Raw genomic sequence first — 57,671 nt, 5'->3', positions numbered from 1 at the left:
ATCGGTAATCTTTACCATGAACGAGATTTACCTCAAACTCGCTAAGTGCTTTGTCTTCAGAAGTATCTGAAATGCGCTTCATTATTGATAGACAATTAGCTAACGAATAAAGTGTTTTTTCGCCGGTTGCACTATCTTTTATAACTTGGCTCCAGAAGGGAGAATTAACTAACACCAGTCGCTCAAAATCAACCTCGAATCTACCACCGGATTCATTGAGGTATTCAACAAAATAGTTTAACCCTGTGCCGGCACCTTTGTAGGTAGACATAAACGCTAACTTCAAATTGTTTGAATCAACTTGAACAAACTTTCTAACATCAACCTCTTTATTAAGTTCAGCATTAAAAAGCACGGTTTGGATTACAGGTTTACCTTGGAAAGGAGTAAATTGGAATATTCTTCCCTTTTTGTCTAACTCTCTAAACCCTTTAGGTTGAGCTGCTCTTCCTGCCCTTATTGCCATCACATATTTTTTTAGTGCCCCTAAAAAATTTCCCGATAACGCCAAAGATAACGTATGCTTACCATCATAGGCACAAAGTAACCAGGCTGATAATTGTCTTTTAAATTCAATCATTTTGTATTTGTCTTGCTTAAAACTGTAATCTTTCAGTCTGTTATACCAGAAATCAAAAGTAGCCTTAAAATCATCTGTTAGTACACGTTCATCTATGACCTCACGGTTTTCATCAAATACGTGAAACTGAACTTTCCTCAATTCAGCTCTTGTTTCTCTTAAATTAACGAGTGTATCTTTTGAATTTGAATCTCTAACAACGATTTCTACGCCTAGGTTATTGTTACCTTCACAACAGTACTTTCTCAAAAACGGTTGATTATATTGACCAACAATATTTTTATTTATACCACTTGTAGCACTTAGTGCTATTACTGAATTTTGCGTATTATGCAGCATCCGTAGAATTGAAACTTCGGGTTGCTCTTTAATTAAACTCAAAGAAAAATTTACATAAGTGAGCTTTTCTAATGACGGTTCTCTAAATTCAAGTAACTTTTGCGGGATTAAAGAAAACACCGTTTTTGGATGAAAGTATGTATAAAAATGGTCAATCTGAATTTCCTCACTCTCATCTGGGCGATCAAACATGCTTTCAACTTCAGATGCTACCGTTCTGGCTTTCTTCATGAATTTGTATAACGGGTAGTTTTGGCTACTATCTCCGCCCTGTTTCAGTGACTTAACAAATTCAGATGATGATTTGAACTCTTTAGCTGCTGCTGCCAAAACAGCCATAGTTACTTGATAAACATCATGCAGCGATAAAGTGTTATCAGATTCATCGGTAGTATAATAAAGCTGGCATGTACCCGTACCATGAGCTAATCGAACTTTAATTCTTTTTAGACCATCTTCATTAAAGTAACGCTTAGGGGTAAAACAAAAAGCATTTCTTGTAAGGTTAATTATTTGTTCTGCATCACCATGCCTTATCTGAACAAAATCAATATTTCCTGCAAATGTAGTTAAAACTGATTTCAAATTGAGACCCGTCGATAAATCACAATATTTAGAAAGGTTATCTTTAATCTTTTCTATAAAAGCTAACTTATCAGCGTAAAATGGCGTGTATTCAATATCACTTTCAACGGTTTCCGTTGCTTGCATATATATTCGATAAACACCGGCAAATACATGGGCTAGCTGAATGTCTGGGGTAATTAAAGTAGTCGTTGCAGAATCAGAGAAAAGCTTGTGTGCATCATGTAATTCATCGATGACAACTGTAAAGCTTATTCCTTTATCGCGGAAGTAATTAGAATCATCAGCCTCGAAAAAGTCCTCTTTTAAAAACTCGACTCTTTTCTCATGTTTATCAGATAGGTGAATACCGGTTCTAATATTAGAATCCGTCAGATGCTTTTTTCCACCAACAATGCAATCAAATGGCATTGATTTAAAGGAAAACAGTCCTTGAGGATTTTTTTGAGGCAACCGAATATTAAGATCAAACTTGTTAGTTGTAGCAAGCATGATACAAGGTTTAACCATTGCTACAGAAAACGGAATACAGTGTTTAATAATTGCAGCTCGAAGCATGTCTAATTCAGTATTAGACTCAAACAAAGCCTCTAAATCCACGGGGGAAGAATTATAATTTAAGCAGGCCAAAGACAAATCAAACAACGTTTTTTCCATATTTCTGCGTTGTTCTTCAAGTTGCTTCTTCAAGTCACTTATAAGCTCTGCATTATCCGCTTCATAGATTTTTACCTCCGTATTAATACGGTTTTGAAGTGATTCAACTGTTCTTACTGACTGTGCAAGCCTAGTTAACCCTTTTTCTAACGATTTATACTTGGTTTTCTTCTTAATCCACGTTGTGTAAAGAACACTATTTTTTATTTTTTCGCCATTTGGTGAGCTAACCCAACTCTCAAATTCGAGGTCTGTAAGATCTAACATAGAAAGAAACGCGACAAACTCAATACCGGCGTTGTGTGCTTTACTAACTAAGCTTGAATCAAAATCAAATTGTGATTTTTGTGGACTAACAAAAACAAGATTTGTAAATTGACCGCTAAGATTTGGCTTAGTGGAATAATCTATGTACTCGGAAATAACACCATAGGATTTGCCAAAACCAGTACCATCATTTGATTGAATCAAACTAGGCCTGTTGTGGTTAGTTACATTATACAATTGGGATGCATGAGCCCTATATTTATTAACTGCATCTTTCAGTTTATTTTCAGGTTGTAACTTACCAACGGAAACAGCTATTGGTTCGTCTTCTTGAAGGTATGTTCTGTCTGAAAATTGATACCCTTTAGCACCGTCATGAACTAGAAGACCAGCCCTAACTAATTCATACTTTATATTCAGTTCACTTATCTCGAATTGCTCACTTAATAGAGATAGGCAATCTTCCAGTGGACTACTAATTTTGATCAATTCGGTTAGTGCCAACTCAAGTTGAGTTGCTCTTTCTGTAGATAACCTTTCAAATTGTGGATGAATACTAAACTGCTCAATAGAAACGTTAGCATCTCTTTTATAAAAAACACCATCTCTATAACTAGTACGGTTATTAGCCTTAAAAAATCCCATTTTAGCTAACATGAATAAAACAGCACGAGGTTCCTCATCAACTTGTTCAGCAATACAATGTATTACCTCACTTGACTCATTTACTTCCTTCAAAGCTACTAACTTTTTATCATGCACCTTAGCAATAACAAATAGCTGCTCTTTTTTTCCATTAGTCCATTTCATGAATAACCTCTAATACTATTAACCTTCAAATTACATTACATAATAAGAAATACCGTAGTTTTGCCTACCAGCAGTAGTTACATTTAAAACCACCAAAACACTTAGCCTTTCGGTGGATATGGATCATTACCGTAACTATTTTTCTCTCTGATTTGACCGTTCTTACCATGTATTAGCATTTCTGAACCTTGATTCTGTGCGATAGAGCGAGCCTGTGCTGCCGCTTCTGCCTGCGTGCTGTGAACTGATGTAGCTTTAGAGTTACCAGCGCCTTTAACTGCCCAACCAGAGTCATGTGGTACTACATGTTGATTTTTTCCTGACATTTTTTACCCCTTAATAAACAATTTAATAAACCTATATAACAAACATATACGGGTGTTCACTTAACACCCCTTGCAGTTCAATTAATAAACTACCGTATACCAATGATACATTCAAGATCTATTTTGGGTTTGATAGAAAAACCATTAAGATTCTTACAAGGCATTGTATTTGTACCTTGATAGAATCTATGCTATACAAGCTTTATTATAAATAAACGATGCTTAAAGATGATTGATCTCAAACATTTACCTTCACAACAAGTAAGCAGATTAAGATACATAGAGTTTTGCCTAAGATTTTTAGGTAGCTTTACCAGAGCTGATCTTATTAAAAAGTTTGGGATAGGAACTGCGGCTGCAAGTAGAGATATTGCTGAATATAAAACTCTGATGCCAAACAACATCTCTGATTCATCAAATTCAAAAAACTATTTCTTAAGTGAGGATTGGAAAGAGTTATTCAAATTCAAATCTTCAGAGGTTTTAGCACAACTTACAGGAAATGAGATTCAAGCTAATACAAAGTCTTATATATCGAGTGAAGTGATCGATATTATTGATGAACCTGATATTGAGGTTGTAACAGCTATAACAAAAGGAATTCTTCAACGAGCTCCTATCACATGTGAGTATTTCTCCAACTCTAGTGGTGCAAGTGAAAAAATACTAATTCCACACTCTTACATGTTTAATGGTTCAAGATGGCACTTAAGGGCTTATGATAGAACAAAAGGTAGATTTGCCGATTTTGTAATTTCTAGATTTAAAAGTGCTCATACTATTGAAGAACCTGTATTACCTAAAGAGCTTCAAAACGAAGATGTTCAATGGAATCGTCAAGTCGATTTAGAAATTATTCCTCACCCTAGCTTAAAAGATCCAAGCGGCGTTTTAAATGAGTTCAACATGACAGACGGCATACTTCGCAAACGAGTACGAGCATCATCAGTTGGTTACTTACTTCAAAAGTTATACGTTGATTGCTCAAAAGACCCTATTGTAGAAGAACATTACTTTAGATTAAAACTTAAGAATCGCTTGGCATTATACGGAGTAGAAGGTCTCCATCTAACTCCTAATTTTGATGGATTTAATGATTAACTTTTTAGTTAGTTGTATTAGCTAACTGTTGTTACAACTAACTATTCATTTATCAACATCATATCAATTTAAACGCTTTAGTGAAGTTTTTAGGGTGTTGATGAAACCTAACGTGGCCTTTGGCATTCAATCGTTTTCGTATTTGTCTGAAAGGTGGCGTGATATAACCCCAGTTACCAACTCTTGAAAAATAAATGACGTAATCAATTTTTGCGTCACCCCATTTATTTTCTACTAGAATTTCTTCATCATTGGTTTCAATTGATTTAACTTGGATGCGATAAAAATCATCGCCATCAGAGATAACAAAATCGGTTTTTAAACCATGATCTATCATGGGAAGAAAAACATCCCAACCATCATTGAGCAGCCAGCTTGCTGCTAGAGTTTCATATGAAAGACTTTTGTAATGTTTTAAAGATTGGTTTGCTGGAGTTGAGTTTTTTACAGGCATAGTTATATCCGATATAAATTAATGCCGCAGGCCAGTAGGGACCTCTATATGCTGCGAACCCGGTATCGTACTTGATTACCGCCAATTTAATATCACCACACAACCTAAAGGGTTTGTATCTAATAGAAAGGCTGCCAGCCTTGCAATTTCCCGTCACGGGTATCATGCATAAATACTATTATCAGACGTAACCGCCTGTGATAAAGCTTGAATATAAATTAGCAAAAGATGAGATTATCTTCAACCCTTACACTTAAAGTAAGTACAATCCGCACTAATTTACTTGTCTCTTGCCGTTCACCGTGAAGAACAAATAAAAGATAAGGATGATTCAAAATTTGTTATGCCAATGACCTTGCCAATATGGGAAAGATATAGACTGTTCTCGAAATCAAATTTTTTAAGTCATCGAGATCTACTTTCTTTAACGGTAATTTTTTTCAAATAACAAAATTAAGTTTCTGAGCCAAAACCTTCAATATTTCTTAATAGCTTTAATCTATCAATAATGGATTGATACTTTTGTATATTCTTTGGGCTATCACCGTTTCTAAAGCTTTTGAGATAGTTCAAGTGACCGTAAAGCTTTGGTAAAAGTTCAACGCTCCTTTCGATCTCAGCCCTATGAAAAAGCGCTCGCACCTCTTTTCTATGTTTTCTTGTTGGCCTTAATTCACCATTATTTATTGCAACACCAGTAACAATTTGGCAACCATTAAAACTAATAATTCGGGTTTTACCCTTATTTATTATTAATCCAAATGAACCTAACTCTTCCGTTATTAATTTCTCCATCTTTTTAAGTGCATCATAATCGTCAGAACCTATAGTTAAATCATCTGCATACCTGCTATAACTAAGGTTATTTTCAGCACAATATTTAGAAATGTAATCATCAAATTCATACAAATGAGAGTTTGAAATAATTGGGCTAGTAGGTGCGCCTTGAGGTAACGAACCATTTAACGTTACAAGTTTTGCAAATAAAATTGCAAGGTGAGGAGAAATTGAGTTTTCTGTGAAACATTGCACTACTTGTTTTATAGAAATATTATCGAAAAATGACTCAATATCCATACACAAAATAAATTTTTTATTGATATGCGCATTCGCATTATCTTTGATCGATTTGTTTTTGCGATATGAATAACAACTTTCATGTTGCTTAAGTCGTAAGAGGAAGTAGTCTAAGATCCAATACTGAACTGTTTTCAAGAATGCTCTTGGCGCACATATAACTCTCACGCCTTTTCCTGATTTTTTAGGTATTTCAAAATATCGATAATACTTTTGTGTATTATTACAAAAATCTTTTAACAAATAAGAGCTAACACCAATTAATTCAGAGGTTGTAAGAATGGCATGGCCAAGATTGTCAAACTTACTAGGTATGCTATTCGCACTGTAGAAATTTAGATTTATTGAGTTTAAGGGTGCTTCTGGTTTTGAACCAATATTTAATTGCAAATATACCCTAGGCCATAAATTTCTCTGGATTTGGGGTTGGGGCCCCGAGGACAGAGAAATTTCTGGCCTAGGGGATACTTTTGTGCTTGAGCTTGCTTGTTTAAGTGGTGATGCACCACCCGAATTTCTTTCAGAAGCACCCTTACCACTAAAATTAACATCCCTTGTTGATTTCAGCAAGTAAAGTCGCTCCTTATCTTTTAGCGCTCTAAGTTTGTTACCTAGAAACTCATCACCTTCATGAGTGATACTGTATAGCTTGTTTTTTTTCGATACACATCTTATATAGTCTTCATCTAAAAGCTTTTGGGCTGTTATCTGCATATCAAACTCTTTATTTGATTGCTTCAAAAGCACCTGAAGAATAAAGTTCTGGACCTCTTCTGGGGTTGCTGGTTGGATCACTCCAAGACCCCAAATGAAAGCTTTAAGGTTTAATTCACTACTCATGCTATTCTCCCCAAGCATGTGTGAAGACTGGAAATTCCAGATATAACTTCTTTAATCATCGAATCATTAAAATTACTAAATTCGTAAACACGGGCTTTGATCTTATCTTCCGCGAATTTAAAAGGGCCTTCCTTAATAAAGTTTTGAGTAGTTATAACGCTATCTTCATAGAAGATATAAACTTCCTTATTTTTTCTACTATTAAAAATGGAGCTAGAGAGTAAAGATAACTGAGAAAAAGTTGAGTGATCATCTGCGATAATAACTAGGGAGCTGCACTCATCGGACTCTATAAAATCTTGTTCTTCAAGATGAGGATATGTGCCAGTTGGTACTAAACGCCCCTTGCCACCACCAACTGAATATCTAATTTTTTCTTGTGTAAACTCTTGTATTAATTGAGAGTATATAGTTTTAGCTGTATCACTTGAGCTAATATCACTAGGTGCGCAAACCAATACTTTATATCTTTTATCAGATACTTGATTTAACAGCTCTTTTGCAAGCTCAATTCGTGCAGCTTCTGAATTTAAGGGTGAATTATGATGCAAATTACGATGAAATTTCTTAACACTGCTATTTATGGCAGCATCTTCCCAAATAGTCCCAATCGCTCTAACACTAACAAGGTCGATCTCAGAATTCACACTAATGTTAGGTATTTCCTTAACAATACCCTGTAAAAATAGTTCTCCGTTATACTCATAGAACAAACCAGAGCCTGATACTCCTTTATATTGGCTAGCACCTGCTGCACCTAGATTTATATTATGAAATTTACTTTTATTCACCTCAACACTATATTGGAAGTCAGTTTCATTTCCTGCAAACTTTATATCACCTATTGCTTGTGCTCGATCATCAAGTTCGGGGTAAACACAAACCTTTGAATTGGCTAAATAATTATTATCTTTTACTTCCAATAGACTTAGTTCAAAAAATGAAAGGTTAGTCTCATCATCAACTTTTCTAATTTGTACAATTGATAAGTCTGTATCTTTTGCGTTTTCTACAGTACCAAGGATATTAACTAACTTATAAATATGAGAATTAACTTCCACTTTTAATTCTATTAGTTCATGTCGAAGTCCACTCCAATCATCGTTATAAAGAACATGACCACATGTAATGATATAAAGATCATTTCCTTTTTTACATGGAACACAACTTCCTAATATAGACTTAGTATCAACCGTCTTGATATGCCCGACTAAAGCTTTTTTGTATTCTTCTAATATTGACACTACAGTTCTACATCCTGTTGAAATATAAAAGTTAAGCTATCTAGCTCAGCATTATATTTTTGCATGTAACGTTGCCTAATAATACCTTCAATTGGATAGTTAAGATAAATATTAAATTCACAGCCCTTTTCCCTTGCCCGGTTGGAAAGTAATTTTATAGTTTCAGGATCTGGATGTTCGTACTTATTACTATTTGTTGAAATGATATAATTATTACAATCAATAAGTTCTAATAAACCTGCATTAGTATTATGTTTGCTGCCATGGTGGGAAAGTTTAACTAAATCAAACTTATACTCTTCAAACTCTTTTAAGGACTCTTTTACATCATCAGCATGTGAATCTCCTAACATGAGTACCTTTTTTTGAGCATATTCAATTATTAAACATACGGAAGCTTTGTTTATGATATCCCCGTTGTTTTTCTGAGATTTTAGATAATCATAATCCCCCTTTACTTCATCCCAAGTCCTGCTTAAGTCCCAATTATCGCACAGCTTTTGGCAAAGACTTTGGGTTGGGAGTATTGGAGTGATTTTCAAACCTTCAATTTCAATCGGAGCGCTATCTTTTGTTACAGGAAGAAAGTCGGTACCTCTTTGCTGTAGCATTTTTTGAAGCGTATCACCATGTTCGTACCTTACTTCACTGCCATTGTAGTTACTTGCTAAGTCAGGGTTATTCATGAAAAAGGTACAGTTTGAAATATCAATTTCTGGTTGTTTGATTAAATTAATGACTCCGCCAATATGATCATAATCTACATGAGTTACAAATACCGCTCTTAAATTATTTCCTTGTACCTTTCTTTGTATCTCACCATATGTATTAGGCATTCCGCCATCAATCAGTAGATTGTTTTCTTTCCACTTGATAACAAAAGAGTCACCTGTCATTGCTTTCAAAGACGATACGATCATAAAAAAATTGAGGTTAAGTTATATATGAATTAATAATCTCACAGATTTAAGATATTGTTAATCCATTAAAAGTTATTAATTTTTTATACAGGCCATTCCGCAGTTTTACTTATTTAAACATTTGCCGTACATAAGAAAGAATATTCATCTACGAAAAATCTCCTGTTTTCATACGATCTAACATCCCTAAAACCTCATTAATTCCTTCACCTGAATCTAATAATGATAAAGGCGAAACACCACCTAGCGGCACTTTAGGCCTAATTAACCAATCCTCAACCATACCTTCATTACCTTTAAATAAATTCATCAGTTCATCAATTACCTGTTGTGGTATTTCGACACCTTGAATTGTTTTCTTCATGATTTATTCCTTTTATGCCATGGTTGCTTCGGTGGTAAATGACGGTATAGCCACTTTATGTCGTACCTAAATAGCCAGTTGTAATGTACAGACGCAGCCTTTTGGATTGCATGCCTTGTATTAAGTGATTCATTTCTCATTGCAATGAGTAGCTTAGCTCTGCGGATATAACGCTTCATCCAATATCGGCGCTTAAAACGAGCTTCTACAACATCAGGGTTTTGGGAGAGAATTTGCTCTACAGCCCCTACTGAGAAACCCATATCTATCGCTATAGACTTAGTTTTTTCATGACGCTTTAACTTTTCTAGAATCAGTACTCTTTCGTCCTCAAAAATACACTGCTCTCGCCTATCGATTTTAATATTATTTACAACCGCAATTTGCTTTACTTTCCCGACACTAAGACTACTGCTTCTACTTGCTTCGCGTAAGCTATGTCCTTTTCTTAAAGTATTAAGCGCAACATTTTCATTATCATCAAATTCGTGCTCTGTAAGTGTTTTTGGCTTAGTTCTATAATCAAAAACACTTTGTTCAAACATCAGAAGTTCTTTCATACCTTCAAATAGCATGGCAATAATTAAAATGTGCTTTAATGGGTGGTGCTGTGATACTGAATGATAGAATATACTTGCAGGAAATGTACGTGATTTTCCTAGTTCAAATATATCTGCAATGGCTTCATCATCCATCACTGGAGCCCAGAAGTCTTCAAGTAAAGTTCTAAGCTCAGTTTGATTAACAGAAAGAGATTCAGAAGCTAAACCAATATTTAAAAGCTTGTAACGATAAATATCGGCAAGCCTTTCCCCGTCTAGTTGATGAAAGCTATTAGCCAACAAGTATTCAGTCACTTTAGCCAACTTTAAGGACTCAGGGCTTGCAATAGTCAATACAGAGCTACTTAGGTCTTGAGGAGGTAATTGAAGGCTTCTACGTTGCTTTACGTGAGGTATTAGTTTTAGCCCATGCTTAACGCATGCAGATACTCCAGGTAATTGATGCGTAACATGCCAGTATGCAACACCTTTATTTTCAATGTCACTCTTTGAACATTTAGGGCAATAAAGTAATTCACTTGTATCATTAACTCTATTGGCTGTAATAGAGAGATATTTATGGATTCGTTTTGTATCGCCTGAGTAAATTAAGGATAAGATTTTGTGGTAATTACTCTCACAGACGAAGTTTCGAAAAAACGGAATAACAGTATGTTCATTTAATAGTTTATGAGCATTGATGCCCGACAGTTTCTCAAGTTCTGGGATAAAGCTTGGGAATGTAGAGTCAACCTGCTTACCTCTACTCCCCAAAAGTTCAGTTAGAATTCGTCCAAGATAGGGTTTTGGTGTATCAATAACCCAGCGAGAAACCCAGCTATATAAAGTCTCATCTTCAAATAATGCCGGGCAATATTGAGCTAAATCCTTATTCATCGGGCTCATCTCCCATAACCAATTTCAAAAACTCATGCTCTAAGCCAAGAGACTTGAGCATTAATAACAAACTAATAGGTGGAACCTTGTTACCTCGATAAACCGTAGTGACAATATTTAATAACTTTTGATTTGGTTTTAATATCGATAACTTATCTCGATTAAAATATGCCTCTATTACGCCATCATTAAGCCATTGGTTGAAGTCCTGCTGCATATTGGTAACATCTTTGCGTAACGATAAAGGGAGGTTTCTAGGTAAAGAATTAAAACCCAATTGACACCTCATCAAGCCAATAAGTGACTCAATGGGAACAGCGGAGGTACTTTGTTGAAGATATAAACTTATAGATTCAATCCAATTAATCAATACTGAAGTGGGTAACTCTTTTGCTACCCACACACTATTACATGCAGGACACAACCCGTCATGAGGCGGTAACCAGAACCTTTGAAATGTTTGAAAACTAAAGCCGCAGTCAGCGCAAGTTGTTTGTAGGGCGCAGCCGTGTTTATAGCATTTAAGCAGTGTTGGAACTTGGTGGTTGGTATGCCAATAGGTCGTACCATATTCTTGATAATCATCATGAGCACATTGCTTACACCACCGCCAATAATGAGCATGTTTAAGGTTTTGCTGTAACTTAGGCAGCAACTTGAAACTCTCCCCGCTCTTTAATAGTTCATCATTAAACAACCCAAGTTCTGTTGATGTTAAGAATGAGCGATAATAAGGAAGTAGCGTATGTTCTTTAAGTATAACCTCAAGCGGCATAGTCTCTTTATAATGACTAGCTAAATCACGAAAAACAGGACGCCAAACTGCTGAAGGCGTTAATTTTGTCAGGTTTGACGATACTTTTTTGCAAGTCATCAAAAAATCATTTCGCCCTGTTAAATCAAACCACCGAGCCAAGACACTTAGCAAATGCTCGTTAGGGAATAAATACGGCAACTCAACATTATTGTTCATCGTTACCTATCCCCTGTAAAAATTCATCAGAAGACAAGTCACTAGATACGCTAGCAACTGTGCCTTTTGAATTATCATCTGTTTTCAAAACTTTTGTAGGGTTGCTTTGTTGTAACTTAGCTACATTTTCAGCTTCAAGCTTTTCGCTATTAGAATAGGTAGGGTTTTTAGTCGATTTATCACGTATTAAAGATTCAAATTTTTCAGGGTTGTGCTTCCTCAAAGCAATTAACGCAGGATCAATCAAACTAAATTGCTGATCATAAACAACTCTTAATAATTCAGGGCTGAGTGATGTAAAACCTTTTGATTGGTCGGTGACTTTATTAAAATCATGCTGCACTGCTTCATGATGCAAAAGTGCTAATCGAGTCATAATGGCAGGAAGCCCGCATGATAATCGGTGAAATTCAGATCGAAACTCTTCTAAGCGAGTAGTATTAGTATCTAATATGAATGCACGGGGAAATAAAGCATTAAACAGGGTATTAAAATGTTTAGAATCAAACTTATTTAAACCAAGGACAAATTGTCTATCGCTAAGCATACGTCTAACAATAGTAATATCATGACCTATGCGATGGTCATCCTCTTTGAGTGTTTGAAACAAATCAACACCTTGCCGGGTACAGCTTAAAATAACGGGAATGCCGATTTTATTAAATAAGCTTTCCAGTAATTGCAATGAAGGGCTATGTTCAGCTTTTTTATAGCCTAAAATAAATTGTAATTCATCAATGTGAATTAAGCCTAAGAAATGCTTCATCGCTACATGTTGAACAGCGCCAAACATAACATCAGCACCAAACTTATTTTTATCTACCCATTCTTTTTTATGTTCAGTACCAAGTACATCATCTACCGCTTTAAAAAAGTTAGCGCACAAAGCTTTAGGGGAGCCTGTAGCCGGCATATCAATCGATAACCAATTCAATTGCTTTTTATTAAAAGGGGTTCCCTTATAGCTGCTATGCTGTACAGCTTGTGGAGTCTTGCTTAGTACACTTCTGATCAACGTAGTTTTACCGGTTCCTGATTCACCTGAGACAAGAACAGATGGTGCTGTTGTAGGAGCTAACCCAGGGTAGTTTTCAGGTTTATACAGTTTTTTTTCACGTAATGAGTGTGAAATATTGGTATGTATTTTTACTGTGTCCGCTGAGAATGGGTTCCTATGAACATAACCAAAAAGGTTCAGGCTCATGATTTTATTATATAAAGCCTGGGTATAAGGATGAGGTGAATTAACAACTGATAATTGTCTGAGTTGCGACATTTGATAAACTTCAGGTAGCTGCCAAAAATTCTCCTGAGCATTGGGTAAAATTGTTAATGAATCGATCAGCTTCTCGTTCGATAGCTCAATCTGAATCGATTCCGACAAAGGATTATTATTTAAATTTAAATCAAGGTGCTTATTATAACTTGCAGGTAATATCATGATGTCTCCTATAACAACGCATCGTTGTCAGAATCTAATTGAGGTTGAATTTGGGTAGATGCTTGCGATAAAAGATCGCCCTGCAAAGCCAATTGATGGTCAATTGCTTTGATTACATGCTGAACGGCAACGAATACCTTTTGGCGCTGCTTAATATCTCTTTGCACGCCTTTAGAAGTGTTTGTATCAGCACCTTCGATGGCATCCTCATTTAACCGCTTAAGCTCGGCTAATAAGTTGTTTCTTTGGATAGTCAGCTTTTTAGTATTTAGCTTATTTTGATGCCGTTTATCTTTAAACTGCTCTAATAAATGCTGTACTGGCTCCCAATGCTGGCCAATAAAAGGGCTACCGTTGTTAACATTTTTCAAGTCGAAACGAATATATTGACCGTCTGCCGTTTTATGCCACAAACTTGAAGTCCAAGATTTAGGTCTCTTAACAATAATCTTGAAAGAACCATTTAGGTTGGCAACTTTGAACCAGTCAGCTTCTTTTGCATAATCGGATAAGTACACTAAACCTTTAAAGTAGATCCCGTCCCCTCTGACAGTTGCTTCTTCCTCAGGAAGAAAAGCCCAATGGATGCGGCCAGGATCTATTGCACGACCATCTCTTCCACCATTCATTTCTTGCTTTAGTCCATGTAGATAAAGTGCTTCAGGTGTGATATCAATACCTGATTGAATCGCATTAATATCAAATCGGTGAAGTCTATCTGCTGATTTATTATTCTTAATGATTAGGTCAATTAACTGTATATTAATTGAGTCGTAATCAAGAAGTGACTGCTGAGACGCATGTTGATCTCCACGCTGGGCATGTTGATTTAAAGCTCCAGGAACAAAGTGAACCCCTTTATTTTCTAAGCACCTGAAAGCGCCTTCTACTGTACCTTTTGCATCCCCTCTGTAAACAGCTGCAAAGCTATAACCTCGAATACCAAGCTCAGCCTGTAAGACGGTACTAATCACTTTATCGGGTTGCTCAGTTCCATTATCTACTGCTGCTTGTACTGGAACGTGATGAGCTGGCCAATCACCTTCAGTTATTGAGTAATTAAACCGTGCAGCAAATTCAACTTTACATGAGCAAGCATTAACTAAAGCTTGTGCTGCCCCTTCCCAATTAGGTCCATCAAACCCTAAATAGAACCCAACAATCATTGTTGAGTAAACATCGATAACTAAATAAAGGACAGGACGCCCCATACTGTATTGGCCTGTAGTATCGAATGGATATCTCACATAAACATCAAGTACAGTAGCATCAATTTCATAGCGATATGTTGATCCGATAACCCCCTCTAATGCAGAGCCTTGTCTATCAGCGAAATCTTTTTCGTAACTAATATTTCCGTGTTTAATTTGAAGGTATAACTGTTTATCAATAATGCGTTTTAAATGATAATAAACCTGCTCTTCAGATAAGCAGTCTTCTTCTCTTTCGAAGGGAATTCTAATTTGGTGAATTTCACCTTCAATTTCCCGTTCTAGAATGGTCGTTTCAAAGTTGAACTGATAAAGCTCAATCGCTTTCTTAAACGTAAAGTTAGGGTATTCTTTTTTACCTTTTTCAGACTTTAAAAATTTAACTAGCTTCGCAATATTGCTTTTATGCTCAGAAGTAATACCAATATTAGGGGCTGAAATCCTTGCCTGTCTAACGGGTTTACGGCCTCTTTTAATATTTCTATCTTCAATTTTTAGAGGGACTTTATAATTACTGCCAGAATTTTTAAGCTTACAGGGCAACAATGCATTAGGATGACAGCCAAAGACAATATAACGATTCAAGGTATTGTAATAAGCTCCTTTTGTTGTCCATACCTCTTTCCTCTTATCAGAATTAACCTTAAGTAATTTAGCTTTTAGCAAATCAGCGTTAGCTAAATTACTTTTAATCAGCTCCTCCAGCTCATCAGCTACACCTTCACCATAAATATATTGATTAATTAGCTCAGGAGTCGTTAAAGGTGCAGTTAACCAATGCTTCCAATCCCGATTAATGAGCCATGTCTCACGACTCTGTTTAATAAGCTCTTTATCACTAAAGGACATCTCTCCTGGATAATCAAACTGCTCAGATTCAACGCCTTTTTTGCGTATAAGAGCTACTAAGTCTGTTACTTTCCAAGCTTTAGGTTTAGAAAAGTTATCCTTACTACTAACATGTTTAACATCTGCAACGGCAGCGAAGCGATAATCAAGGCTCACATGACAAACCAAAAGTTCTTGCTGAGGGTTATTAACTTTAATCAATTGACCTACATAAATCATAATTCGAGCTCCACTGGGCGGAACAACCGAATATGTTTATCACAATTGATAGGTAGTAAATTATGCAACCCCATATACTGAAAAAGGCTCTGGATATGCTGAAAAGACTTACCAGTTTTGACTTCTAACGTCTTAAAGTGATCTTGCAACCACTTGTGTGGAGCTAACAACCAAGCTTCAACAAATCCAATAGCAAATTCAGTGAGTTCACTTTTTGAAGCCTTAAAATCATACGCTAACTCGAAGTAATCAAAATTCCATGCTTCAGCCTTTGTGGCATCTCGCTCGGTAAGCACACGATAATCAACACCTCTTGCTTTCCAATATTGCCGCTCTATATCAAACTTCTGCCATGTGCGAGTTTTAATCTTTCTTACCTTACCATCTACTTCTTCATAAATTTGCTCCCAGTACTTAAAAGTGTATGCGACACGGTATGTTGAGCCACTTTTATTCATATATGTAACAACAAAGTCGGTCGTCATTACATAACCTAAATTCGTTTCCCAATCACGCGGGTGAATTGCATTTAAAGCAACAGCAATATCAAGCGTCTCATCAATATCAAGAGCATACTGCTCTTCAATTTTTACAACACTTTTAGATGAAAGGATCTTCTTATAGGTTCGGTATTCACCGTCTGATAGCAGGTGTACATGCCGCTTTTGAATAGGACAAAATAACCAATGACGGCGACCAATTTGATTAACATCTCGCACGGTGAGATAAGGTCGGTATTTTTCAAGAAGATCCTTCTTCCATTTATTCAATTTTGTAACAGTTTCTTTGTTTACTGTTACCTCAGTTCTTCTTTTTAACTTGCTCATTTTTACACCTATTTTAAAAAGGCGAAATGTAGCAAAAACAATCTACTCACGGAAGACTGCACAACAACCTAAGACTATGATATAATTAGACTTTATTATACAGTATCGGCTAAAATGTCATTAAACATTAAATGTTAAAAAAATAAAGTTTAAGCAAAAGTAGGTAAGTAATTGATGAGTATAAAAAATGAAAAATCAGGCTGATTTAGCATATTAATAAGTATCTATAATGGCATTTAATAAAAAACCTTCCAGATATTTATATTAGTTATATCAACAGTGTAACTATTCCAAAATATTCTATCCCAAAATCAATTTATTTTTTAGGTCGATATAAAAACGGTATATATCAGCTAATTCTTTGAGGGAAAACACCCTATTACTAAATAGGACTATCTTTTTAATGTGTTAATGCTCTAAAATTTTCATCTATAAATTAAGCTCAGAATAAAACCGCTGAATGTTCCTTGCATGATAAAGTTTAAGTTAAATCATTGCTCATAGGCATTCCCCTTAATCACGGAAGAAATATATGATTGAATCAATTTCTATACAAGGAGTGGCAAGTTTTCAAAACCCTACCCCTGTATCACTCAATACAAATAAGAAAATAGTGCTGTTTTATGGTCATAACGGCACGGGGAAATCCACAGTAGCAAGATACCTTCAGGATACAACACGTATTAACTATAGTAATTGCAGCTATGTGTTACCTAATTCACAAGATTATGAGACCTTAGTTTACAATACTGATTTCGTTGAAAAAAACTTCTCGCAAGATAGCTTCGAGGGTGTATTTACTTTAGGGGAGACTAATGTTGCGGCTGAGCAAGCTATAAGCACAGCAGAATTAGAGATAAAAGCATTAGAAGAACAAAGAGTTCAAAAGCAAACAATTAGCACTCAACATGAAGAGAAAAAAAACACCCAAGTAAAAGCAATTAAAAACAAATGCTTTGAAATTAAAAAAGAGCATGACAAAAAAGATTTAGATCACTGCTTAGTTGGCTTTAAGGGCTCGGCTGCTTCGTTTTATGATGAGCTTCTAAAAACAACCCTAATTGAAAAACCTGAATATACGTTTCAAAGTTTATCTACAGAATCTAAAGAACTAAATAATAAGAGCGCTGTACCAAAAACTATGATTCCGACCGTAGCTCTAAATCTGGCTTCAAGCGAATCAAATACTATTTTAAGTGAAGTAATTGTAGGCTCTAGTGATAGTTATTTAGCTGAGTTAGTCGATAAGCTCCAAAACTCAACTTGGGTAGATAATGGACGTATTTATCTCGATGATGCTGAAAGAAAATGCCCGTTTTGCCAACAGGCAATTGATAATGAATTAGTTGAAAATATTAACAATCTTTTCGACGTTTCGTATGAAGAAAAAAAAAGTGAGTTAAAAATTCTACAGAGTGGATATAAGCAAGCAATTGAAACTTTAAACGAGACACTATCAGGAACTCACTACACGACGCTTAACGATACAAAATTCGACCTAGCTAAAGAAAAACTTTCAGGTGTGCTTCAAGCAAACCTTACAAAACTGAATCAAAAACTAGTAGATCCAAGTATTAAAATCACCCTAGAATCTACTATTGATTTAGTACAACCAATTAATGATATCATCAATATTCATAATGCTTCTAGACGAACATTTAACGCTAGATTATCAAAGAAAAAAGAATCTCTCACCGCAATTAAAAAGAAGTTTTGGTCTTTGGTTCGTATTAAGTATGATGCTGAAATAAAAGCCCACGATACTTTAATTGAATCAATAGAAACAGATATTAAAACGACTAAAACAGAAGAACGTGACCTTACTTCAGCGATACAAGCTCAAAACGAAATTATTGCTGAAAACCGTAAAAAAATCACCAATATTGAAACATCGGTCATTAGCATAAATAATCAAATTAAATCGATAGGTTTAGAGGGTTTTGAGATCAAACAACAGCCAGGTGAAAATAACCATTATTACCTTTGCCGTGGTCCTTCTTCGAGCGGGAATGATGTCTATAAATCGCTTAGTGAAGGTGAAAAAACACTTATTACTTACCTTTACTTTTTAGAGCTATGCCAAGGAAGCGTAAACAGTGATTCTTCAACCCCAAAAAATAAGAAGATTATTGTCGTTGATGACCCTATATCAAGCCTATCTCATAATTATATTTATGAGATAGGAGCTCTTACGCATAAAAAATTAATTCGAGGCTACCAATATGCACAAGTAATATTACTTACTCACAGCCTTTATTATCTGCATGAAATGTTAAAGTATTTACCTAAAGGGAAAGACAATGCAGGTAATGATAAATTTGATAATAAATGTAATTTATTTAGAGTTCTTAAAAATATTAATAGTAGTATTGTTCCTATGGGAAGAAGTGATATAAAAAATGATTACCAGTCATACTGGCAGATTATAAAAGACGCTCAAAATGGCAGTACTAATAACATTGTTTTACCTAACATAATGAGAAATATACTCGAATATTATTTTTCTTTTGTACATAAAACAGATGCGCTCAAAGCCGCTCTAGATGCACTTGAAGAAGCAGATGCTGAATTTTCCCCTTTCTTTAGGTTTATTAACAGGGAATCACATTCTGACTCTGTAAATATAAATGATTTAGGGGAGATCGACTCGGATAGATTTATTACCAAATTTAAAGATGTATTCATCAGGACTGACTTTGAAGAGCATTACAATAAAATGATGGTGGTATAGAACATAACTAAATTTGTAATAATGACGAAATGTGTCTGCATATTTAAAACTCAGACAAAGTACTTTTAAGATGTCCTAATTTAGCCTTAAAGACTCCATTGAAATCTATTTAAAATTTAGACAAACTATAAAAACGTTTTTATAGTTTGTCTAATTTGTTGTAGCTCATATCTGATCTTACAGTTTCGATGAATAGGTTTGGACTTTATCTGACAGTTAGTTATGAGCAATCAAGAGATCGTTGCTATCATTTACAATGACTTGAAGACTTCTACAAAGCGGACGTTTAAATAATTCAACCCTGCCCAAAAAGATTAATTTGATTTATACATCTTCACTTTATAAATCAAAATCCCTCTCCATATGATTTATAAAATACGGGGTTTTAAATCATAATTCGATATAAAGTGATTTATAACGAACAAAGGTTTAAATCATTCAAACTAAAAATCAACAATAGCTATATCAAAATATTATTCTAACTTAGGCTCAGACTATTTACTTTGAAAGTTCATTGTAAATCTAAATTTAGCTGTTAATGGGAAGAGGATGAAAAGTTACAGGCTTTGAGAAGTTATTGAAGAGTAAATTATTAAGCAAAAAAAAAGCGAACCGACCGGTTCGCTTTTTAATTAATCGTCTGATAACTGATTTAGTTAGTCACAATCTCTATTTCGGTCACAACCTTTATTAAAATAGTCACAAACTTTATTATCAGTTACCATTAAGTAGCCATTATTATTCGTAGTCCGATAATGGGACACAAGAACACATTAAGTTACGGTCTCCATAAACATCATCAATACGATTAACCGTCGGCCAGAACTTATTCGCCTTAACCGCTGCACTTGGGAACACGGCCACTTCACGGCTGTATGGACGTGAGTCAAACTCGCTGTCCATAATATCAGCTAGGGTGTGCGGTGCATTGTGCAGTGGGTTGTTGTCGCTTGGCCACTCGCCTGCTTCAACTTTAGCGATTTCGCCGCGAATTGAGATCATTGCTTCTACGAAACGGTCTAGCTCAACTTTTGACTCAGATTCTGTTGGCTCAATCATTAAGGTGCCCGCTACTGGGAAGCTCATGGTTGGCGCATGGAAACCATAGTCATTAAGACGCTTAGCGATGTCCATTTCGGTCACGCCAGATGTTTCTTTCAGTGGGCGCAGGTCAATAATACACTCATGAGCAACACGGTCGTTACGGCCAGTAAATAGCACTGGGTAATGGCCTGATAGCTTTTTCATCACGTAGTTGGCATTTAATAGTGCCATTTGCGTAGACTGTTTCACGCCTTTAGTACCAAGCAGTTTAATGTACATCCAGCTGATTGGAAGAATGCTAGCACTGCCGTATGGCGCGGCTGAAACTGCGCCGTTGTTGTCGCTTTCACGGCCTGGTTTAACGATTTGATGACCTGCAACAAATGGCGCTAAATGCTTTTTGATACCGATTGGGCCCATACCTGGTCCGCCGCCACCATGTGGAATCGCGAAGGTTTTGTGTAGGTTAAGGTGCGATACGTCTGCGCCGATAAAGCCTGGTGACGTTAAGCCAACCTGTGCGTTCATGTTGGCGCCGTCAAGATACACTTGACCGCCATGTTGATGCACGATTTCACAGATCTCGCTAATTGATTCTTCATACACACCGTGAGTCGATGGGTAAGTGATCATGATGCACGATAAGCTGTCAGCAAGCTCAGCGGCTTTTGAACGTAAGTCTTCTAAATCAACGTTGCCGTCTTTATCACACGCTGTCACAACCACTTTCATGCCTGCAAGCTGGGCTGACGCTGGGTTGGTACCGTGAGCAGATTGTGGGATTAAACAGATGTCTCTGTGTCCGTCGCCACGTGACTCGTGGTATTTCTTAATCGCAAGCAGCCCCGCGTATTCGCCTTGTGCGCCTGAGTTAGGCTGGATACATACTGCATCGTAACCTGTGATGTTGACTAAGAAGTCAGATAATTCGTTGATAAGCTGAGTGTAACCTTCAGCTTGGTCAAGTGGGCAGAATGGATGCATGTTAGCAAATTCTGGCCAGCTTACCGGTAGCATTTCAACAGCCGCGTTCAGCTTCATGGTACATGAGCCTAAAGAAATCATTGAATGGTTAAGGGCTAAATCTTTGTTCTCAAGACGCTTGATGTAGCGCATCATTTCAGTTTCGCTTTGGTAGCTGCTGAATGTTGGGTGAGATAAGATTTTGTCGTGACGGATAAGCTCAGCAGGGATTGAACCTTTGCCTTCGCCAAATGCAGCGCCATTAATGATGTCGGTGTCGATGGCAGTCACATCAAGCTCGTGCCCTTCACCTAAAATGACATCAAATAACTGTGCAATATCTTCACGGGTGGTGGTTTCATCTAAGCTGATACCCACAATGCCGTCAGCATCGATACGTAGGTTCATTTCAGCGGCTAATGCACGTGCATTAACGGCGTCAACATCAAGCCCTTTTAGTGAAACCGTGTCAAACCATGTGTTGTTAACCAGCTCAACACCTTTGGTTTTAAGACCCACGGCTAAAATGTCAGTTAAACGATTAATGCGGCTGGCGATATTTTTCAGGCCAACTGCGCCATGGAATACAGCGTAAAACGACGCCATATTTGCCAGTAAAATTTGTGCAGTACAAATGTTTGAGTTGGCTTTTTCGCGGCGAATGTGTTGCTCGCGTGTTTGCATTGCCATACGCAGTGCTTTGTTGCCACGGGTGTCTTTAGATACACCAATAATACGACCTGGCATTGAACGCTTATGTGCGTCACGAGCAACGAAAAACGCGGCGTGTGGCCCGCCGTAGCCCATTGGTACGCCAAAACGCTGTGCGCTACCAAATACGATGTCTGCGCCCATTGAGCCTGGCGACTTAAGTAATACCAGTGACATGATGTCAGCTGCAACGGTGACAATGGCTTTCTTTTCAGCAAGCTTAGCGAACAGTTCAGTGTTGTCGGTGATTTCACCATGGCGGTTGGTGTATTGGAATAATGCGCCAAATAGTTCGTAGTTAGCGGCTTCTTCAGCTGGCCCTACAATCACTTCAAAACCGAAACATTCGGCACGGGTTTGTACTACATCTAATGTTTGTGGGAACACATCATCTGCCACAAAGAAGATATTCGCTTTTTTGGCTTTAGAGACACGCTTAGCCATGGCCATAGCTTCAGCAGCTGCGGTTGCTTCATCAAGCAGTGATGCTGATGCAAGGTCAAGACCGGTTAGGTCCATCGACACTTGTTGGAAGTTTAAAATTGCTTCTAAACGGCCTTGAGCGATTTCTGGCTGGTAAGGGGTATAGGCAGTGTACCAACCCGGATTTTCAAACACGTTACGTAAAATGACGTTTGGTACTTCAGTTCCGTAGTAGCCCATACCGATGTAGCTTTTGAATACTTTGTTTTTATCAGCAATGGTGCGGATGTAGGCTGTGCCTTCCGCTTCGCCACATGAATCACCAATGGTTAACTCTTGCGGTAAACGAATTGACCCAGGCACAGTTTGTGCGGTTAAGTCTTCAAGCGACTCAGCGCCAACGTAGTTCAACATTTCTTGTTGTTGAGTTTCGTTAGGGCCAATGTGTCGGCTTAAAAATAATTCGTGTTGCTCTAATTGAGTTAGGGTTTGCTTTGTCATGAGAAGTCGTGTTCCAAATCTGCCAGAATCAAGCTGTAGGGCATTAAACTGGTCTAGGGAAAAATGTTGTTGTGCAATACTTTAAAGGTGAGCGGAAGGATCGCTAAAACCTTTAAAAAAAGTTAAAAGGCAAAACAAAAAGAAGCTCCCAAGGGAGCTTCTCGTTAGCGTCGACGATTATTCTTCGTCGATCACTTCTTGGTAACCGTCAGCGTCTAACAAGTTAGCTAATTCAGCTTCGTCAGATGGCTTAACACGGAAGAACCAACCTTCACCAAATGCTTCGCTGTTAACGAGCTCAGGTGAATCTTCTAATGCTTCGTTTACGGCAACAACTTCACCAGAAATAGGCGCGTAAATGTCTGATGCTGCTTTAACTGACTCAGCTACAGCGCAATCTTCACCTGCTGTTACTGTGTCGCCAACTTCTGGTAATTCTACGAATACCATGTCACCTAATAGCTCTTGTGCATGCTCAGTGATACCCACTGTGAAGGTGCCGTCTTCTTCTTTACGGATCCACTCATGAGATGAAGCATATTTAAGTTCAGCTGGAATGTTGCTCATTGTCGTAATTCCTATATCTATAAATTTAAAGCGCAATTATTAGTATTATTTGGGTTAATGGGATAAGTGCTTAATCAGCACCTCTTTAACGATTGACTGATATTATCTAAATAAGTGCTTATACCAAAATATGTTAGTCGCAAAATGCGCAGAAAAATCGATTAAATTTGAGGAGCCTGCACGGAGTTGATAAGCATCAATGAGTACAGGCGACAACAAAGTTAAACGATTTAGCCAGCATTTCGCACTAACATTAAAATGCTTGTTTACCGTTTCTTACAAAACTTGGTGCGATAACTTTAACCGCTACGCGTTTTTTGCGCATTTCAACTTCTGCGGTGTCGCTAATACCCTTAGGTACGCGTGCCATGGCAATAGAATAGCCTAAAGTTGGCGAGAAAGTCCCGCTGGTGATCGAACCTTCATGTTCAACACCGTCTGCGTCAGTGAAAAACACTGGCATGCCATGACGAAGAACACCTTTTTGCTCCATCACTAGGCCGACTAATTTGTCTGGACCTGCCGCTTTAATCGCAGTTAATGCTTCACGACCGATAAAGTCACGGTCTTCTGGCTCCCACGCAATCGTCCAACCCATGTTGGCAGCAAGCGGGTTAATGGTTTCATCCATGTCTAAACCGTAAAGGTTCATGCCTGCTTCTAAACGTAGGGTGTCACGTGCACCGAGTCCACATGGCTTAACGCCTGCTTCTAATAGTGCTTGCCATAAAGCTTCAGCTTCAGCTTCAGGCACGATAATTTCGTAACCTGCTTCACCGGTGTAACCAGTAGTCGCAATGAATAATGACTCAGACTGCACACCAAAGAACATCTTCATGCCTTCTACTGCAGCGTTTTGCTCAGCAGAGAATACTTCAGCCGCTTTCGCTTTAGCATTTGGGCCTTGAACGGCAATCATTGCCAGCTCTGGACGCTCTGTAATCGTCACATCAAAGCTTGCTGATTGCTTGTCCATCCAAGCTAAGTCTTTAACACGCGTCGCTGAGTTAACCACCACGCGGTAATGAGTATCGTTAAGGTAATAAGTAATAAGGTCGTCGATAACACCTGCGTTGTCATCAAGCATGCCACTGTATAGGGCTTTGCCTGGCACTTTAAGCTTAGCAATATCATTTGCTAATAATTTACGTAGGAATGCACAAGCCTCAGTACCTGTCACATCGACAACCGTCATGTGTGATACATCGAACATACCTGCGTCTTGGCGCACAGCGTTATGTTCTTCAATTTGAGAACCATAGTTAAGTGGCATATCCCAACCGTGGAAATCGACCATCTTGCCATTTGATTCTAAGTGCTTGTTAAAGAGTACAGTTTTATTAGCCATTATTATCTCTTTTTTATGAGCCTTCTGGAGGTGAAACGAATGAAGGCATTTTATAAATGCGCCAAAATTATACCCATAGGGTTAATTTTGTATAGTAGGAAATTTTCTAATCCGAGGGAATTAACATTAGTTTAACTAATGCGAAGGATGTAGTTTTTTTACAAGTATTTCATCCACTTCGGCCGATCCCCTGATATATAACAAGTTTTAGGCCGAAGGGAAGGTGATATTTTAGTCACGACATAACTTAGGAAGTTTGAGTTTATTGCCTATAGCCTGTTTGATGAACACTGTTTTTAGTCCAGCGGCATTATCAATTAGGTTTAAGCCCAGATCACGAAAGGCTTTTTTGAATGGATTACTGCCAGCAAAGAGTCGTTTAAACCCTTCCATCGCGGTTATCATTTCAATGGCTTCGGCTTTACGGTATCGCTCCAGCGCTCGTAAATTGGCGTAGTCACCAATATCTTTACCTGCCTCATGCAAGTTGGTGACAGTGTCAACAATGCTCGCGGCATCTAAAAAGCCTAGGTTCACCCCTTGTCCAGCTAATGGATGAATGGTGTGCGCCGCATCGCCTGCTAGCACCAAACGATGGCGGGCAAAGTGGCGAGCATAGCGCATACGTAATGGATGTGATTGACGCTCGCTAACCAGTTCACAAATGCCTAAACGGCCATCAGATGCGGCTGTTAATGCTTTTGAAAACTCTGCAGGCGATAAAGCAAGGAGCCTTTCAGCCTCTTGCGGTGATACTGACCAGACAATTGAGCACAAGTTATCTTCATACAGCGGCAGTAATGCTAACGGGCCGTCGGCCAGAAAGACCTGACGAGCGGTATCTTCGTGGGGCTGTGCGGTGCGAATGGTTGCCACAATGGCATGATGACCATAATCCCAAAATGTCAGTGGAATTTGGCATTGACTGCGCACCCAAGAGTTTGCACCATCTGCAGCAACTACCAAGGCTGCACTTAAATTATCGCCATTATCTAGCGTCAGCCAAGATTCACGTTCACCAAAAGCCACACGTTCTAATCGCTGGCCTTCAAGGTGGGTGATATTGGCAAGCTCCGCTGTGCGCTTAGCTAAGGCGTAACTAATAGCCTGATTTTCGATAATAGCACCCAGAGAAGGCTCACTAATACTCGCTGCATCAAAAGCAATTTTGCCTAGACCGTCTTTGTCCCAAACGGCCATTTTTTGATAAGGGGCTGTGCGGGCTGAGTCAATGTATTGCCAAGCACCTAAGTTAGTAAGTAATCGCTCACTGGCTTTGTTAATCGCGCTTACTCGAAGGCGTGGCTCACCTGTTACGGCCTGTGTTTGGCCAGCATCTATCACCACGACGTTTAAGTCGGCCTCAGCTAAACCAATGGCAGTGGCTAAACCAACCATACCGCCACCAACAATGGCTACATCATAGGTCTGAGTTTGAAACATGTTAGTCCTTCATTTGATTCAGCGAGTGTAAACCCAATATACGTTAACTGGCTTATGCCGTTTTATAGCCCATGGCTTTATGGGCAATTGGCGTTTTCAACGGTGGGCACCATGATAATAATCTTAACCCTAAACTGCGCCCTGCCACTAATGGCCAATACTGATTTGAGAAGCCACGCACTAAAAATTCAACATTGTTAATGGTATTACGGCGATCTTCTTCACGCAGATTCAAATAATGATGGATCAGCGAATGTTGACCAAGATCTAATGCTTGTTTAGCTGTGATGCTGTCACAAATAACCGTTTCGATGGCATCGATTAACCCAACCACATCACGTAAACCTAAGTTAAAACCTTGACCTGCTATTGGGTGTAACGTTTGCGCAGCGTTACCAATAAATACACTGCGATGGTAAATCGGCCTTGGCATATACGATAGGGTTAACGGGTAGCTGACTCGCTCTCCTACATCGGTAAAACGACCTGCTCGATTGCCAAAGGCACTTTGCAGCTTGGCTAAAAACTCAGCTTTAGAGACGGTTTTCATTGCTTGCGCTTGTTCACTATCAAGCGCCCATACTAAAGAAAGCCTTGGCTGTTGTGCATTTGACTCAAGCGATACGGACGACATTGGCAGTAAGGCTAATGGGCCAGAGCCTGTGAAGCGCTCGTACGCCCAGCCATCATGTGGCTTATTAGTTTGCACATTGGCAACCAAAGCAACTTGCTCAAAATCCACTTTCTCGATGTCTTGCTTTAATGCTTGGCGCACTTTTGATTGTGCACCATCAGCAGCCACCAGCAAGGCGGTACGAATTTTCTGACCGTTATTTAATGTTAGGGTATGGCCACTGGTATCTGTTTCTAACTGCTCAAGCCTTGCAGGACAATGCAGTTGAATATCCTGCTGCTTTAACTCATCAAACATCACTTTACCGACTTTAGCCAGTTCCACCACCTGTCCCATTGAAGGTAAAGAAAACTGCTCAGCATTCAGTTCGGTCATACCAAAATGACCACGGTCAGAGATATGAATGTTTTCGATACTTGTGCCAAGACTGGCAAGCTTTGGCCAAATGCCTAACCGCGTTAACTCAAACACGGAGCCATGCGCTATTGCAATTGAGCGAGCATCAAAACCTGGGTGCTGTGAGTCTGGTTGCTGGGCTTCAATGATGGCGATAGATAACGGACGCCCTAATTGCTGTTGGTATTTAGCCGATAGCTGCGCAAGTCCTAAAGCTAAACTGGCGCCTGCCATTGCGCCGCCAACAATGGTGATATCAACGTGCGTTACTGCGGGTGCTGAATTAGCGCGACGCTCGGTACTAGAACAAGAATGGGATAGCTCAGTAGCATCGTTGTCAGCTTGGTTTATTGACTGGGTCATAACACGAATTCTTTTTATTATTAGGGCGTACTTTTAGCAATAAAAGGCATAGGTTATCTATGCCTTACTCGCACCATTAATGTAATGGTGAGGTCGCGTCTGTTTCATCAAGTGGTATTTCTGGACCAAATTCTGAGTAACATAATACCGCGGCCATTCTGACAAATTCGTGTAGCTCGATGAAAGCGGCTTCTGATTCATCATCATCACTGACATCAAATTCAACTTGAGCAATTGCACCTAAGTCCTGAATGATTTCACGTACATCAGATGATGCGCCATTGAGCTTTGGCTGAATAAGTGCAATGGCAGTTAAATAACTTTGAACCCATAAAGCTAAACATTCTAAACGTTGGCTTAATGGCTCTTCTTCTTCAGGTAGTAATGGCGAAAAACCAAATTCAGCATCACTTAAACGGGTGGCAGTATCTTTAAATAACTCGCCAATTAATTGCTGCAACTCTGTGGTTAAAGGTTGGCCGTCATTCATCAGTTCAAGTAACGGTGATAACCAAGCCGTATTCGCTTGCTCTACCCCACCACAAATTAATCCGACTAATGCGCCATGCACCTCAACTGGGTGCTGACCTATTTCTGCAGAATCTAGGGCTTTTTTTAGTTTTTCGATACATAAAGAAGGAGGGGTTGCCATGGTATTTTTCCAATAAATAAACAATCTGCTGCAATGCTAGCAGAGTTAATAACTGCCACCAAATGCTACAGCGAAAGTCGTTAAAATAATTCGTCAATCTGTTAAGTATAAAGCACCTTAAGCCAATTAGCGTAATTCAGGCTCGTTTTACAATGCCGCCAAGAATCAACATCTGGCTAAAAGGGATTTAATAAATCAAAAGCTAATATTAACGGTCTCAAATATAACTCGATGAACTAAACGATTTTCAATAAACAACGTATCCTTAATGATGTCTAAAACAAAAGCGCTTGGCGGCTAAACGAGAGTGAACAAACACTAAATGCTCATTCATCAAGCAAATAGCGCTAAAGCGGGCAAGTTACCTTGCACTTTTAATATGGGCGCTATATAGTCCGCAAACAGGCTAGTTCCTCTATTAGTGATGCAAAACAACGGTTGGATCACACCGATAAACGCTTTCATGCTAAAGCGTTACAGTCAGAGGGAAGAGTAAACTGCTACAATTTTTATTTTAGACAAATAAGGATCTTCAGCGACTTATGAGTAACAGTGCTATTGATATTTCCCTATTAGGGCGCACCTACTCTATCGCTTGCCCGAAAGGACAAGAGGAAGCGTTGCGCTCGATTGCCAAAGGCGTTGAGCAACAGCTAACTAACTTGAAGGCACGTACCAATAATTTAAGCCGTGAAGAATTAGCCATTATGGCCGCGCTGAATATTGGCTACGAGTTACATGAAGAGCAGCAAAAAAATAAACAATACATGGCGCAAATGGACGAGCGTATTTCTTTGCTTCAGTCAACGTTGGAAAACTCGTTACTGGAACGTACCAAGGAAGATTAAATAAATTTTGACTTGTGTTGCTAGCCTGATGACTAACAACATGATTCGCACTGGTTTTGCTCCCTGGGATATGCGCTTGTAGGTTATGTCCCTGTGCCGATATTTACAAACCCAGGGTGAATGTTTTCATTGACATTGTGTATGCTCGGCTTGTACCGAGAAACCTTAGGAGATGAACATTTTCCCGCCTTGAACCTACGGTTCAAGGGCTACACCGACGGTCGGTATTCTGGGGAGCATCCTAATAAAACAAGCCACCTAACTAGGTGGCTTTTTTATATCTGTGGTTAGCCAAGCGAATCAATGTTTGCCCTAACGAGATACGATAGTTCGCTTCACCTGCCCTAATCTGTCATCTATAAGGGCAATCATAAAACACCGATTAACATCGCTTATTAAAACACCTAGCTTGATAATAAAATGTATCAAAAGATAACGTCTATGTGAGACAAAGTAAGCAACTTGGAATGTACTTTTAAATACACTTGTTAAAGTTAAGGTTAATATTGTTTTACATAAAACAATGCGGTATAAAGTTTTCAAAATTAATAACTTGCACTTAGGGATTATGACAAGTCGCCTCTTAAATTCTGCCGTTCTTTATTCACTTTTAGCTTCAACGTTGTTTTTAACCGCATGTAAGTCAACGCCAGAACCTCAACAACCCGCTTATGTTATTCCTGCTGCAATCTCGCATTTACCCCTTGATGCTGCAAATCAAGGCTTAGACATTGTCGACATACAATTAGCCCTTGGCGATCGCAACTTATACCTTGCCGCAAACGGTAACATCAAAATGATATCGACGGCGCAATGCCCGCTCGATATTTCAGCCCATCGCGGTGACTTTCGTCAACCAGAAAGTAGCTACAATGCGATAGCAGCGGCGCTTAATGACAATTTTAACAGTGTCGAAATTGACGTCATGCTGCTTAAAGATGGCACTTGGGTCAATCATCACGATAGCCAAACTGGGCGTGCAACAGTGCATTATACAGGTGAGCGATACAAGATTGAGCGCATGAACCGCAAAGAGTTCGGCCAATTAAAATTGCGTGATAAAAACACTAACGCGCTTTTAAATGAACGCCCGATCACCGCTGCTGAATCATTTAAGGTTTTTGCGGCATACCGTGCTCCATCACAAAAGCTAAATGTGGAAATAAAATCCGACGCTAACGGCCAAGCGTTAGTTGATCTTGATAACATGTTGCGTAAGTACATTGGCTTGAGTGGCTTTTACTACTCCGCAGCAGATAAAGATACCTTATATAAACTACGAGGTATTAACCCATATGTTTACCTTGGCTTTGTCCAAGGCGGTCACCCAACTAGCGTAGAAAAGCTTCGCAGCGATTTACGCAAAGGGGTCAAAAACGATGCTTACTACTTAGATAATCAAGACGATCTTGAATTAGCGGGTCGATACGGAACGAAGCGCTATCGCTCTCGTTATCAAGATTATACAAGCACAAGTGCGCTTAAAAAGCTGCAAAGTAAGTTAGGGACTAACTCAGGCTTACACCTTGATATTCGTAGTTATATGCAAAACCCAGGGGTAAAAAGTCGCGCTAAGGGTTTAGGTATGAAGGTGTATACCTACTCGATTAATGGCACCGATTTTCATCAACAACAGCTTTTAACGCTTAGCCGTAACACTTTGCCTGACGGCGTCATTGTTGATGCTACGCCATACAAAATTTGTCAGCGACTGTTTAAGGCTTCTGTCCCCGCTAAACGCTACCAACCATTAAGTAATATCGGCCGTTATATTGCGTCGTTGCCACAAGATGCTGACTTTGATCGCTTTGAAGAAATGTTGGGCTACCAACAAGAAGGGTATTATTTATCACTCAATTCGGGGCTTAAATCCATTGTTAAGGCCAAGAAAGTGACTACTAAAAACACCACACCAACACCGCTATTAGAGCATGGTTTTCCAACCATTACAGATGAAAAGCTGGAACACAAAACGGGTGAAACCATTATTTTAACCTTGCCAGAAAATGGCACTCAATAGCCGTTTAGCTGTTAGATAAACGACCAATAAAAACAACAAACAATAATAAAACTAAAAAATGACTGACAATAAAAAAAGCCCATTTGCGACGAGTTTACTCGACCAAACACCAACACAGCAAAAAATGCAGGCTGCTGAAAAACAATTAAAAAAAGTACAAAAGAAACAGCATTCTCAGGCAACAAAAGCGGCAATCCATAAAGAGCGTGAAGCGCAAATCACCAAATTAGGTAAGCCTTTTTGGTGGATGCTTTTCATGTTTATTTGCTCAATCCTGTATCTGTTTCCAGAAGCCGTGTTCAATGCGGCTTTAACCGAAGTCGCAGGCGGTAAAAACTCGTCAGAAGAAGACTTACGCGCAGTGGAGCTATTTGGTCGTACTATCAGTGGTATTGGTGTCACATTATTACTCGCCGATATGCTGCTCAAGGGTAAGCGTGTCGCTCGAGTCGGTAGAGCCTTGGGCCACTTTGCATTGATTGCGATTTTGGTGTGGCCGACAGTATTTTTTGGACAAAAATGGTTGGTTGATCATTTTATCATTGATGCCTCAACCCCTGCTGAACGCCAGCAGGCTTATTTGTCGCAAATACTGCGTAGCGCACTCATTGAAAAGTCGATTCAATTTGAAGGGATTAATTACGATCCCGATTCAGAACATAACGCGACCGAAAAAACCTTCTTATCGGTTTTTGGTGGCCTTGTTTATGCTGACGATAAGTTAGTTGATGATATCAAAGAAAAGAAACGGATGATCATGGAGAAATTTGTCCGTGATCGTGCCCTGTCTCGATTTGATGAACACTACGCAAACTACGATGATTTTCGTCAAACCCTACGTAGCCACTATAAAGAATATGCTCAAGGTTCAAACGATTATAACCAAGCTCTAAGTACCGCTCCAAGCCGCTCTGATGAATATTGGCTAGATACCCAAAACCAAGTTAAACAAGGTTGGGAAAAGTATCAAAAAGGCGTCAGTGCTTACGAAGGAAGAGTCGAGTCGAGAGCGCAAAAAATTGCCCCTAAAATGTATGACTTTTTTGAGCGACGTAATAAATGCGCTAACATGAAAAAAGGCAGTCGCAAAGACAATTGTTATGAACGTCTACAAAACGGTTATGACAAGGAAATCGCCAAATACAGCATTCCTTATATTCCACCTGATGATTGGTTAATCCGAGAAGAAATATCAACCTCTGAAAACGTAGGTAATTCAATTATCACTGGCATTATGACCTTTGGTCTATTCACTGCAATGCAAGCCGCTGATGCTGCAACGGGCGGTGATGGTGGCTTTAAAGATCACCGCATGGTGTATACCAATGATGTTAACCATTATAAAAATGTCTTAATGGTCAAAATGGAGCCTGATTTTGTTAAAGAATCTGGCGGCTACCCGCTAGGTATCAGCACTATTCATGAATTTAGACATCATCAACTGACTAGCACTAAGGTCAATAACACCCTTAAACAAAAAGGGCTGACATTACCTTCAACTTGGGTGATGGCAGACCGAACAAGCTTTGATAATGCCGTAGCAAACAAAGTCCGCCAAGAGGCGGATAATCGCTGGCGCTCGACTATGAAAAACAAAGGCTTGGATATGCCACCTAATTTAAGTTGGCAGCAATTCCAGCAACAAGGAGATATTCAAAAACGAATTGAGCGCCAAATGAAAGAGCTGTATATCAGCCCAACGCTTGCTGACTGGAATAACCGAGAATTTAAACAGCGCATTATTGAGCCCAATATTCAGCGTAAAACCACTGAATATCTCAATGTACTTGAAGCCCAACAAGCCGAATTTGCAGATGGCGGCGCCTTTGAGTCCACAGGTAAGTCGGCATTACGTGCGACCATAGTGCCGCCAATATCGATGTCGATTAGTTTAGCCTTGGTGTTGTTAACCGTGTTAAAGCTGCCAATGAAAGCTGCTGAGTTAGTACAAGCCAGAAGAAAAACCAAGGATGATGGTGAGTCGCAAGAAGGCCAAAATAAAGTCAAAGCTGGCTATATCAAAGCGGGGATTTCTGCTGCGCTACTGTTATCGATTTTTGTGGTGCCAGTTACCCTAAGTAGCAATCAATACACAGTTAAAGACTCTGCTATGCATTACTTTTTTGAGCAAATGGAAAACAATGATTCAGCCGGTATTTCTTTTGCGCTTAAATGGTTACTGGTCACTCAACCGATAGTGCAACCTATTGGTGCCAGCATTGATGAATACCTGTTTATCACCAAAGGTTTTGATGCGATTAGCGAACCAATTAATCGATTCGATTTAGCCATATTACCTGAGCATGACACGAGTGCTCAGTCTAGCCCTGCTTCAGCAGCAAAAGCCTTATTACCATTAACCATTAATACCAATGTGGCTAATGCCAACATCGCAGTAATGAATATTAAACCCAAATATCAAACAGGCATGATGCTGCCACCAGGAGGCTATGACATTAAAGTCTCTGCAAGTGGTCATCAAGCTATTCGAACTTGGGTTTATTTAAAACCCGAAGAAACCGAATTCACGATTAATTTATAACGTATTTAACTGAGTTAAATCACCATTCACGCATTGATTGATAGGAAGTATTACGTGAGTAAACTAACGCAATTCCAGGACTTTATACGAAGTAATGGTAAAGACTTAACTGGTGTTGATGTACCAGTTGTATTGAGTAATGAAGAAGCTAAGTTACCAGAGCTTAACTTTACCTTTGGCTGGACCATTGAGATTGGTGTAAGCGAACATGAACATGGCGGGCATTGTCCATCAGGCATCAAGTGTGGCAGCGCCTCGAACGCTTACGACGATGCTAACAATAAAGCAAAAGAGTATGTCAGCGGTCAAAATTCATTATTTAACGATCGTTTCATCAAAATACTTGGCCCTGACGTTGCTGAAAACTTTTTAATCAAAGATCGTGGCTTAAAGTCTGCGCCAGAAACCTATGTCGGTAGCAAGGTTTGTTATAACTGTAGTGGCTCTGGTAAACAAAACTGCGGCAGTTGTCATGGCAGCGGTAGCACTTCCTGTAGCGGTTGTAGTGGCAGTGGCCGAAATCATGTGACTCGCTACGAGAATAACCGCACGGTTCATACCACTGAGACATGTTCATCATGCTGGGGCAGTGGTAGTAAAACCTGCTATAACTGCAGTGGTTCAGGCAAGGTGACCTGTCGTACCTGTGATGGTGGTGGTTACCTCTATTTCAGTTACACCATTGATGGTGAAGCTAAACGGAGTACAAAGTGGGAATATAACACCAGTGATTACCATGAGTGGACGTCTGATTACGTCAAAAAGACGGGACTTAAAATCGTTCACCACTTAGATGATATCACCGAAGTCGATGTTAAAGGCGCTTTGGACGGTTGCACCTTTATTTATGCTTTTAAGGCCAAATTACCGACTTTACAATTTACTGCCAACATCGATAACGTCGACACGACGTTGTGTTTTGGTGGTAACAAAAACAGCACGCATGATGCAGGTGGGGTATACGATCCTGCGGTATGGAGCGTGGCACAAAAACTCGCTGGCGGCAGTAAATCTAATGATAAAGCAGCCCTTTCAACACCCGCAGTTAAAAACATTATTGAAGCCAATGAAACTAACACCTCGATTGCATTATTAGAGGAGAACTGGGTTTCAAGTGATATTAAAGATGCGGTTGTTTCTAATTATCAAACCTTAGTGACTCAGCTTAAAAAGCAAAGTGTAAAAGGCATTGCGCCTAAAATGATTGGCAGTATGTTTAAATTCGCCTTTCTATTCCTAACAATAGGAATATTGTTTGCTGTCATGTACCCAACGTTTGCTCAAGAAACGGCTTATCGTATGAGTGTGACTCAAATCCCTGAATGGATGCTGGCATTAGTCACCATGAAGTTTGGCTTATTTGGCTTACCTGCATGGTGTAACTACCTGTTCATCATTGGTTTATTCTGGTTAAGCTATAAAGGTATTCAAAAGTGGTATTGGAAGAACATTGGTCAGGGCAAAATATGGCTTTTGGCGCTCAGTTTAACCTTATTGGTACCTCATATTGGATTCACCTTGTACTACAACGGTATTGAAGTGATTCAACATACCCTAGAAATCACCAATGCATTGATGGCTGCATCGTTATTAGTCGGCCTATATGTTGTCGTCATTGGCACAAAATTGCCGAATAAGTGGTACACAAAAGTAGCTGGATTTATCGCTGGTATTGGCGTGTATTGCAGCTTGCACTATGGCCTATTTATTCTCAATTCACGTATTGGTTTTATCGAAAACCATGACAGATACCCGTTCGAGATGTTGCAGTCCTTACGCCCTGGCACCCTGTTTATGGCGGAAAACCTGATTGAATGGGCAATGTTGACTGTCATTTTTGCCTACTTCTTAACTCGTCGTCAGTTCTGGTTAAAAGCAAAAACTGAAGTCGCTGATTACGACAGCCCTGTATTATTAAAATCAATGAACATGGAAAAGTAGCGAGAAACACGGTTTGAGTGGAAAGCTAACTTACCGCTTTCATTACAAACCTGAGTGACAGCATGTGATATAAGACAACGCCGATGATGGTTATCATCGGCGTTTTTTATCATACCAGCGGGTGATTTTTCCCCATTTACACTCAAGCTGGTCAATCCATTGATTATCTTCTTTGATATTTTCACATATCAGGATAATCTGCATCTTGTAACATCATTTGTTCATATCGCTATTTTATCTTTCATTTGTAAGTGATGGAGAACTTCTCACCGATGAGCATGACGCGCTTTATGACTGGTTCGAGCCAATATCAGTCTGCTACAACAGCGAAACAACCTTCAATAACATATTTTTCATCAGCTAGCCCAGCATCAGCAGAACCATCAGTATCTGCCGAGGTCATTTATCCGCATTCTTTTAATAGCCCAAGGGATGCTGAACCGTTATTCGACAGTCGAAATATGAGCCGAGATAGTATTCGTCGCCATATTCGTCAAGAACGAAATAGCATGGATCAAGCAGAGCAAAATCAGTTAGCGTTAATTGCCAGTCGCCATTTATTGTCGGAAATACAGCAAATTTCAGCCAAAAGAGTGGCCATTTATTTGGGGTTTGATGGCGAGCTTGCCACCAACAAATTAATTGAAGCATTGTGGAAACTAGATGTAGAAGTGTATTTACCTCGTATACATCCTTTTGCTAAAGGGCATTTATTATTTGTCCGCTACAACCCTGATACCGTAATGGTGAATAACCGCTTTGATATTGCCGAACCTAAACTGGATATTCGCCATATTATTACGGTAGATAAACTAGATATGATCGTCACGCCATTAGTCGCGTTTGATGATAATGGCAATCGAATGGGAATGGGCGGCGGCTTTTACGATCGCACATTAGCGCAGGTAAAAGACAATAAACCATTAGCAGTGGGCTATGCCCATGATTGCCAACAGGTGAGTTATTTACCCGTGGAGTATTGGGATATTCCATTACCAATCATCATTACCCCAACCAAACGTATCGCCAACGACTGACCAATGGCTGCAGTTCACATAAAAAAACCGTTATTTTCATAACGGTTTTTTATTTCAGCTAATCGCCAACTCAGCGAATATTGATGATTAACGGCCTATTGCGTTGCTGCCGCTAATGCTTGAGATACGTCAGCAATAATATCGTCAATGTGCTCAATACCGACAGAGATACGAACTAAGTCTTCAGATACTCCCGCTTTAGCCAGCTCGTCTGAGTCTAACTGTCGATGTGTCGTCGTAGCAGGATGGCATGCCAATGACTTAGCATCACCAATATTGACCAAACGCAAAATCATTTGCAGTGCATCAATGAATTTTCCACCAGCAATTTTACCCGCTTGTGCATCACTGGCCTTAATACCAAAACTAATGATACCCGAGGCTTTACCTTGTGTAATCTTTTGACAGCGCTCGTGTTGGGGACTGTCGGTTAAGGCGGCGTAATTCACCCAACTAACCGATGGATGATCCGCTAGATACTCAGCAAGTGCCAATGCATTTTCACAATGGCGCTCCATTCGTAAGCTGAGTGTTTCTAGCCCTTGAAGTAATAAAAATGCACTTTGCGGTGATAAGGCTGCGCCAGTATTGCGTAAGGGAACAACACGGCATCGACCGATAAAGGCTGCAGGCCCAAAAGCTTCGGTATATACCACACCATGATAGGAAGGATCTGGCTCATTCAGTAAAGCAAACCGCGCTTTATTCGCTACCCAATCAAACTTGCCCGAATCAATAATCACCCCACCAATGGTGGTGCCATGACCACCAATGTATTTGGTTAATGAGTGAATAACGATATCAGCGCCGTGATCAATAGCACGACACAGTACCGGGGTCGCAACGGTATTATCAACGACTAACGGTACACCGTGCTTATGCGCAATTTCTGCTAACCGCTGCAGGTCAACAACGTTACCTGCAGGGTTACCAATAGATTCACAAAAAAGTGCTTTGGTATTGTCATCAATTAATGCTTCAAGCCCTGCATAATCATCGTAAGCAGCCATCCGCACGTCAATGCCTTGGCGAGGTAACGTATGGGCAAATAAATTATAGGTGCCGCCATAAAGCTGGCTTGTACTAACGATGTTATCACCCACTTGTGTCAGCGCCTGAATCGCATAGGTAATGGCTGCCATACCTGATGCTACAGCTAGAGCTGCTATGCCACCTTCGATTGCTGCAAGTCGCTGTTCTAGCACATCTGTAGTGGGGTTCATAATACGAGTATAAATGTTACCAGGCACTTTTAAATCAAATAAATCAGCACCATGCTGGGTATCATCAAAGGTATAAGAAGTGGTTTGGTAAATGGGCACTGTGGCGGCTTTGGTGGTGGCTTCTGATTGATAGCCGTGGTGTAAAGCCAGTGACTCCAGTTTCATCCCTTGAGCATTATTGTCTGCTGCCATGATAGACCCCTTCTAATCGTTCATCGTTGATAACGGAAAATTGATTGAACATTGCTGATTGTTTATCGCAGTGCTCAATCAAATCTGTATCCACATTGGCAATTAGCCATCTAGAAGTCTAAAACTTTTTTTTAATTAGTGCTAACAGTGCCCGCAATCCATTATTTTAGTTGTCTGCCACCATCAACCGCATAGCTTCGGCCTGTCACATAATGACTGGAAGTTAAATAATCAACCAGCGATATCATTTCATTATTGCCGGCCTCGACTGGCAAAATCGCTTTTGCTAAGGCTTTCACTTTATAGTCGTCATCATCACCTTCGTTAAATAAAATCATTGCAGGGGCAATAGAGTTCACTTTAACTTCAGGCGCAAGTTTTGCTGCAAAAGATAGCGTCAAATTATGCAATCCCGCCTTACTGGCCGCATAAGCAATATGCTTTTTACTGCCCTTTTCGGCGACATAATCGGTGATATGAATAATATTACTGGCACCTACTTGTTGCTTAGCACTGGCAGTTAATAATGGCGCTAAAGCAAGGTTAATTTGATAAGGTGCGCTCACATGAATATTCATCATTCTTGTCATAATATCCGCAGAGCTCACCTCATTTGAGGTTTTATCATTATGCCAATCAGATGCATTATGGATGATGCAATTTAGCTCGCTATATTGCGCAACAATGCGTTGTAGCATATCGTTTATTTCTTCAGGGAAAGTTAAGTCACACTGGTATAAATCAGCCCCAAGTTCAGCCAACTCATCAATACTTGGGTAATGTGTTCTAAAGGTGCCAATCACTTGATGGCCTTGGGCAATAAAATGCTTTGCTAACGCATAGCCGATACGTTTACCAACCCCTGTAATCAATATGGTGTGTTTCATTTGAGTTCTCTTATTCTTGTATTGAGCCAGTAGTTAAACTCACATAATAAAGGTCATTAGCAGCGACTAATGACCTCGTGTCTGTTATCCATCATTCATGAGTTAGCTGAGTGAATCAAGCCTTTGAGTAAAACTCTGCTCGGGTCGCAGGGTTGCTTTTGAAGCAGCCACCTAATGCTGATGTGGTGGTGTGCGACTGGGTGTCCATGATGCCACGAGATTTCACACAATAATGAGTGGCATTCATACTGACTGCGACATCTTCAGTTTCTAAAAGCGTTTGCAATGCGACTAAAATTTGTTGCGTTAAACGCTCTTGTACTTGGGGGCGCTGAGCAAAGAAGCGCACAATCCGATTGATTTTAGACAGACCAATAATCTTTGATTTAGGCATATAAGCCACATTGGCAACGCCATCTATGGTGATAAAGTGATGCTCGCAGGTACTCACAACACTGACATCGCTGACTTTAACCATTTCTTCAACGCCCATTTTATTATCGATTTGGGTCACTTTAGGGAAATGCTGATAGTCGAGCCCCGAAAAAATTTCATTCACGTACATTTTGGCAATTCGATGTGGTGTTTCACACAAACTGTCATCGGTTAAATCCAGACCTAATGTTGAGACAACTTCAGTCATCAATCCTTGAATGCGTTCTATTTTTTGGTCACTGGTCATCTGATTTTCGACCAATGGCGTTTCAAGACCTCGCTCAATTAGAACTTGCTGCACCTTGCGTGCTTCATCTGAAATCATGTGTTTTCCTTATGGCAACCCGTGCCAAATAAAACCACACTATTACGTGATAGCCAGCGGCTACCGATTATTTGCGTTGCTCTAAAGACAGCGAAACAGAGTCGGCAAAACGTAAAGCATGAGGTTTATCAATTGTCACCCGTGACATCGTGATTGATGGGTGCTCACTACAAATAGCCAACACATCTGCCACCAACTTTTCGAGCAGTAAAAAGCGCCCTTCTTCAACATGTTGGATAACTTTTTTAGTAATGACTTTATAGTTAAGTGCATCTGCAACATCGTCAGTTTCAAATGACTTGTCGGCGGGATATTGGATTTCGATATTAATCACAACATCTTGCTGCTTTTCACGTTCGTCAGGATTAAAACCAATAAACGTTCGTAAACGAAGATTGGTCACTTTAATGATTGCTTGGCTAATGGACATAGTGAGCCTCTTATAAATTCACTGGGTAGTACGTGACAATGAGCAAGTTAGATCACATAAAAAAGAGTCAACCGTTAATGGCTGACTCTTATAGTTATAGCGATAAAACGCCAATTTTGCTAACTAAAACTCTTTATAGTTTCGGTACTTAACTTTGAAGAAGATGATATAAAACACTGGAACAATGATCAGAGTCAGCATGGTTGCTACCCCTAAACCGAACATGACTACTGCTGCAAGCGACTCAAAGAAAGCGTCGGTTAACAGTGGCAACACACCTAAAATCGTGGTTATGGCGGCCATACAAACAGGTCGCACACGACTCACCGTTGAGTTAAACACGGCTTCAAAGGTTTCTATTCCTTCGTTGATGTCAGTGTTAATTTGATCCAATAAAACAATCCCGTTTTTCAGTAGCATGCCCGATAAGCTGAGCATGCCTAACAACGCCATAAAGCTAAATGGTTTATCAAGGATTAACAATCCAGATGTAATACCGATAATAGCTAATGGTACACAAGCCCAGATAACCAGGGGTTTTCTTACCGAATTAAACAAGAACACGGTAATCAAAAACATGAATAAAAATCCTAATGGCAAGGTCGCAAATAATGACTCTTGTGCATCTGTCGATGATTCATATTCCCCTCCCCATTGCAGCTCATACCCTACTGGTAACTCGAGAGCCTCTACTTTAGGTTTGATTTTGGCAAACAGTTCAGCAGGAAGAATGCCGTACTCAAAATCGGTATCGGCAAATACAGTTAAGGTACGTTTACGATCCCGACGTTGAATAATAGGATCTTCAAACTTCACCTCAAAACCATCAACCACTTGTTGCAGAGGTACGAAGGCACTTAGCGCTGGGCTCCAAATACGAATACTCTCTAACGATTCGATATCAATGCGCTCATCTTCAGGTAAGCGACCGATAATCGGCAGCAAGGTGGTGCCTTCACGGTAAACCCCGATTTGTAAGCCTGTAAACGAAAATTTTAATGCATCATCGACTTCACTTTTTACAATACCTAGACGGCGAGCTTGGGTTTCATTAAACCGTGGGGCAATGTATTTCACCCGCTCACGCCAGTCGTGACGTACATTGACTGTGGCTGGCGTGGCATTAAATATCTCCATCACTTGCGCTGCAATACTCCGCAATACATCAGGATCGGCGCCGCTGATCCTTGCTTCGATTTTGGCATCCGTTGATGGACCAATTTCTAAGCGCTTAAATTTAAGCTGTGCTTGCGGATAACTGCGCTCTACGTCCCTGCGAAAGGTCACCATCACATCAGATAAGGTTTCAAAATCTGATGTTCTTAACGCAATTTGCGCATAGGATGCGTAATTTTTCTCAGGCGAATAAGTCAATAAGAAACGAGGAAAACCTTTACCTATGGTAGATGCCACATACTCGACATTATCAAGGTTAAACGCGATGGCCTCCATCCCTTCAACGACGGTTTGAGTTTCACGAATATCGGTCCCTTCTGGCATCCACACATCGACTAAAAATATAGGTGTGGTAGAAGGCGGGAAAAAGGATTGCTTAACGTAAGCAAAGCCATAAATAGAGGCGCAAAATGCAATAACAACGGCAATCACACTGACCCAACGAAAACGCATACACACGTCAAGTAGTGCCTTGTAATACATGAAGAAGGCACCGCCATACGGATCTTTTGGTTCACCTTCCACTTTTTCAGCTTCCGAGCCAAAAAATAATTGCGCGAAAAATGGCGTAATCGTGATCGCAGTAATCCAAGATAAAAACAGCGAAAACAGTAATACCCAGAATAACGACCCAGCAAATTCACCCGTCGAATCTGGAGAGAGCCCAATGGGTGCAAAAGCTGTAATCGCAATGACAGTTGCGCCAAGTAATGGCCACATTGTTTGTTTAACGATGCCTTGAGCTGCCTCTAGGGTTGTTTGTCCACGTTGCCGACCGATGAGTATGCCTTCAACAATCACAATGGCATTATCCACCAGCATCCCTAAGGCAATAATTAATGCCCCGAGGGAGATACGTTGCAGTTCAATCTCAGCCTGCAACATCAGCATAAAGGTGCCCAAACAGGTTAAAAATAGGATTAATCCAATTAATATCCCTGATTTAAAGCCCATAAATACCAGCAATACCCCTACAACAATCACCACTGCTGCAATGAGGTTCCACACAAAGCTGCCGACGGAGGCATCAACTTCATTAGGCTGGTTGTACATGGTTTCAATCACCATACCTGCAGGGCGTACACTTTCAATGCTGGCAAGTTTTGCGTCAATGGCTTTACCCACCTCAACAACATTGACCCCAGTCGAAAACGATATACCTATGTTGATGGCGTCATGCTGATTAAACTTGAGTAAATTGGTCGGGATATTTTGAAAACCACGAGAAACAGTAGCGACATCTTTTAGATAAATTAGCTTGTCACCTTGGGTACCGGGAATGATTAACTCTTCAAGCTCACTGACAGACTTAAAGCCGCCACTGGTACGAATTTTTAAGTTATCGGCAGATACCCGAATATTACCCGCATCTGACACCATGTTTTGCGAGTTAAGTAGATTTTGAATCAATGAGGGGTCGATGTTAGAACTCGCCGCTTTGTTCAACGACATTTCAACAAACACCTGCTCTTGCTGGTTCCCTGCCAATGACACTTTACCGACACCTGGCACCAATTCGAGCTCACGTTTTACATAGTCGACGTAATCGAGAATATCTCGATAGCTGTAGTCCGTGCCGCTCACCATCAACATGATGCCGTACACATCGCCAAAATCATCATTGACGATAGGCGCTTGTACTCCTGGCGGTAAACTTGATGACATGTCGTTGACTTTACGGCGCAGTTCATCCCATATCTGTGGCAATTCTTCAGGGCCATAGATGTTCTTCATGGTTACCGTAATTTGCGACATACCCGAGGTACTGAGTGAGCGAATATAGTCGACATAGGGCAATGCTTGAATTGCCTTTTCAATTGGGTAGGTGACTTCTTCTTCCACCTCTGTGGACGTTGCACCAGGATATAAGGTGACAACCACAGCATCTTTAATGGTAAAAGGCGGATCTTCCAATTGGCCTAGTCCAGTAAATGCCATCAAACCGCCAATAAGCAGTATTAGGGTAAACATCCAACTGATCACAGTATTTTTAACAAAGTAGCCTGCTATATTCATTACACACTTTCCCTTGTATCAGTTGAGTGATTGGCGTTATTAAGGAGTACTTTTGGATACCGAGTCATCATGCTCCCTCCTCTAGTAACTGTACTTGCTGGCCTTTAACTAAACGGGCTGCGCCTGTTGTGATAATGGTTTGGCCATCATCAAGGCCACTGATCACTTCAATTTCATCACCGACAATAACTCCCAGTGTTACTGGTTGATACTGAATCGAATTATCGGCAGCGTTGTAAAGCCAAACACCACTATTTTGTGTATCAATATCACTACCATCTTGCATAACAACCGCTTCGATTGGCACTAAATATTCTCGATGATAGGTGTAAGTCATGTCGCTCAAGTTAACTTGTACTTTTGCAGGCATGCCTTCTAACACTTTATATTTGGGGTCTAAGTCCACTGCAATGGTGGCAATATAAGTTGATGTGGTGGGATCTTTTTCGGTGTTGACCTCTAATAAACGGCCGCTAAATTGAGTATTAGGAAAAGCCTCAAAGCTGACATTCAACTTGGCTTGATTCTCTCTGTCTTCTTGCTTTTTTGAAACAGCAATCAGCATATCTGGAATTTGCACATCAACTTCAATACGCTCAACTTTTTGAATACTGAGTACAGATACACCCGGCTGCACATTTTCAAAAGACTCTATAAATACATCACTGACAATCCCTGAAAATGGCGCGCGCAATTCTGTGTATTGCAAGTTTAACTCAGCTTGGCGCTCTTCTGCTTTTGCCACTAAATATTGGGCATTCATTTCATCATAGTCAGATTGTGCCATTAACTTGCTTTCAACTAACTGCTTGCCTCGTTGGGCCTGTTTATAACTGACTTCTAAACGTGCTTGACGATCGCTTAAGGCAATGGTGTAGTCACGTTTTTCAAGTACGGCGAGTAACTCACCTTTTTCAACCGACTTGCCTTTTGTTGCTGGTATACGCTCTATTCGTCCCTCAACTCTAAAAGACAGGTTCGTTAAATCTTGCGCTCTAGCCACACCATTAAATTCACGCATCACTTCATTATTAGCATGAGGCAAGGTATAAGTTTTCACTAAGGTTTTTGTTGGCTCAATGTCTACAGTGCGCTCACAGGCGGATAAGCCCAATAGGCCTAAGGCAACGCCCCCTAGACGATTAATGATAGAACTCATTCTAGAATGTTGAATCCGTTGCATATTATAAGCCTCGCTCTTTAATCCACTTCACCGCTGCTTGGCCATCTTTAAGCTCAGCGGCTCCTGCGACGACGAGCCAATCACCATCATTTAGCCCTGACATCATTCGAGTTCCCTGTAGGGTAACAGGTACCTTTTTGACTCGTTGCTGAGTCGGTGACCAAGTAAATACATAGGCTTGTTGGTTTTCTTTGACCACTGCGCCTTTAGGGATTTTCGGATGGGCATCGGCCGTTCTTGCGGGCAACTTTACTTTTACTCGTGCTGACATGCCAGGTAGAACATTCAGTTCATCTGGCATTGGTAAAGTTAATATAATGGTGTAACTACTAGTTGTAGGGTCGGCAACGGTATTAAGCTCTTTTAAGCGAGCGACATACCATTGATCGCGGCTATCAAACTTAACTTCTATGTTGTCTATATCTTCTAAGCCTTTATCAGATTTTTGTAAAAAACCTATAAATTGCTCTGGCAATTGGAAACTAATATCTGCAGATGCATCAGTTCGAATCCCCATGACTTCTTCTTGTGCTTGGACAAACTCAAACTCACGCTTACTGCGTTTAGAAATCACCCCTTGATAGGGGGCACGCAACTTAGTGTAGGTCACATCGGTTTTGGCTTTATCCAGTGCAGCTTGAGCTACGGTAAAATCACTTTTAGCTTGGTCATAATCGTTACGTGATACCACCCCTTGCTCAACCAAAGACTCATTGCGCTCAAACAACACTTTAGCTAACTCGAATTGTGCTTGCGCCATGGCTAAGTGTTGCTGATAAATATCACTATCGAGTGTGGCTAATATATCTCCTGGTTCAACGGCATCTCCAGGTCTAACAAAGATTTCAGCAATTTCACCTGAGACTCGAAATGACAATGCCGCTTTTTCTGAGGCTTTAACTTCGCCTGGTAAAAAGCGCTCACGGTATTCAGAGCCCACATCAACTTGCAGCACTTTGACTGGACGAGGGATATCACGACTGGTGGCTTCACTGCCTTCTTCTGCGTTGGCAACACTGAGTAAAACACTGGAAATTATCGAGGGGAATATAACTAAAAAAGAACTAAACTGGCTGAGTTTCTTCATGTTTTGTTCCGTCAAAAGTGAGCAATTAGTACGATACTAACATTCAATGACACCCCATAATAGGTGCACTAGAGCACAAAAAAGATCTAACTTGTGACAATCGACGTATTGATTTTTAACCCAAACAGGCTGAGGTGCACTATGGAGTTACGAATTTTTTACGATAGCGCTTGTCCATTATGTTCTAACGAAATGGCGCAACTTAAGAAGCACGATCGATTACACAAAATTGAATTGGCTGATTTAAACCAAGACAATTTCGAAGAAAAATACCCCCATATTGATTTATCTGTGGCCAATAACATCCTGCATGCAGAAACAAATGACGGCACAATTCTAACGGGATTAGATGTGACAGCTAAAGCTTGGGCATTAACAGGTAAGCATAAGTGGATTCAATTATTACGCTTACCTTGTGTTAAACCTTTTGCTGATATCGCTTATCGTGGATTTGCGAAAAATCGCTACCAAATTTCTTATCTACTCACCGGACAGCAACGTTGTGAAGACGGTAGCTGTAAGTTGAAGTAGCCTATGGATATCTGTCGTGTTCAAGCCGTTAACACTGCCATTGTTATCGGCGCATCTTCAGGTATTGCAAAAGCGATTGTCACCGAGCTCGCTGATAATGCAGAGATTGAGCAAATCATTACCATCAGTCAAAAAGAACTGGTTTTTAATGTTAGCAATAACATTCATCACCACATCTCCTGCGATTACACCATGAATGGCTCAGGCAATAGCGCCAGTAATGACGCTAACGAAAACATAGCAAGAGTGTGCCTTGCTCTATCATCAATTAAAGGGCATATCACCAAGGTATTTATTTGTAATGGCAGATTGCATTCATTAAACAATCAAATGTCAGTCCATACACATAATCCACAGACCTCAAAGAGTCCAGAAAATCAACAAATTGAGCCATCAACTGTTTTATCGCCAGAAAAGCGCCTTGAAGATATTACCCCAGCATCTATGCTGTCAGTCTTTCAATCCAACACATTAGTGCCAATGATGTGGCTTCAACATCTCGTTAAACTCGTAAACGGCAAGCAGGCATGCGTCATCAGTGTGTTAAGTGCCAGAGTTGGCAGTATCAGTGAAAATCAGTTAGGAGGCTGGTATAGCTACAGAGCATCAAAAGCGGCACTGAATATGTTAATAAAAACCAGTGCAATTGAGTATGCACGCCGAGCTAAAAATACAAAATTGATTGCGTTTCACCCCGGTACAACCGATACCGAGTTATCTAAACCTTTTCAGGCTAACGTTCCCGAAGGGAAATTGTTCACCGCAGACTTCGTTGCCCAGCAATTACTCACGATTCACCAAGGTATTGAATTTAACAACCAAGCAGAGTTTCTTGATTGGCAAGGTAAAACAGTGCAGTGGTAACTGCAGATTATAGACACAAAAAAGCGAAGCCTAGGCTTCGCTTTTTGTCGTAAACGATGAGCTTACTTAACGAATTCAACACCTAGGTCGATATCGCCTTTTAACGTATCAAGCATTGCATCACGTGCGTTTGCTTCAAATGCGCTTACTTCACCGTATGGAAGTACTTTTTCTACGCCGTTTTTACCTAATACAACAGGTTGTGCGAAGAATTCAGCGTGCTCGCTGCCGCCATCTACGTATGCACATTCAACAACGTTTGCTTCACCTTGTAGGCCGCGAACTAAAGATAGACCGAAACGACATGCCGCTTGACCCATTGAAAGTGTCGCACTACCGCCACCGGCTTTAGCTTCAACAACTTCTGTACCAGCATTTTGGATGCGAGTTGTTAGTGAAGCAACTTCTTCATCAGTAAAGCTTACGCCTTCAACTTGTGAAAGAAGTGGAAGAATAGTCACACCACTGTGGCCGCCGATAACGTTAATGTTAACATCAGCAACGTTTAGGCCTTTAAGCTCAGCGATGAAAGTTTCAGAACGAATAACATCAAGTGTCGTCACACCGAATAAACGATTCTTATCGTAAACACCCGCTTTTTTAAGTACTTCAGCTGCAATAGCAACTGTTGTATTTACTGGGTTAGTGATCACACCAATTAATGCTTTAGGGCAAGTCGCAGCGACTTTTTCAATAAGGTTACGTACGATACCCGCATTGATGTTAAATAGATCTGAACGATCCATTCCAGGCTTACGTGCAACACCAGCAGAAATAAGAACAACATCAGCGTCAACTAGCGCAGGCGTTGGATCTTCACCAGCAAAACCAGCCACTTCAACATCTGTTGGGATGTGGCTTAAATCGACAGCAACACCAGGTGTTACAGGAGCAATGTCATACAGAGACAACTTTGAGCCTGCAGGAAGTTGAGTTTTTAATAGTAAAGCTAGGGCCTGGCCGATACCGCCAGCAGCACCAAGTACAGCTACTTTCATAATTATCTCCAATAACGTTCTTATGTTTGACTTCTAAGTTTATGATTCTCAGTCTGTGACATAGATCATATTTCTTGTGGCGTCACATTACTGCATCAGCGAGACAATTTCAATTATCCCTTAGTGGAGTAAAGCAATTAACTTATTCTATGATATATATATCAATAATCCCTGATTTAGCACTTACACTGTAAAGTGAATTTTTATTCACCAATTTAGCTTATTTCTTGACTTGTGACGTTTATATATTCAAAATGAACCCGTTTTGTGAATATATTGTATTCAATTTAAAAATTACTATAAGACGAAAAAAAATATGCCAGCGACCAAGAATCAGGATGAACTCGTTAAAACGTTTAAGTCGATATTAAAGGAAGAGCGCTTTGGTAGCCAAAGTGAGATCGTCAACGCACTACAAGCAGAAGGTTTTGGCAACATAAACCAATCTAAAGTATCGCGCATGCTCAGTAAGTTTGGCGCGGTGCGGACTCGAAATGCTAAGCAAGAAATGGTGTACTGTTTGCCCGCTGAATTAGGTGTACCGACAGCAGGTAGCCCAGTTAAAAACTTAGTATTAGATGTTGATCATAACCAAGCTATGATTGTAGTGCGTACCAGTCCAGGTGCAGCACAACTCATCGCACGATTACTTGATTCAATAGGTAAGCCTGAAGGCATTTTAGGTACCATTGCTGGTGACGACACGATCTTCATTTGTCCATCCAGCATTAAAACCATCGATGATACGTTAGAAACAGTTAAATCACTGTTTAACTACAGCGAGTAAAACAAGCGTTATGTTGAGTCTGTAGTCAGGACGAAAACGCAATAAAAAAGCAATGCCTTGGCATTGCTTTTTTTGGTTTTAATCTACCCAAGCTTACAAGAACGCATATCTTGCAAAATTAGTCGTTAGCAAACTGCGCTAAAAAATCTAATGATGGCGCAAAGAATGATGACCCTGTCAGCGCTTTAGTAAACTGCATGAGGTGGTCGTGATTACCATGACCGTCACCATAAATCATGCTGCGTAGCATTTCTTCAAAATGAGTTGGATTATGGCAGGTCGAGATAAACATCAACCCTTGCTCTCTTAACGAGCCAAAAGGCATGCTCTGGCGTAAAATCTCCATCGACTTGCCATCTGCATCTTTTAAATTAACTCGCTTGATATGGCTGGTTAATGGCTTATCTTCAGAAGCGTATTCAATATCGTCTTGCTTAGTACGGCCAATGATATCTTCTTGTTTCTTCTGCGGTAGGCGATTCCATTTACTCAAGTTATGGGCATATTTTTGCACATGAACATAACTACCGCCTTTAAATGAGATATCCTCATCAGCCACTAAAGCAACTTCTTGACGGCTGCGCCCTTTCGGGTTTTCTGTACCATCGACAAAGCCAGTTAAGTCACGGCTGTCCATAAATCTAAAGCCACGTTCTTCTTCAATTAACTCAACCAAACCTTCAAACATTTGGCTAATTTCATTGGCAACTAAATGCAAGATGTCATAACGATCGCAGCGGATATGCATGAATAAGTCGTATTCGATTGCTGGTGCATCTCGATTACCTTCATTCATCGCAGGAAAAGGGCGTAATTGAGCAGGTCTTTGTCCGTCAAAAATGGTATCCCAATAATTCGCACCAATAGCAACAAAGCCATTAAATGCACTATCTGCATATTGATCAGATAATTCATAAATATATTGGGCTACATTGGCTAAACATGGGCGAAGCTGATCTTCGACACCATCATTTGCATTAAACATCAAATAGACGCTATGCAGATTTCCTTCAGCACAAATCCCTAACTGTTCGCGAGGCATATTCTGTGTTTCCATGTTGGAATCAATCACCTTTAACAATAATAAGATATAAAGAGTTTAAGGCAATTGAGCAATTTATTCCTTACTGCTCTATGCAATATTTAATCAATTTAGACTTAGGTCACTAAAAAATCACTAGCGGATGCGCTGATATGGACAAATTAACTTTCTGGCCTAATGTCAGTTCGGTTAACTGACTTCTCACTTCGAGCGTCTGTTGACCTACTTTAACCCAATAATGACAAATTGTACCCAGAAAACGTCGCTCGACAATTTCACCTTGCCCCTGTGCTGCAGGTTGAATTTCGATTTGCTGCGGTCTGAGAAGTAATTGCCCCTGAGTATTAACCACGTTTTTTATCAGGCTAGTGCTTTCTATTAAGCCTAATATGGAGGCGACTTGCGTGGCGCTTTTAATGGTGACGGTAATGTAATTACCTTCACCAAGAAACTCTGCAACGTAACGATCGTTTGGCGCACCGTACAAGTCTTCTGCAATACCATGCTGAACAATTCCACCTTCTTTAAATAAAGCCAGTTTATCTGCAAATACAAATGCTTCATCTTTACTGTGAGTGACAAAAACTGCACTGACATTACGCTGCTTTAAGATCTGTCTGATTTCCAGCATCATCTCACTACGCACTTGAGAATCGATATTAGAAAAAGGCTCATCGAGAAGTAAAATCTCGGGTTGATAAGCTAAGGCTCTGGCAATCGAAACACGTTGTTGCTGGCCACCTGATAACTCATGAGGGTAACGTTTCCCTAAGCCTTCAAGCTTAACTAAAGCGAGCATATCCTCAAGGCGGTCTTGGCGATCTTTTTCAGATAACCCCTTAACACCAAACAAAATATTATCACTGACGGTTAAATGGGGAAACAATGCATAATCTTGAAAAATCATCCCAATGCCACGCTTTTCGCTGGGAACAAATACACCATCAGCACTAAGCGATTGACCATTTATGATAATTTCACCTTCACTGATCGCTTGAAGACCAGCAATAGCACGTAATAACGTGGTTTTACCACAGCCACTAGGCCCTAACAGCGCAACGATTTCTCCCTGCTCTAACGTTAGGTTGAGTCTATTAAGTATGACCTGCCCTTGGTAATCGCTTTTAACATTTTTAATGGTCAGTGTGGACATATTAGCTCTCTTGCTCCAGCGAACGATTAAGGTAAATCAATGGGATAAGTCCAACGATTACGATGACAATTGCAGCCAAAGCACCATGCTCTAGTTGCTCATCAGAAACAAACTGAAAAACATGAGTCGCAAGGTTTTCAAAACCGATAGGACGCAATAATAACGCTGCTGGCAGCTCTTTCATGCTTTCAATAAATACTAACAGTGCTCCTGCAAATATGCCTTTACGTAACAAAGGTAAATGCACACGCCATAGCAGCTGTCTTGGGGTTTGCCCCATAGTAATACTTGCCATATCTAACGAAGGAGACATTCGCTTATAGCTATTTTCGATACTGCCAATTGAAATCGCCACAAAGCGAACGCAAAAAGCAAAGATAAGCGCAATGACACTGCCCGTAAATAATAAGCCTGGTCCTCTGCTATCAAAGTAGGCATAAACATCATTAATGGCAAAATCGAGATAAGTCAGTGGAACCAAAACGCCAATTGCCAGTACCGTGCCAGGTATTGCATAACCCGTGCTGCTTAATCGTGAGGGTAGCAAATCACTTTTACGTGGGCTAACACGGCGAACAAACATCATAATTAATGCCAGTACAACACAGATAAAACTCACTACGGCTGCGATATATAAACTATTAAAACTGTATTGCCAAAAGCGGCTATTCCAGCTTTCGTCAAAGTAGTCGATTGCATAGCCTGCAAGCACCATAAAAGGTAATAAAAATGCCAATACAATCAATAAAGCGCAGTAAGCAAATGAGCTCCAAGCTTTAAAGCCTGTTAAATAATAACGGTCTGACTCTGTCAGTTTTGATTGCTTTTGAAATAACTCTTGTTTACGGCGAGCAAAGCGCTCTACCCCTACCATGGCAAAAATCACCAACAACATGATTGCCGAAAGTTTTGCTGCGGCAGATAAGCTGCCATAGCCAAGCCAAGTATCATAAACCGCAGTCGTTAACGTCGGCACAGCAAAGTAACTTACCGTGGCAAAATCAGCAGCGGTTTCCATTGCCACTAGCGCCATTCCCACCGCTAAGGCTGGCCTTGCCATGGGTAAACCTAAGCGCCAAAAGCTTTGCCAAGGATTGCAGCCCATAATGCGAGAGGCATGTAATAAGCTAGACGATTGCTCCATAAAGGCTGTGCGGGCTAACAGGTAAATATACGGAAATAACACTAAAGACAGCATGATAGCTGCGCCTGTTAACGTACGAATATCGGGGAAGTAATAATCTTGTGGGGATGACCAACTAAAGACTTGCCTTAGCATACGTTGCACAGGCCCAGCATAATCAAGCATGTCGGTATAAACATACGCGACGATATAGGCAGGCATTGCTAAAGGTAGCAGTAGCGCCCATTGGAAATAGCGCCGTCCAGGAAAGTCACAACGTGCTACGAGCCAAGCCGCAGGCACAGCAATGACCAAAGAGCCGATGCAAACCTGTAGCATGAGTAACAAGCTATTGCTGATATAGGTTGGTAAAACAGTATCAAATAAATGACTAAATACTGCTTCGTCAGGAATTGTTGCTTGTACTATAAGTGCAAAAAGCGGCAATATTAATATTGCCGCAATCGCATAACCAGTGAGCGACCAGCTTCTGGTTAAGCCTAAAATCATAAATACATTCCAGTTAGCACCGCATAATGACTATGCGGTGAAATGCTGCATTCTTATAGGTCAAATTTAACTTCATCAAGTAGTTTAACTGCTGCTTGATGATTTTCTGCTAGCTTGTAAATCGGAAGGTCATCAGCTTTAAAACTTCCCCAAGATGCAACCATTTCAGAAGGTGCAACATCCGCTTTTACTGGATATTCCATGTTCACTTCTGCATAAGATTTTTGCGCAACATCAGATGATAAAAATTCCATTAATTTTATAGCATTATCTTTGTTCGGTGCAAACTTAGCGAGAGCCATACCTGAAACATTGATGTGTGAACCGCGATTCTTTTGATTCGGGAAGTTGATGTAGACCGCATCAGCCCAGCTCTTTTGCTTAGGATCTGTCAACATTTTACCAAAGTAATAACTGTTACCAATGGCCACATCACATAAGCCTTCTTTAACCGCTTTCACTTGCGCGCGGTCATTTCCTTGAGGTTTACGTGCTAGATTAGCTTTTACGCCTTCAAGCCAAGTCTTAGTTTCAGCTTCACCATGGTGAGCAATCATTGAAGCGACTAGCGCAATATTATAAGGATGCTTGAAACTACGAGTACAAATCTTACCTTTGTACTGTGCTGATGCTAAATCTTCATAGTTTAGATCCAGCTTACCCACACGCTCTTTTGAAGAGTAAACATTACGAACACGCATGGTTAACGCATACCAGTCATTGTCTGGAGAACGATATTGCTCAGGGATATTGCTGCTCAACGTATCGCTTTTAACGTCAACAACCAAATCTTTTTCAACCAATTCCATTAAACGTGAAAAATCTGATGTAAGAACAACATCAGCAGGAGAAAGACGACCTTCACGGGCAATACGCTCAGCAATGCCATCTTTAGCAAATACGACGTTAACCTTAATGCCAGTATCTTTAGTAAATTGTTCTAAAATCGGCTCAACAAGAAACGCTTGTCGATAAGAATATACAGTAAGATCATCTGCTGCTTGTGCTGCGATAGAACCCATTGAAGATACAGCTGCAAGACCTAACAGCGCAAAACTCTTTAACGATTTCATTCCAATTTCTCCTTGCCCTTACGGCGCTTTTTATTATTGCAAAAACCTGATTTAAGCACTTTTCTTAACCAATAATTAAGATGTTACTTATATTGCATTAGGTTATCACCCATGGAAATGATAATAATTATCAATTGCGGAAAGGATAATAGATCGGCGCTTTTTGAGCAAGTATTCTTTAAAGATTACTGACTGTATTATTTGGAATAAGTAAGTTAATTAGTGAGTAAAACAAGGGTTTTGAAGGCTATATTAAGGATAAATACAGCCTTTAATAGTGAGCGGAAAATAACCGTTATCAACGCAGGCTACCACTGCGTCTTACCAGTATTTCTCTACCGTAATTTGCCCAGGAGCTCGGCGTAAGTTCTTAACTAATCCTTTTTCAGTTAACGTTGATTGCGCATCCACAATCATTTCAGGATTACCACAAATTAACACTTGAGAGTTATCGGCACTAAGCGCGATGCCTGCTGTTTGTTCAATTAACCCACTTTGTAGGCCATCGGGAATTCGACACGACAACCCCTCGGGATAATGCTCTCGTGTCACTGACGGTATAAAAATAAATTGTTGCGGGTACTTTTGTTGTAACGCCTTAATTTGCGGTAAATAAGCTAAATCTTCGATTAACCGAACGCCATAAACCAGCACCACTTTTTCAAATCGTTGCCATGGCTCATCAGTTTCCATCATTGAAATGAAAGGCCCTACTGCAGTACCTGTTGCCAAAAACCAAAGATGCGGTCCTTGTATTGCCCCTGTGGGAATTTCTTCAAGCGTCATAAAGCCTGCCGCTTTGGTGCTGACTTCGATTTGCTCTCCTACTTTTAATGCTTGTAAATCTGGCGATAACTGACCATCTTCAACTGCGACGGCAAGCACTTCGATGTAAGGTTTTCCTGGCGGATTGACCAGTGAATAAGCTCTTGCGATACGTTTTTCATCCCGAATTTGGCTGAGCTTGATAAATTGCCCAGCTATAAATGGCTCAACATCGGCTTCGATGCGTAACGAAAACAATTTATCGTTCCATTCAATACGTTCAATAACAGTACCTGTTGTCCACATAAGCTGTTCCTTAGAAAATCAGTTCTCTATGTCAATTCGCTAACTTTATGCGCTAATTCTATGTTAGTTGCTCGCTTTCTACGTCCGCTTGTTTTGCCGTATCTTGCTTGAAGGTTTCAAGCCCAGCTTGTATCAAGCTATAGGTTTTATCCACGCCAGCTTCAATGTCACCTTCAAATACATTCAGACCAGTTAAAATCTCAGTGGCCTCACTAAAACCTTGATCAATTGCACCAGAAATAATGTCCATAAAGCTATCTAATTGCTCATTAAACTCCATGCCACTGTTTTGCTGCTGGTGCACCGAAAAAAAGTTAGTCGCAAAACTGACTATACGCTCTGCAGTGGCTTCTGGCGAATAATCCACTTCATTTTCAGCATTTTTTTGAATGACATTTTCGCCTAAGGTTGGAGCCAATTCACTGTTAATTGAATCAATAGCTGCTCGATAAAGAAGTGCCATGGATTTATCGCCAGATTGAATACTCACTTGTTCTTGCGCAGCCAAAATACTGCTATTTTTTAAATCCCTACTTATCTCGCTGATTGATGCTTTACTCCCAGAGACATCGTTGTTGCTGGGAATATCTTTAGCACCATCACTAGGCTGTTGATTTTTAGCAGCCTGAGCATTTAGCTGCGTTGGGTTATAAATTTCCATCAGTGTATCCTCATAATCACTTTTACAATGGGTATCAACCTTTGGTATACCGATGTCAAAAATGATGTGATAAAACCAAAAACGCTTGCGAGTTTATCGACCAAAAAACCTGCAGCTTTATGGTGGCGAGTTATTATTTCCATTTGTCGCTATCGGTACCTTTAAATTACCTAGAACAAAAACCGACCTTCATTCATAATGATGATAGTCAAAAAATAAACAATTTAGCGAATATCAATCACTAATAACTGTTATCTACTCAATATCAATCGATCATTTTTAAGGAACAAAAATGCAGCCACATTGGTTTATCGTCGGATTAGAGATATTTACAGGGTTATTTCTCGCCTGTATTGCCATTTTATTTATCTCAGTGATTTATATGTACATCGCAGATAAATTGCAGACTAAACAAGCTATTCGTCACAATTACCCCGTAATAGGTCGATTTAGATATTTGTTTGAGAAACAAGGTGAGTTTTTTAGGCAATACTTTTTTGCTCAAGATAGAGAAGAGTTGCCCTTCAATCGTGCTGAGCGTAGCTGGGTATATCGCGCTGCAAAAGATGTCGATCGCACCATCTCATTCGGCTCAACCCAAGTGCACGACAAAACTGGCACGGTAATGTTTCTTAATGCCGCATTTCCTAAATATGATTCAGATGAACATCAAGACAGCATTATTACTGTAGGTGAGCACTGTAAAACCCCGTATAGGACAGCAACAGTTTGCCACATTTCTGCGATGAGTTTTGGTGCATTATCTCGCCCTGCCGTGACAGCATTATCCCATGGTGCAGCACAAGCTGGTTGCTGGCTTAATACTGGCGAAGGAGGCTTAAGCGAGCATCACCTTAAAGGCAACTGTGATTTAGTGTTTCAAATCGGTACTGCTAAATATGGCGTACGTGATGAGCAAGGAAAACTTGATGACGACAAGCTCTGTAACATTGCAGCCCATGACAATGTCAAAATGTTTGAGATTAAACTAAGCCAAGGTGCAAAACCTGGTAAAGGCGGCATTTTACCTGGCGTTAAAGTCACTGAAGAAATTGCAGCTATCAGAGGGATCCCGGTAGGGCAAGATTCCATTAGTCCAAATGGCCATGCTGAGTTTAATAGCGTCGTGGATATTATTGACATGATTTGCCATGTTCGTGACATCACAGGAAAGCCCACAGGCATAAAAGCTGTGCTTGGTGATGAACAGTGGTTAATCGATTTATGTGAAGAAATAAAACACCGAGGCATTGAGAGTGCACCAGACTTTTTTACCCTTGATAGCGCTGAAGGCGGAACAGGCGCCGCGCCTCAAGCATTAATGGATCATGTCGGCTTACCGATTAAAGAAAGCTTACCTATAGTCATCAATCTATTTAAACAAAAAGGATTGAAGCAACGAATCAAAGTGATTGCTAGCGGCAAAATGATATTGCCCTCTCAGGTTGCGTGGGCCTTGGCGACAGGTGCCGATTTTATTGCCTCTGCACGGGGAAATATGTTCGCACTAGGCTGCATACAAGCTTTACAGTGTAATAAAGATACTTGTCCAACCGGCATCACTACCCATAATAAGCATCTTCAACAAGGGTTAGATCCCCATAACAAATCTGCAAGGGTGGCGAATTATAATCGATCTTTGCATCATGACTTGAAAATTATTGCCCATTCATGTGGAGTAAGTGAAGCAAGACAGTTAACACGGCACCACGCCAGAATTGTCACAGAGAGCGGTATATCGGTGTCATTGGACAAATTTTATCAACAGTATTGAGTACATTGATCGCAAACTAAGTCGTAACCTAATAGCATAATCACTGTAGAATGATAAACTTAATCAGCATTGCCACTCATTAGAAAAAACTATTAGACCAATTGCTAATATATTGACAAGGTAATACTTTGAACTATCTTTAGATTAAGTATAAAATTGTGACTTAAACCACACTTTTAATCACGTTAAGCATATTGGCGAAGGGATATAGATTTGAAAGAGACAAATTCAATCATGGCACATAATGATACCCATAAAGCAATGTCATTAACTTGTACCAATTGTGAGCGCCTTTCAGAAATCGAAGGTGAAAAAGTCTGCTTCGATCATGGCAAGATTACTCGTCTAACGGAATTAAATACTAGCGATGCAATAATAAAAATGGTGTGTAACAGTTGGTCTAAAAACAGCTAACCGACTCAGTTTATCCAATAAAAAAGCAA

General features: G+C 40.0%; 44 protein-coding genes and 1 other RNA gene (1 of these 45 only partly in view). 13 read left to right on the top strand and 32 right to left on the bottom strand.

Annotation, left to right across the window (positions count from 1 at the left end):
• Both AB4128_RS13980 and AB4128_RS13975 read right to left on the bottom strand, forming a co-directional pair.
• On the bottom strand, nucleotides 1–3,238 hold the 5' portion of the coding sequence (locus AB4128_RS13980) for a hypothetical protein (RefSeq protein ID WP_372038040.1). It extends 1,253 nt beyond the left edge of the window; the window shows 3,238 of its 4,491 coding nt (coding positions 1–3,238); it begins with the start codon at nucleotides 3,236–3,238; the stop codon falls past the left edge of the window.
• A gap of 101 nt (nucleotides 3,239–3,339) precedes the next feature.
• Nucleotides 3,340–3,564 carry a DUF2188 domain-containing protein gene (locus tag AB4128_RS13975; RefSeq protein WP_101215510.1) on the bottom strand — a complete coding sequence of 75 codons (225 nt, stop codon included), beginning with the start codon at nucleotides 3,562–3,564 and terminating at the stop codon, nucleotides 3,340–3,342.
• A gap of 228 nt (nucleotides 3,565–3,792) precedes the next feature.
• Between AB4128_RS13975 and AB4128_RS13970 the strand changes: the two genes are divergently transcribed.
• On the top strand, nucleotides 3,793–4,665 hold the full coding sequence (locus AB4128_RS13970) for a helix-turn-helix transcriptional regulator (RefSeq protein WP_372038039.1): 873 nt from the start codon (nucleotides 3,793–3,795) through the stop codon (nucleotides 4,663–4,665).
• Between the two features lie 58 nt (nucleotides 4,666–4,723).
• On the opposite strand, the gene AB4128_RS13965 is transcribed toward AB4128_RS13970, so the two are convergent.
• The 10 genes from AB4128_RS13965 to AB4128_RS13920 all read right to left on the bottom strand — a co-directional run bounded on the left by AB4128_RS13965 (nucleotide 4,724) and on the right by AB4128_RS13920 (nucleotide 16,523).
• Nucleotides 4,724–5,119: a hypothetical protein gene (locus tag AB4128_RS13965; RefSeq protein ID WP_101215512.1), complete on the bottom strand. Its 396-nt coding sequence runs from the start codon at nucleotides 5,117–5,119 to the stop codon at nucleotides 4,724–4,726.
• A 453-nt stretch (nucleotides 5,120–5,572) separates the two neighbouring features.
• On the bottom strand, nucleotides 5,573–7,036 hold the full coding sequence (locus tag AB4128_RS13960) for a retron St85 family RNA-directed DNA polymerase (RefSeq protein ID WP_372038038.1): 1,464 nt from the start codon (nucleotides 7,034–7,036) through the stop codon (nucleotides 5,573–5,575).
• Nucleotides 7,033–8,280, bottom strand: coding sequence for a hypothetical protein (locus tag AB4128_RS13955; RefSeq protein ID WP_372038037.1), 1,248 nt, complete (start codon nucleotides 8,278–8,280; stop codon nucleotides 7,033–7,035). The genes AB4128_RS13960 and AB4128_RS13955 overlap by 4 nt, the downstream gene beginning before the upstream one ends.
• Nucleotides 8,280–9,176: a ComEC/Rec2 family competence protein gene (locus tag AB4128_RS13950; protein ID WP_372038080.1), complete on the bottom strand. Its 897-nt coding sequence runs from the start codon at nucleotides 9,174–9,176 to the stop codon at nucleotides 8,280–8,282. The genes AB4128_RS13955 and AB4128_RS13950 overlap by 1 nt, the downstream gene beginning before the upstream one ends.
• Before the next feature lie 172 nt (nucleotides 9,177–9,348).
• Nucleotides 9,349–9,564 carry an antitoxin Xre/MbcA/ParS toxin-binding domain-containing protein gene (locus AB4128_RS13945; protein ID WP_372038036.1) on the bottom strand — a complete coding sequence of 72 codons (216 nt, stop codon included), beginning with the start codon at nucleotides 9,562–9,564 and terminating at the stop codon, nucleotides 9,349–9,351.
• Nucleotides 9,561–11,003, bottom strand: coding sequence for a TnsD family Tn7-like transposition protein (locus tag AB4128_RS13940; RefSeq protein WP_372038035.1), 1,443 nt, complete (start codon nucleotides 11,001–11,003; stop codon nucleotides 9,561–9,563). Before AB4128_RS13940 ends, AB4128_RS13945 begins: the two co-directional genes overlap by 4 nt.
• The gene (locus AB4128_RS13935) at nucleotides 10,996–11,976 is read right to left on the bottom strand and encodes a TniQ family protein (RefSeq protein ID WP_372038034.1); all 981 of its coding nucleotides are present in this window, start codon (nucleotides 11,974–11,976) and stop codon (nucleotides 10,996–10,998) included. The genes AB4128_RS13940 and AB4128_RS13935 overlap by 8 nt, the downstream gene beginning before the upstream one ends.
• Nucleotides 11,966–13,417, bottom strand: coding sequence for an ATP-binding protein (locus AB4128_RS13930; RefSeq protein WP_372038033.1), 1,452 nt, complete (start codon nucleotides 13,415–13,417; stop codon nucleotides 11,966–11,968). Before AB4128_RS13930 ends, AB4128_RS13935 begins: the two co-directional genes overlap by 11 nt.
• A gap of 8 nt (nucleotides 13,418–13,425) precedes the next feature.
• Nucleotides 13,426–15,633, bottom strand: a complete 2,208-nt coding sequence (locus AB4128_RS13925) for a hypothetical protein (RefSeq protein WP_372038032.1) — start codon at nucleotides 15,631–15,633, stop codon at nucleotides 13,426–13,428.
• Nucleotides 15,634–15,692: 59 nt separating this feature from the next.
• Entirely contained in the window at nucleotides 15,693–16,523 is an 831-nt protein-coding gene (locus AB4128_RS13920; RefSeq protein ID WP_372038031.1) for a TnsA endonuclease N-terminal domain-containing protein, read from the bottom strand.
• Between the two features lie 532 nt (nucleotides 16,524–17,055).
• Between AB4128_RS13920 and AB4128_RS13915 the strand changes: the two genes are divergently transcribed.
• Complete coding sequence (locus tag AB4128_RS13915) at nucleotides 17,056–19,254, top strand: AAA family ATPase (protein WP_372038029.1); 2,199 nt, start codon at nucleotides 17,056–17,058, stop codon at nucleotides 19,252–19,254.
• 738 nt (nucleotides 19,255–19,992) lie between these two features.
• Here the strand turns inward: AB4128_RS13915 and gcvP are convergent.
• From gcvP to AB4128_RS13885, 6 genes are all read right to left on the bottom strand, one after another.
• Entirely contained in the window at nucleotides 19,993–22,896 is a 2,904-nt protein-coding gene (gcvP, locus tag AB4128_RS13910; protein WP_372038028.1) for an aminomethyl-transferring glycine dehydrogenase, read from the bottom strand.
• A gap of 177 nt (nucleotides 22,897–23,073) precedes the next feature.
• Nucleotides 23,074–23,463: a glycine cleavage system protein GcvH gene (gene gcvH, locus AB4128_RS13905; RefSeq protein WP_119967638.1), complete on the bottom strand. Its 390-nt coding sequence runs from the start codon at nucleotides 23,461–23,463 to the stop codon at nucleotides 23,074–23,076.
• A 253-nt stretch (nucleotides 23,464–23,716) separates the two neighbouring features.
• Nucleotides 23,717–24,811, bottom strand: coding sequence for a glycine cleavage system aminomethyltransferase GcvT (gcvT, locus tag AB4128_RS13900; RefSeq protein ID WP_055022589.1), 1,095 nt, complete (start codon nucleotides 24,809–24,811; stop codon nucleotides 23,717–23,719).
• A gap of 231 nt (nucleotides 24,812–25,042) precedes the next feature.
• The gene (locus AB4128_RS13895; protein ID WP_055022590.1) at nucleotides 25,043–26,254 is read right to left on the bottom strand and encodes an FAD-dependent oxidoreductase; all 1,212 of its coding nucleotides are present in this window, start codon (nucleotides 26,252–26,254) and stop codon (nucleotides 25,043–25,045) included.
• A 52-nt stretch (nucleotides 26,255–26,306) separates the two neighbouring features.
• Nucleotides 26,307–27,647, bottom strand: a complete 1,341-nt coding sequence (gene ubiH, locus AB4128_RS13890) for a 2-octaprenyl-6-methoxyphenyl hydroxylase (protein WP_372038026.1) — start codon at nucleotides 27,645–27,647, stop codon at nucleotides 26,307–26,309.
• 76 nt (nucleotides 27,648–27,723) lie between these two features.
• Nucleotides 27,724–28,299 carry a UPF0149 family protein gene (locus AB4128_RS13885; protein WP_055022591.1) on the bottom strand — a complete coding sequence of 192 codons (576 nt, stop codon included), beginning with the start codon at nucleotides 28,297–28,299 and terminating at the stop codon, nucleotides 27,724–27,726.
• A 542-nt stretch (nucleotides 28,300–28,841) separates the two neighbouring features.
• Here AB4128_RS13885 and AB4128_RS13880 point away from each other — a divergent pair.
• The 6 genes from AB4128_RS13880 to AB4128_RS13855 all read left to right on the top strand — a co-directional run bounded on the left by AB4128_RS13880 (nucleotide 28,842) and on the right by AB4128_RS13855 (nucleotide 36,687).
• Nucleotides 28,842–29,147, top strand: coding sequence for a cell division protein ZapA (locus AB4128_RS13880; RefSeq protein WP_055022592.1), 306 nt, complete (start codon nucleotides 28,842–28,844; stop codon nucleotides 29,145–29,147).
• 57 nt (nucleotides 29,148–29,204) lie between these two features.
• A non-coding RNA gene (ssrS, locus tag AB4128_RS13875) (6S RNA) lies at nucleotides 29,205–29,387 on the top strand.
• A gap of 328 nt (nucleotides 29,388–29,715) precedes the next feature.
• Nucleotides 29,716–31,167 (top strand): glycerophosphodiester phosphodiesterase family protein, encoded by a 1,452-nt coding sequence (locus AB4128_RS13870; RefSeq protein ID WP_080917392.1) that lies wholly within the window; start codon nucleotides 29,716–29,718, stop codon nucleotides 31,165–31,167.
• Between the two features lie 58 nt (nucleotides 31,168–31,225).
• Nucleotides 31,226–33,709, top strand: a complete 2,484-nt coding sequence (locus AB4128_RS13865; protein ID WP_372038025.1) for a hypothetical protein — start codon at nucleotides 31,226–31,228, stop codon at nucleotides 33,707–33,709.
• Between the two features lie 54 nt (nucleotides 33,710–33,763).
• On the top strand, nucleotides 33,764–35,650 hold the full coding sequence (locus tag AB4128_RS13860; RefSeq protein ID WP_372038023.1) for a hypothetical protein: 1,887 nt from the start codon (nucleotides 33,764–33,766) through the stop codon (nucleotides 35,648–35,650).
• A gap of 461 nt (nucleotides 35,651–36,111) precedes the next feature.
• Nucleotides 36,112–36,687 (top strand): 5-formyltetrahydrofolate cyclo-ligase, encoded by a 576-nt coding sequence (locus AB4128_RS13855; RefSeq protein WP_372038079.1) that lies wholly within the window; start codon nucleotides 36,112–36,114, stop codon nucleotides 36,685–36,687.
• A gap of 95 nt (nucleotides 36,688–36,782) precedes the next feature.
• On the opposite strand, the gene AB4128_RS13850 is transcribed toward AB4128_RS13855, so the two are convergent.
• From AB4128_RS13850 to AB4128_RS13820, 7 genes are all read right to left on the bottom strand, one after another.
• Nucleotides 36,783–38,075 (bottom strand): O-acetylhomoserine aminocarboxypropyltransferase/cysteine synthase family protein, encoded by a 1,293-nt coding sequence (locus AB4128_RS13850; protein ID WP_372038078.1) that lies wholly within the window; start codon nucleotides 38,073–38,075, stop codon nucleotides 36,783–36,785.
• Nucleotides 38,076–38,263: 188 nt separating this feature from the next.
• Nucleotides 38,264–38,989 carry a dihydromonapterin reductase gene (gene folM, locus AB4128_RS13845; RefSeq protein ID WP_192022114.1) on the bottom strand — a complete coding sequence of 242 codons (726 nt, stop codon included), beginning with the start codon at nucleotides 38,987–38,989 and terminating at the stop codon, nucleotides 38,264–38,266.
• Nucleotides 38,990–39,104: 115 nt separating this feature from the next.
• On the bottom strand, nucleotides 39,105–39,749 hold the full coding sequence (folE, locus tag AB4128_RS13840; RefSeq protein ID WP_055022597.1) for a GTP cyclohydrolase I FolE: 645 nt from the start codon (nucleotides 39,747–39,749) through the stop codon (nucleotides 39,105–39,107).
• A gap of 67 nt (nucleotides 39,750–39,816) precedes the next feature.
• A complete protein-coding gene (gene folX / locus AB4128_RS13835) occupies nucleotides 39,817–40,173 on the bottom strand; it encodes a dihydroneopterin triphosphate 2'-epimerase (protein ID WP_055022743.1) in 357 nt (118 codons plus the stop codon).
• 129 nt (nucleotides 40,174–40,302) lie between these two features.
• Nucleotides 40,303–43,371 carry an efflux RND transporter permease subunit gene (locus AB4128_RS13830; protein ID WP_372038022.1) on the bottom strand — a complete coding sequence of 1,023 codons (3,069 nt, stop codon included), beginning with the start codon at nucleotides 43,369–43,371 and terminating at the stop codon, nucleotides 40,303–40,305.
• 67 nt (nucleotides 43,372–43,438) lie between these two features.
• Nucleotides 43,439–44,554 carry an efflux RND transporter periplasmic adaptor subunit gene (locus tag AB4128_RS13825; RefSeq protein WP_372038020.1) on the bottom strand — a complete coding sequence of 372 codons (1,116 nt, stop codon included), beginning with the start codon at nucleotides 44,552–44,554 and terminating at the stop codon, nucleotides 43,439–43,441.
• A 1-nt stretch (nucleotide 44,555) separates the two neighbouring features.
• A complete protein-coding gene (locus tag AB4128_RS13820) occupies nucleotides 44,556–45,641 on the bottom strand; it encodes an efflux RND transporter periplasmic adaptor subunit (RefSeq protein WP_055022599.1) in 1,086 nt (361 codons plus the stop codon).
• A gap of 141 nt (nucleotides 45,642–45,782) precedes the next feature.
• Between AB4128_RS13820 and AB4128_RS13815 the strand changes: the two genes are divergently transcribed.
• Both AB4128_RS13815 and AB4128_RS13810 read left to right on the top strand, forming a co-directional pair.
• Nucleotides 45,783–46,172: a thiol-disulfide oxidoreductase DCC family protein gene (locus tag AB4128_RS13815; RefSeq protein ID WP_065109844.1), complete on the top strand. Its 390-nt coding sequence runs from the start codon at nucleotides 45,783–45,785 to the stop codon at nucleotides 46,170–46,172.
• Nucleotides 46,173–46,175: 3 nt separating this feature from the next.
• The gene (locus AB4128_RS13810; protein WP_372038019.1) at nucleotides 46,176–47,036 is read left to right on the top strand and encodes an SDR family NAD(P)-dependent oxidoreductase; all 861 of its coding nucleotides are present in this window, start codon (nucleotides 46,176–46,178) and stop codon (nucleotides 47,034–47,036) included.
• A 62-nt stretch (nucleotides 47,037–47,098) separates the two neighbouring features.
• On the opposite strand, the gene mdh is transcribed toward AB4128_RS13810, so the two are convergent.
• Complete coding sequence (mdh, locus tag AB4128_RS13805) at nucleotides 47,099–48,034, bottom strand: malate dehydrogenase (protein WP_055022602.1); 936 nt, start codon at nucleotides 48,032–48,034, stop codon at nucleotides 47,099–47,101.
• 316 nt (nucleotides 48,035–48,350) lie between these two features.
• Here mdh and argR point away from each other — a divergent pair, with 316 nt between their 5' ends.
• Nucleotides 48,351–48,821, top strand: a complete 471-nt coding sequence (gene argR / locus AB4128_RS13800; RefSeq protein WP_055022603.1) for a transcriptional regulator ArgR — start codon at nucleotides 48,351–48,353, stop codon at nucleotides 48,819–48,821.
• A 118-nt stretch (nucleotides 48,822–48,939) separates the two neighbouring features.
• Here argR and AB4128_RS13795 read toward each other — a convergent pair whose 3' ends face one another.
• The 6 genes from AB4128_RS13795 to AB4128_RS13770 all read right to left on the bottom strand — a co-directional run bounded on the left by AB4128_RS13795 (nucleotide 48,940) and on the right by AB4128_RS13770 (nucleotide 55,454).
• Nucleotides 48,940–49,878 (bottom strand): Dyp-type peroxidase, encoded by a 939-nt coding sequence (locus tag AB4128_RS13795; protein WP_055022604.1) that lies wholly within the window; start codon nucleotides 49,876–49,878, stop codon nucleotides 48,940–48,942.
• A gap of 109 nt (nucleotides 49,879–49,987) precedes the next feature.
• Nucleotides 49,988–51,016 (bottom strand): ABC transporter ATP-binding protein, encoded by a 1,029-nt coding sequence (locus AB4128_RS13790; RefSeq protein WP_372038017.1) that lies wholly within the window; start codon nucleotides 51,014–51,016, stop codon nucleotides 49,988–49,990.
• Nucleotide 51,017: 1 nt separating this feature from the next.
• Nucleotides 51,018–52,649: an ABC transporter permease gene (locus AB4128_RS13785; RefSeq protein ID WP_372038015.1), complete on the bottom strand. Its 1,632-nt coding sequence runs from the start codon at nucleotides 52,647–52,649 to the stop codon at nucleotides 51,018–51,020.
• Between the two features lie 53 nt (nucleotides 52,650–52,702).
• Complete coding sequence (locus AB4128_RS13780; RefSeq protein WP_372038013.1) at nucleotides 52,703–53,722, bottom strand: Fe(3+) ABC transporter substrate-binding protein; 1,020 nt, start codon at nucleotides 53,720–53,722, stop codon at nucleotides 52,703–52,705.
• A 321-nt stretch (nucleotides 53,723–54,043) separates the two neighbouring features.
• Complete coding sequence (locus AB4128_RS13775) at nucleotides 54,044–54,793, bottom strand: ferredoxin--NADP reductase (RefSeq protein WP_055022608.1); 750 nt, start codon at nucleotides 54,791–54,793, stop codon at nucleotides 54,044–54,046.
• Nucleotides 54,794–54,851: 58 nt separating this feature from the next.
• Nucleotides 54,852–55,454 carry a DUF5610 domain-containing protein gene (locus AB4128_RS13770; protein WP_192022109.1) on the bottom strand — a complete coding sequence of 201 codons (603 nt, stop codon included), beginning with the start codon at nucleotides 55,452–55,454 and terminating at the stop codon, nucleotides 54,852–54,854.
• Nucleotides 55,455–55,746: 292 nt separating this feature from the next.
• Between AB4128_RS13770 and AB4128_RS13765 the strand changes: the two genes are divergently transcribed.
• Complete coding sequence (locus tag AB4128_RS13765) at nucleotides 55,747–57,228, top strand: FMN-binding glutamate synthase family protein (RefSeq protein ID WP_055022610.1); 1,482 nt, start codon at nucleotides 55,747–55,749, stop codon at nucleotides 57,226–57,228.
• A gap of 213 nt (nucleotides 57,229–57,441) precedes the next feature.
• The gene (locus tag AB4128_RS13760) at nucleotides 57,442–57,642 is read left to right on the top strand and encodes a hypothetical protein (protein ID WP_231919181.1); all 201 of its coding nucleotides are present in this window, start codon (nucleotides 57,442–57,444) and stop codon (nucleotides 57,640–57,642) included.
• Nucleotides 57,643–57,671 lie beyond the last annotated feature (29 nt).

This window comes from Shewanella sp. 10N.286.52.A9 (assembly GCF_041468985.1).
GTDB lineage: Bacteria > Pseudomonadota > Gammaproteobacteria > Enterobacterales > Shewanellaceae > Shewanella > Shewanella japonica.
Note: the sequence above shows the minus strand (reverse complement) of the source record. Positions and strands in the feature narration are given on the sequence as shown.

Bases quoted from the DNA above. Each gene is read 5' to 3' on its own strand.
- AB4128_RS13975 (WP_101215510.1), bottom strand. From the start codon at position 3,564: ATGTCAGGAAAAAATCAACATGTAGTACCACATGACTCTGGTTGGGCA.
- AB4128_RS13970 (WP_372038039.1), top strand. From the start codon at position 3,793: ATGATTGATCTCAAACATTTACCTTCACAACAAGTAAGCAGATTAAGA.
- AB4128_RS13965 (WP_101215512.1), bottom strand. From the start codon at position 5,119: ATGCCTGTAAAAAACTCAACTCCAGCAAACCAATCTTTAAAACATTAC.
- AB4128_RS13960 (WP_372038038.1), bottom strand. From the start codon at position 7,036: ATGAGTAGTGAATTAAACCTTAAAGCTTTCATTTGGGGTCTTGGAGTG.
- AB4128_RS13950 (WP_372038080.1), bottom strand. From the start codon at position 9,176: ATGACAGGTGACTCTTTTGTTATCAAGTGGAAAGAAAACAATCTACTG.
- AB4128_RS13945 (WP_372038036.1), bottom strand. From the start codon at position 9,564: ATGAAGAAAACAATTCAAGGTGTCGAAATACCACAACAGGTAATTGAT.
- AB4128_RS13940 (WP_372038035.1), bottom strand. From the start codon at position 11,003: ATGAATAAGGATTTAGCTCAATATTGCCCGGCATTATTTGAAGATGAG.
- AB4128_RS13935 (WP_372038034.1), bottom strand. From the start codon at position 11,976: ATGAACAATAATGTTGAGTTGCCGTATTTATTCCCTAACGAGCATTTG.
- AB4128_RS13930 (WP_372038033.1), bottom strand. From the start codon at position 13,417: ATGATATTACCTGCAAGTTATAATAAGCACCTTGATTTAAATTTAAAT.
- AB4128_RS13920 (WP_372038031.1), bottom strand. From the start codon at position 16,523: ATGAGCAAGTTAAAAAGAAGAACTGAGGTAACAGTAAACAAAGAAACT.
- AB4128_RS13915 (WP_372038029.1), top strand. From the start codon at position 17,056: ATGATTGAATCAATTTCTATACAAGGAGTGGCAAGTTTTCAAAACCCT.
- gcvP (WP_372038028.1), bottom strand. From the start codon at position 22,896: ATGACAAAGCAAACCCTAACTCAATTAGAGCAACACGAATTATTTTTA.
- gcvH (WP_119967638.1), bottom strand. From the start codon at position 23,463: ATGAGCAACATTCCAGCTGAACTTAAATATGCTTCATCTCATGAGTGG.
- gcvT (WP_055022589.1), bottom strand. From the start codon at position 24,811: ATGGCTAATAAAACTGTACTCTTTAACAAGCACTTAGAATCAAATGGC.
- AB4128_RS13895 (WP_055022590.1), bottom strand. From the start codon at position 26,254: ATGTTTCAAACTCAGACCTATGATGTAGCCATTGTTGGTGGCGGTATG.
- ubiH (WP_372038026.1), bottom strand. From the start codon at position 27,647: ATGACCCAGTCAATAAACCAAGCTGACAACGATGCTACTGAGCTATCC.
- AB4128_RS13885 (WP_055022591.1), bottom strand. From the start codon at position 28,299: ATGGCAACCCCTCCTTCTTTATGTATCGAAAAACTAAAAAAAGCCCTA.
- AB4128_RS13880 (WP_055022592.1), top strand. From the start codon at position 28,842: ATGAGTAACAGTGCTATTGATATTTCCCTATTAGGGCGCACCTACTCT.
- AB4128_RS13870 (WP_080917392.1), top strand. From the start codon at position 29,716: ATGACAAGTCGCCTCTTAAATTCTGCCGTTCTTTATTCACTTTTAGCT.
- AB4128_RS13865 (WP_372038025.1), top strand. From the start codon at position 31,226: ATGACTGACAATAAAAAAAGCCCATTTGCGACGAGTTTACTCGACCAA.
- AB4128_RS13855 (WP_372038079.1), top strand. From the start codon at position 36,112: ATGAGCCGAGATAGTATTCGTCGCCATATTCGTCAAGAACGAAATAGC.
- AB4128_RS13850 (WP_372038078.1), bottom strand. From the start codon at position 38,075: ATGAAACTGGAGTCACTGGCTTTACACCACGGCTATCAATCAGAAGCC.
- folM (WP_192022114.1), bottom strand. From the start codon at position 38,989: ATGAAACACACCATATTGATTACAGGGGTTGGTAAACGTATCGGCTAT.
- folE (WP_055022597.1), bottom strand. From the start codon at position 39,749: ATGATTTCAGATGAAGCACGCAAGGTGCAGCAAGTTCTAATTGAGCGA.
- AB4128_RS13830 (WP_372038022.1), bottom strand. From the start codon at position 43,371: ATGAATATAGCAGGCTACTTTGTTAAAAATACTGTGATCAGTTGGATG.
- AB4128_RS13825 (WP_372038020.1), bottom strand. From the start codon at position 44,554: ATGCAACGGATTCAACATTCTAGAATGAGTTCTATCATTAATCGTCTA.
- AB4128_RS13820 (WP_055022599.1), bottom strand. From the start codon at position 45,641: ATGAAGAAACTCAGCCAGTTTAGTTCTTTTTTAGTTATATTCCCCTCG.
- AB4128_RS13815 (WP_065109844.1), top strand. From the start codon at position 45,783: ATGGAGTTACGAATTTTTTACGATAGCGCTTGTCCATTATGTTCTAAC.
- AB4128_RS13810 (WP_372038019.1), top strand. From the start codon at position 46,176: ATGGATATCTGTCGTGTTCAAGCCGTTAACACTGCCATTGTTATCGGC.
- mdh (WP_055022602.1), bottom strand. From the start codon at position 48,034: ATGAAAGTAGCTGTACTTGGTGCTGCTGGCGGTATCGGCCAGGCCCTA.
- argR (WP_055022603.1), top strand. From the start codon at position 48,351: ATGCCAGCGACCAAGAATCAGGATGAACTCGTTAAAACGTTTAAGTCG.
- AB4128_RS13795 (WP_055022604.1), bottom strand. From the start codon at position 49,878: ATGGAAACACAGAATATGCCTCGCGAACAGTTAGGGATTTGTGCTGAA.
- AB4128_RS13790 (WP_372038017.1), bottom strand. From the start codon at position 51,016: ATGTCCACACTGACCATTAAAAATGTTAAAAGCGATTACCAAGGGCAG.
- AB4128_RS13785 (WP_372038015.1), bottom strand. From the start codon at position 52,649: ATGATTTTAGGCTTAACCAGAAGCTGGTCGCTCACTGGTTATGCGATT.
- AB4128_RS13780 (WP_372038013.1), bottom strand. From the start codon at position 53,722: ATGAAATCGTTAAAGAGTTTTGCGCTGTTAGGTCTTGCAGCTGTATCT.
- AB4128_RS13775 (WP_055022608.1), bottom strand. From the start codon at position 54,793: ATGTGGACAACAGGTACTGTTATTGAACGTATTGAATGGAACGATAAA.
- AB4128_RS13770 (WP_192022109.1), bottom strand. From the start codon at position 55,454: ATGGAAATTTATAACCCAACGCAGCTAAATGCTCAGGCTGCTAAAAAT.
- AB4128_RS13765 (WP_055022610.1), top strand. From the start codon at position 55,747: ATGCAGCCACATTGGTTTATCGTCGGATTAGAGATATTTACAGGGTTA.